Below are 57,671 nucleotides of genomic sequence, written 5' to 3' on the forward strand. Positions count from 1 at the left end.
GGCATTACTGCCAATACCGTCCCCAATGGCTGGTGCGCAACCAGGCTTTTGCCAGCATCGCTTGCGATGATCTCATCCGCCAGAAAACCTGGCCCTTCATCTGCATAGTAGTCACATACCCAGGCACACTTCTCTACCTCAGCCTCGGACTCAGTTATCAGCTTGCCCATCTCTTTGGTTAGCATCTCTGCAAGTTCTCGCTTGCGCCTGCGCAACAGCTCTCCAGCCTTGCGCACAATGGCACAACGTTGCTCCAGGGGGGTGGACTGCCAGACTGGTGCTGCGGATGCGGCCTGAGCCAGTGCAGACTCTATCTGCTGTTCATCCCAATTCGGGATCTGCTCAATCACCTCGCCGCTGTATGGATTGATGGATTCAAAACTCATTGCTACCCCCTCTCTTAGTCGTTTTCTGTCTATTGGTCAGTGAGACATTCTGCCCTGACGGGCAATCTTTTCCCTGAGAACAGCCTTGACAGGATGATGATGAGCCATCTCTGCCCAGACCGAGGGCACGTCTTGAATATCGCCACAAGTAGCGCAGGGCAAAGATCAGGATTACCCCCAGCACCATGATCTCTATTGTGGTCAACTCACTCATAAAAAGTACCCCGCAACCCTTACCACAACCCATGCCAGAACCCATGCGATACCTAATCCCAGTCCAATGGAGAACGTGGTCCAGCCAACTGACTGGGTCTCTCTTTTTATAACCGCAATGGTTGCAAGGCATGGCATATAGAGGAGGGTAAAGACCATAAACGCAAGTGCCACCTCCGGAGCCATGCTCCCAGCCATCGCCTCACGCAGACTCATACTCTCCTCATCCACCTCATCACCTGTGTTGTAGAGGACTCCAAATGTAGAGACCACGATCTCCTTGGCCACAAATCCGGTCAGGAGGGCGATACTCCCCTTCCAGTCAAACCCCAGGGGCTCAAATATGGGCTGGATTGTTCTCCCAATCTGCCCCAGATAGCGCCTCTCCTGCTCCTCAGCCGCCTGCCTGTTTGCAAGCTCGGAAAGTGCCTGCTCTCTTGCCTGCCCCGCATCCATCTGCTGCTCTATACGGTGCTGCTCTGCGCCATAGTCCACGCTCAACTCAACGTTTTGAGGAAAGGCCTGCAGGAACCAGATAATGATAGAGCCCACCAGAATGATACCGCTCACCTTTTTTAGAAACTCTACCGCCTTCTCCCACATGTGGATCACAACCGAGCGGGCTGCCGGCAGGCGATATGGTGGCAGCTCCATTACAAACGGATCAGAGAGGCCTTGAAACATGGTCTTTTTCATCATCCAGGCGGCACCCATGGCTACCAGAATGCCCGCCAGGTAGAGCGCAAAGACTACTGTGCCTGCATACTCTGCAAAGAAGATTCCGGCCAACAGTACATAGACCGGCAGACGGGCCGAGCAGCTCATAAAAGGGTTGATGAGGATGGTGAGCAGCCTGTCCCTGGGGTTCTCGATGGTACGGGTCGCCATAATAGCCGGCACGTTACAACCAAACCCCATAAGCAGGGGGATAAAGGCTTTGCCATGGAGACCGATACCGTGCATAAAGCGGTCCATCAGAAAGGCGGCTCGTGCCATATATCCGGTATTCTCAAAGAATGAGATAAACAGGAATAACAGCACAATATTGGGGAGGAAGATGATGATGCCACCAACCCCGCCAATAATTCCATCCACCAGCAGATTGCGGATCAACCCCTCCGGCATTAGCTCTGTGGTTGTATCAGAGAGCCAGCCCACTCCGGAATCAATCCAGTCCATCGGGTATTGGCCAACGGTAAACGTGGTCTGAAACATCAGCCACATAAAGAAGAGAAATAGTGGCAGCCCCAGTGCTCGATTCAGCAGCACCTGGTCAATCCTGCGGGTCATGTTTTGGGCACGTACCGGTTTTGACTGCTGCATGGTCTCCTGCACCAGACCGTGAATAAATCCGTAACGGCCATCAGCCAACAGGGTTGGGGAGTCTTCGCCATGACTATCTTCAAGTTCTGTCTGCTCGCTCTTTGCTGCTGCAATCAGGTCTGCATGGTCATGCTCCTGTGCCAGCACATCGGAGTCCCCCTCCAGAAGCTTGAGTGCCAGCCAGCGAGAGCGCTCCTCCTCAATCTGTCCGGGGTGGAGTTTTGCGATATGTTCCTGGGTACGCTCAATCGCCTCTTCCACATGAGAGTCGTATGGAACCCTGATCTGACGAGAGCTGAACCCATCTTCTGCAATAGCTACTATCGCATCCAGCAGCTTCTCCTTGCCCTCGCCTGTACGTCCAACAGTCTCTACTGTTGGTGCCCCGAGAAGCTGAGAGAAGGTGGCTGTATCGATCTCCATCCCCTTGGCCCTAACCTCATCAATCATATTTAGATTGATAATACGGGGCAGGTCCATCTCGATCAGCTGGGTGGTGAGAAACAGGTTCCTCTCCAGATTTCCGGCATCTACAACATCAACCACCAGATCAGGTGACTCATTAAGGATATACTCACGAGCCACCTTCTCCTCTACTGTTTTTGAGGAGAGTGAGTAGGTTCCGGGTAGATCGATAACATTTATGGTCCACCCCTTGTGGTGTACAGTTCCCTCTTTACGGGTAACTGTTACCCCGCTGAAGTTTCCCACCCGTTGACGCGCGCCCGTCAGGTGGTTAAAGATTGTGGTCTTTCCACAGTTGGGATTTCCTGCAAGGGCTACATTGATGATCTTGTCTGTCTGACCCATGGTCATAACCCCTTATCAATATTGACAAGGATCTGATCTGCCTCTGCATTACGCAGACTTACCTGATATCCACGAATTGTATAGGAGCGTGGATCCCCAAACGGGGCGGTGGAATCAACCCCAATCGTGGAGCCTTTTAGAAAACCCATCTCTGTCAGACGTTGGCGGAGGCGGTTTTCTCCATTAATGCCAATAATGGTGCCCTCCTCTCCAGGCTTTAGTGATGCCAGTGTTGCTTCCATGATGGTCCGGGTTTATTGATGTGTTTGAGAATTATTACTATTTGCAAATAATATCACAAAAAGTATGGCAATACAAAAAGTGGATGCCTCTCCGGCACCGATCAGGCAGTCCGGTATCCCAGCCTCTCCTCGAGATCAACCTCACGAATACAGGATTCACAATAGGCAAAGATATCCGACTCTTCCGATTGCAGACAGTCGTGGATGGTATCCAGATTTTCCAGCACCTCCGCACGAAACTGCTCCCGATCAATCTCGGAACCATCTTTCATCCACCACCTTCTGATCAGAGATACAAAGACAGAGATTACACGCTGAATGTCACCCATCGACTCAAGTATCTGGCTCTTGCGACCAGCAACACAGTTCTGGTCGATAATCATCTGCGAGAACACTCTGTCCTCCAGGGTGAAATGTGCGAAAAGGAGTTTGGAGAACTCCTCAAGTTGCTGGATTATTTCAACTGGATCAAATCCAGACTCACTGTTTAGCTGTGCAACAAACTGATCAATCTGCCCGTTGATCTGTTGGTGTTGCAGTTCCAGTTCCTCATATATCCCCATACCATCTTATAAAGCAATTTTTGTACCACTTCTGGCATCAGTATGAAAAATTGGTATCTTACTGATTTATATATATTAAATAGTTTTATGACAACCCTGATGACTCGATATGGTTAACCTATATCATTCAATTTTTTAACCTTTACATTGAATGCATTGAACGTTTCGTTCAACCAAGCTCTTTTCGGAAACGGTCCAGAGTTGAGCGATATGCTTCGGCATCACCAAAATCGCTATAACGCCAATACCGTGGATGAGGATGCTGAACTCTTCTGGCATGTTTTATGGGGCACCAGTACTGTTCTGTACGACTTGCCACCTCGCTAATATATGATGCCAACCCATTGGCATAACTACAGTAGTAGCAATTTATCTTCTCTATGGCATTCAGGTATGCAAGATGTCCACGATCCATCAACCAGTAGTCACGGCGTCTAACCCGGCCCATACCCCAGAGGGTAAAACAGATCCATTGATAGATGGTGACCGAGATATCAACAATCAACAGAGGGAGTGCCAGCCCGTAGATAACAGGAACCGAGAGCAGTGTTCTTAATTTTGCCCTGCGGATAAACTGAAACAGCCCAACCTTTAGCTGACGCTGCGACTCTGTCATCTCGCGCTCGAAGTGAATTCTCTTCTCTTCAAGCCTGTACCTGAATTCGGTCTGCTTCTCTTCCAGATCACGCTCCAGCTCCTGCTCCAGGTCTACAACCTTGTCCATCAGCTGAATAATCTTGTCATGCATTACTATCTCCTCTCCACTCTATCTGAAATTTGCCATCTGTACGGGAAGGCGCCTGCTGCCCCAGCTACCGGCTTCTCCTTCAAAACCTCCGGCACAACGTGTTCTACATTTTTTACCCCTGCCACTCTCGGTAAGGTTCCACTCTGAAAGCTCATACCAATCCCTGCCAATCAAGAGCTCGCCACAGTGGTGACAGTATGTGCTCTCTCCAGCCTTGTCATGCACGTTGCCGGTATAGGCGTGGTAGATACCATTCCTTTTGGCGATATCACGTGCATGAGTCAATGTCTCTTGCGGGGTAGAGGGTATATCTATCATCTTGTAGTCGGGGTGGAAGGCAGTAAAGTGGATCGGAACCTCTGGCCCCAGATTGTCGACAATCCACTTTGTCATCGCATCCAGCTCTTCAGCAGAGTCATTCTGTCCCGGAATCAGCAGTGTTGTCAGCTCAAACCAGACTGTGGTCTTCTCCTTGAGATAGAGCAGGGTATCCAGTACCGGTTGCAGTGATCCACTGCAGAGCTTGTGGTAAAAATCATCAGAAAACCCCTTGAGGTCGATATTCGCTGCATCCATCTCCTGGAAGAACTCCTCCCTGGCTGCACCGTGAATGTATCCCGCAGTAACTGCAACCGAGCGCACCCCTTTTTTCCTGCAGGCCATGGCCACATCTACCGCATACTCCATAAAGATAACCGGATCATTGTAGGTATAGGCAACACTCTTGCATCCCAACTCGCTGGCAGCTCTTGCGATCATCTCTGGTGAGGCAAAGTCCTGTAGCCTGTCCATCTTTCGTGCTTTGCTCATATCCCAATTTTGACAAAACTTACAGGTCAGGTTGCAACCTGCAGTACCAAAAGAGAGTATTGCGCTGCCCGGCAGAAAGTGGTTGAGCGGTTTCTTCTCTATCGGATCAATCACAAAACCACTGGAACGGCCATAGGTTGTCAGAACTACAGCTCCGCCCTTTGCCATCCTTACAAAACAGAGTCCACGCTGACCATCCCTCAACTTGCACTCTCGCGGACAGAGATCACACTGCACTCTGCCATCACTCAACTGATGCCAGTATGTTGTTGGATAGTCATCTATTGCTACTTCGCTTATCTTCTTGTCACTCATCAAGTTTGCCGTTTTCAGATTTTCAACTACTATTAGTCACTGCGAACACATTGATATAGTGACTATAGACGAGGAGAGGAGTATCTACCAGTGATCAGAGAACCTGCTGTTGCCGGCACCTTCTATCCTGCAGACCCTGTGGAGTTGAGCCACATGGTGAGAGGGTTTATTGATGCTGGACAATCATCAACCACTATTCCGAAGGCAATTATCGCCCCTCATGCCGGTTACATATACTCCGGGCCTGTTGCCGGATCTGCCTATCGTGCATTAAGCCCTCTTAAGGGGGTAGTGGAGAGGGTTGTCCTTCTTGGCCCCTCCCACCACCTTGCCTTTAACGGGCTGGCTGCATCGGGTGCAGATTTTTATGCCTCACCACTTGGATTGGTTCCGCTGGACAGAGACGCCCTGCAACAGGTGATTGAGTTGCCACAGGTTAAGATGATTGACGAGGCGCACCAACCGGAACACAGCCTGGAGGTACATATACCCTTTCTACAGGAGGTTCTTGGTGATTTTTCACTACTCCCTCTGGTGGTTGGCAACGCCAGCCCAACAGATGTTGCCGAGGTGTTGGAGGCCCTCTGGGGAGGCCCAGAAACAGTGATTATAATCAGCTCCGATCTTAGCCACTATCAGCCCTATGAGATTGCCCAGCAGCTGGACAGCAAGACCTCACAAGCCATTGAGGATCTTGATGACAGTGCAATCAACCACGATGACGCCTGTGGACGGATGCCAATTAACGGATTACTTTATCTGGCAAGGAAGAGAGGCCTTCAGGGTGCAGCCATTGATCTGAGAAACTCGGGAGATACTGCTGGTGACAAGAGTCGTGTGGTTGGATACGGTGCATATCTTTTTTCGGCACAGTCGACATGAACCAAACCTCTAAAGAGAACCGCAGGATCATGCTGGAGCTTGCCCACTCCTCAATCCAGTATGGAGTTGACCATGGAAGAGTCTCAACTGTTAAGCTGGAAGAGCTACCACCCCAACTACAGGAGTTGGGAGCATGTTTTGTGACTCTGGAGATAGAGAGCCAGCTACGCGGCTGCATAGGGTCACTCGAGGCATATCAACCTTTGGCTGAGGATCTGGTTAAAAACAGTTTTGCCGCAGCATTCCAGGATCCACGTTTTCCACCTCTGGGAGCCGAGGAGTTTATCAGGACAGCCATAAAGATATCTCTGCTCACTCCCGCCTCCCCAATAAACTTCAAATCCGAAGATGACCTGATCAGACAGATCAGACCCGGTATAGATGGACTTATTCTCTCTGATAGAGGGTATCGCGGTACCTTTCTCCCTTCCGTCTGGGAACAGTTGCCCTCTCCTGAACTTTTTGTCCAGCACCTAAAACAGAAGGCTGGACTGCCAGCCAATTACTGGACCGATACTATTAAGGTCGAACGTTATCAGACCGAGTTAATTACTTAAAAAGCTTAAAGAGATAATTCCCGTCTGCGCGCGGGTAACTAATTCAGGCTTCTTGATGAAAAGTTGACACAGCACCCCTTCAACTTGATAATCACCCACTTAACTATTCCGAGGAGGGGAATGTGTCAAATTTATCAACTCGTATTCAACGTATCTCTCTGGCAATTCTGCTGGGGCTATTCACTATCACCACCCACGCTTCTGTATCAGATGGCTCATCTGCCCAGACATCCAACAAGGCGGAGAGCCAAAAGGTTGCCAAGAAGCTTATTCCCAATAAAAAGTGTAACAAGTGTCACGCTGATGAGGATGAGAAGACGTATATTCTGGGTGAAGATGAGGAGGGACCAGAGGTATTCATCTATGTTGATCCTGATAAATTTGAGGGCAGTGTTCATGGAAAACAGAACTGTGTAGGCTGCCATACCAATATCACCCTGAAAAAAGGTGAGCATGAGGAGGAGCTGCCAATAACAGTGGGCTGTATTCAGTGCCACACCGAGACTATGGAAGAGCAGGAGAATGAGGCTGATCCAAAGTACAAACGACTAAATGTGGTACTGGAGCAGATTGATAGTTACATGCACTCTGTTCACGCCCAACCAAATATTGCCGATCAATCCAGGACAAATGCCACCTGTCACGACTGCCACGATGCCCATAACATTGGTACCCTTGGCAGTGAGGCACGTGCCGACCACCGCCTAAATAATCCAGAGGTGTGCGGCCGATGTCATGAGGAGCAGAAAGATGCTTACATGACCTCCATTCACGGCAAGGAGGTGGTGGAAAACCGGAACAGTGATGCAGCTGTATGCTCCGACTGTCATACCACCCACAACATAGAATCACCTGACAAGGACTCCATGAAGCTGGCAATTACCCAGAACTGCGGTAGCTGTCACGAGGAGTCACTGAACACATATGTCTCCTCCTACCACGGACAGGTCAACCGACTTGGTTACACCAATACTGCAAAATGTTTTGACTGCCATGGCAGCCATGCATTGAAAGAGGTTGATGACCCAACCTCAATGGTTCATCTCGACAACCGCCTGGAGACCTGTAACAAGTGTCATGAGGATGCTCCTGATGGATTCCTGGGCTTCTATGCTCACGGTAATGCGGATGACTACGAGCGTTATCCTGATATCTATATCGTCACCAAATTCATGAACTGGCTCATTATTGGTGTATTCCTCTTCTTCTGGACCCATGTGATTCTCTGGTTCTACCGAGAGTACAGTGACCGCAGAAAGGGCAAGGGGTATAAGCCGCCACCTCAAGCACTGATTGCTGCCAAGGGACAGGTCTACTTCCGTCGCTTCACTCTGCCGTGGCGAATCATCCATCTACTATTTGCTCTTAGTACGATGACTCTGGCACTGACCGGATCCACACTGCTATTCTCACATACAGATTGGGCCCCAGTCGTTATAAGTATGCTGGGAGGGCCAGAGGTTGAGGCTATCATCCACCGTACCGCAGCAGTCACCTGGCTGTCGGTATTTATGGCCCACTTCACTTTTGTTGTCTATAACATCTTCAGTAATCGCAAGTCGTTCCGCTGGTTTGGGCCTACTTCCATGATTCCAAACTGGCAGGATTTGCGTGACGTTACTGCAATGTTCCGCTGGTTCTTCGGCATGGCAGAGAGGCCTAACTTCGATCGCTGGTCCTACTGGCAGAAATTTGATTACTGGGCTCCGTTCTGGGGTGCTGCCATCATCGGGTTTAGCGGCATAATGCTCTTTGCACCAAAACTGACCGCAATCATTCTGCCCGGATATGTCTTCAATATAGCTACCATTATCCATGCTGAAGAGGCGCTACTGGCAACCATCTTCCTGTTCACAGTGCACTTCTTCAACGTCCACTTCCGTCCAGACAAGTTCCCAATGAGTACCACCATCTTTACCGGACTGGTGCCACTTGATGAGTACAAACATGAACACAAGCTGGAGTACGAACGCCTTAAGGCAAGCGGCGAACTGGAAAAACATCTTGTGAAACGTATGCCCAAGGGTATACAGGCAGGTTCCAACCTGCTTGGAGCGATCCTGATATTCTTCGGTCTAACTCTGTTGACCCTGGTAATTATTGGTTATCTCAGCATGCACTAGAGGTAACTGGCAGACAGCAAAAAACCTCTCACCCATCCAGGTGAGAGGTTTTTTCTTTTTGGTTACTGTCTACTGAACCCTGCAGATAAGAGCAGAGACAAACATGGAGTCTGGACGTGAATATGGATCCATCCATCCATAATTCTTGCTATGGGTGGCACGACCAGTCTGCACATTCATGTTGAAGGTATGGACCGGATCCTTGCAGGTCAACACCGGGCTGTTGTTCCTGAATCCGCAGGTATATTTATCAGCAAATCCCAACATTTTCGGCAGCACCAGCTGATCACCCTTCTGCTCAATGATGTACTGCATCATAAAGAAGCTGGCATCCCGATAGGTGTCGGTATCACTATTCCAACGAACCCCGGCACTGGCTACATCAACACAGTGCCACTTCTGGCTCTGCTCTGCATCCTCTGCGACATCTGCAGCAACTGCCATTGTTGATAAAATTACTGCGGAAATTGCAACTGCTTTTGTTATGTGTGCTGTTTTCATCTGTTACTCCCCTCTTTTGGGTTGTCCGTTACTGGTGCCGCAGGTGCTGGGGGCCTCTTTTGCACTCTGGGAGCTCGTGGCCAACCATACTGTGGTGGCGGCATATAACGTGGCGCATATCCTCTGGGGGCATACGGCTGCGTATATGGGTTGGGATAACCCCAGTATGCTGGAGGTGGGGTCTTGCGAAAACCCCAGGACGGGCCTGAATTGCGTGAACCACTCCCCCAAGAGAACCCGGAACCTGTCCCGGTACTACCGGTATCAAATGAGTTATCTGGGGTCTCCCAATTCATTTTGGAGCCTCCCATATCGAGATCACTGCCCTTGTCAAAATCCATACCCTCGTTGAAGCTGTCACCAAAATCAAACCCGAATGGGGACGCGGCTCCTGTATAGAGAATAATTACCCCCGCAAACACGGTGGAGAGTGATTTTTTTACCGCTGATTGAATAGAACTGTTCATTTTCTTGTGCCTCATGATTGTCTGCAACTTGTGTAACCTCTATTAGTTACCACTAACTATCCGCAATAAATCCCCATGAGACAAGTAATTACTTGGATGAATTTGACTGAAATCAAGCCATCAAACAAACATTACCAATAAAAATAAGCTGTTAAAGACAACACAAACACCCCGACCAGGTTGATTACGAAGCCTATTCTGGCCATCTCTCTAATCTTTATTACCCCGCTCGACATGACAATGGCATTGGGAGGAGTTGCGATTGGCAGCATAAAGGCGTAACTGGCAGCAATGGTTGCCACCATTAGCACAATCTGTTCGTTAAGGGCTGTCTGCTGAGAAAATGTATGAAATATAGGCAATACAATCGAAATAAGGGCTGTATTGCTGGTTATCTCTGTTGAGAAACTTACAAAGAGCGCGATCACAAATATAAGCGCCCAGAATGGAAGTGCCTCCATCCCCAACAGATAACCGGTGATCTCATTCACAATACCGGAGTACATAAAGGCGTTAGCGATGGAGAAACCGGCACCAAAGAGGAAGATAATCTCAAGCGGCACCTTTTTGATGTCACTCCATTGAAGAAACCCAATCCCGGGGGCAAACATCAGCACCCCAAAGCCCAACAACAACATCTTTTCATTCAACCCCAGACCACTATGAAACGGCTCAATTGGTGAGTTTATAATCAGCAACACAATGAGAGCATAAAGAGTTGATGCCAGGCGACGCTGACTTTTATTGAGCGGGGCAATCTCATCATCTCTACGGCTCTCTACATGCTCACCCTCCAGACCAATTGACAACAGTGCAGGAACAATCAACAGCATCATAAAGACCACAGGAGATGTATACGTCATCCACTCCATAAAGGTTGGAGCTGCCATCCCTATATCCTCAAGATACCCCATCAGAATCAGGTTTGGAGGAGTACCAATTGGGGTCAACACCCCGCCAATGCTTGCCCCATATGCAGTTGCTATAAGAAACCTGATCTTGAGCCTGATGTTCTCGGTCAGATATAGCGCAATTGGCAACAGCATCAGAGTAATTGTTGTATTGGATAGAAATGAGCTTAATAGCGCTGCCGTTATTGCCAGTGAATAGATCATCCCCCGTGCACTATTGGGGAATATCCTCAGCATACGATGGGCAATAACCTTGTGTAGACCACTCTCCTTGATTGCAATCGCAATCATGAAACCACCCAGAAAGAGAAATATTACCGGTTTTGCATAATTGGCAGTTACTGCCTTGAATTCAAGTATTTCAAACAGCGGGAAGAGCAGCAGAGGGAGAAGTGACACCACCCCAAGCGGCAGCCCCTCATTGGTCCAGAGGATAACCAGAAAAGAGACTACTCCGATCAACAGCGCATGCTGCGGAAGAAAAAATGCCGTTGCCACCCAGCCAACCGCGAGACTACCCGCCAGGGCCGTAATAATCTTAATCATTCAATAACCGAGCCTTCACAACAACCAACCATACCAGAGAATCCATTTAATCAGACTGAAACAATTTGAAATAATTGGAAATAAGGCGGAAATCGTGGTGGTCTACAATCTAACCAGTATAAAGTTATTAAACTACTTAATAAACGGAGTTTATCATGCATAATATAGTAAAAAACAGATTCCATACCATAATGGACCCGATCGGCGAAAAGGTCGTCTATGCCGTTGCAGTTCTCATGTTTACCATGTTTGCCGTACTTGCCATACAGCCAGTGATGATTCTTGGCATGCTACTGTGGTGATCACAGAGCGGTCAGGTAGCCACGGGTAGACTTGATCGGCTACGCTGAGGCGGCTCTGCCGCCCACTACCGTAATCGGCTCTAGCCGATTTGGTCGGTAGTTTTAGACAACAAAATCAATGCAACCAACCATGATTCTGTGGATTGTATGGTAGCCATGGGTAGACTTGATCAGCTATGCTGAGGCGGCTCTGCCGCCCACTACCGTAATCGGCTCTAGCCGATTTGGTCGGTAGTTTTAGACAACAAAATCAATGCAACCAACCATGATTCTGTGGATTGTATGGTAGCCATGGGTAGACTTGAACTACCGACCTCAGCATTATGAGTGCTGCGCTCTAACCAGCTGAGCTACATGGCCATAAAAGAGGGCGCATTATATAGAAACGCCGCCTCTTCGACAACAGTTTCAGACATTGAAACGGAAGTGGATCACATCCCCATCCTGCACAATGTACTCTTTCCCCTCCAGGCGAAGACGACCGGCCTCCTTGGCACCCTGCTCTCCGTTATGAGTGATGAAGTCATCGTATGCTGTAACTTCTGCACGAATAAATCCACGCTCAAAATCGGTATGTATCTTCCCTGCCGCCTGTGGTGCAGTGGAGTTTTTCTCGTAGGTCCAGGCTCGCACCTCTTTTACCCCGGCAGTGAAGTATGTCTCCAGACCCAGCAGTTGGTATCCGGCACGAATAACACGATTCAGTCCTGGCTCATCCAGCCCCATCTCCTGCAGGAATTCGGCCCTCTCTTCATCATCAAGCTCTGATAACTCAGCCTCAATTGAGGCACATACAGGAACTATCTCAGCACCTTCACTCTCTGCAATTTCACGCACCTTATCAAGGTATGGATTGTTCTCAAATCCATCTTCTGCAACATTGGCGATATACATAGTTGGTTTGATAGTTAACAGATGAAGTTCATGGAGGCCATCCAGATCATCTTCATTCAACTGCATGGAGCGTACCGGATCTCCACCGTCCAGATGGTCTCTAACGCTATCCAGAAACTCTTTTCTTGCGAGCGCATCCTTGTTTCCTGAACGGGCAGTTTTTTCAACCCGGGCAATTGCCTTTTCAACAGTCTCAAGATCTGCCAGCGCCAACTCTGTATTGATTATCTCAATATCATTTGCTGGATCAATCGTTCCTGATACGTGGATGACATTTTCATCCTGAAAGCAACGCACAACATGGCCAATAGCATCTGTCTCACGAATATTTGCAAGAAATTTATTACCCAGACCCTCTCCTTTTGATGCTCCAGCCACCAGACCAGCAATATCTACAAACTCCATGGTGGTGGGGATTACCTTCTCCGGATTTACGATACTCTCGAGCGCATCAAGTCGTGCATCAGGCATTGGAACCATTCCCACATTTGGATCTATGGTACAGAATGGATAGTTTTCGGCATCAATACCGGATTGGGTCAGCGCATTAAAGAGGGTCGATTTGCCCACATTTGGCAGACCGACTATTCCACATTTGAATCCCATAATTTTATACCTGTTGACTCTTGTCTGTTATACCTTGCCACGACCATGCAGCCTGTTCATGGCCTTTGCCATTTCACCACCGACAATTTTATCCAGCATCAGTTCTGTATCGTCCAGGGCATCATCAATCATCTGTCGTGACAACTTACCTGGATTGCCCAATACATAATCCGTTACTGGACCGGGGTGGTCAGGTCTCCCTATTCCAACTCTAAGGCGGATAAACTCTTTCCCCATATGGGCAATAATATCCCGCAGACCATTATGGCCGGCATGGCCACCGCCTTGCTTTATGCGCAACTGCCCCGGAGGTAGATCGAGCTCATCATGTGCAACCAGCACTGACTCTACCGGAATTTTATAGTACCCAGCCAGAGCAGAGACTGCTTGCCCGCTCCGATTCATGAAAGTTGTCGGCTTTAATAACCATATCTGCTTACCATCAATGGCAATCCTGGCAACCTCGCCATGAAGTTTGGTATCCATCCCAAACTTGACGCCATGTCTCTCTGCAATCAGATCCAGAAACCAAAACCCGGCATTATGCCGGGTTGGTTCATACTTTGATCCGGGATTACCGAGGCCAACAATTAGAGAGATATTCTCACTCATGGCCAGCTCTTAGAGAGTTACTCCTCTCCAGAATCCTCAGAATCTGCTTCGTCAGCACCTTCAGCATCTTCACCTTCGGCGCCTGCCTCAGCAACAACTTCATCATCTTCCTTAACTGCACGAACCTTTTGAACAGTTGCAATTGCCTGGTCATGGTCATCGCCACGAGCAAGTGCGGTAATGGTTACACCCTCTGGCAGAACAAGTTGTGAAAGCTGAACAGAATCACCAACCTCAAGGCCGGTTAGATCAACCTCAATAAACTCAGGCAGGTTAGAAGCAAGACAGCTGATCTCTACATCGGTCATCAGTCGGCTAAGTATTCCACCATCCTTGATTCCTGGTGCAGCTTCCTCATTTATAAAGTGGAGAGGAACATTCATTTTCATCTCACTCTTGCTACTGACTCGCATAAAGTCAGCATGAAGAATCTTTGCCTTGGCTGGATGACGCTGGAGATCCTTAAGTACTACGTCCTCTTTATTGCCATCAACCTCTATAGAGAGAATATGGCTATAGAAGGCCTCATTTTCCAGGTTATGCATCAGATCATCGTGAACCATCATAATTGATGCAGGCTCTTTGTTATCCCCGTAAATTACTGCGGGAACCTGGCCAGAATGGCGCAGACGACGTGTTGCCGCTTTACCAAGATCACCACGCGGTGCTGCACTCATTTCAAAACTACTACTCATCTTTCTATCTCCAAAACGGCGGCTTGTTCAATATTGGCCACCAATAATACAAAACAACAAATTTACCTATCTAATCCATATAGAGCGAACTAACAGATTCTCCTGTATGCATTCTGCGGATTGTCTCTGCCAACAACTCTGCTACCGAGATCTGGCGAATCCTTGAGCATTCAGACGCTCCGTTACTCAGCGGAATGGTATCTGTTACTACCAGCTCATCCAGTTCGGAGTTGGTGATATTCTCAACCGCAGGACCGGAAAGTACTGCATGGGTAGAGTATGCATTTACCCTTGCCGCACCATGCTCTTTAAGGGCCTTGGCCGCCTTGCAGAGGGTTCCTGCTGTATCAACCATATCATCAACCAAAACACATGATTTTCCTTCAACATCACCGATGATATTCATCACCTTGGCGACATTTGCAGCAGGACGACGTTTATCAATAATTGCAAGATCAAGGCCGCCCAACAGCTTGGCAATTGCACGCGCACGCACAACACCGCCAACATCCGGAGAGACCACAATCAAATTGGGGTACTCATGCCTCCAGATATCTCCCATCAACAGGGGAGATGCATAAATGTTATCTACCGGAATTCCAAAAAACCCCTGGATCTGATCTGCATGCAGATCAATTGTTAAAACGTGGTTCACTCCAGAACGGCTGATCATATCTGCAACCAGGCGCGCTGTAATAGGTACCCGTGCTGAACGCGGACGACGATCCTGGCGTGCATACCCAAAATATGGAATCACAGCTGTAACTCTCTTTGCCGAGGAACGACGCAATGCATCGACCATCACCAACAGCTCCATCAGGTTGTCATTGGTTGGAGCACATGTTGACTGAAGCACATAAACCTCACGTCCACGAACATTTTCCCGGATCTCGGCCATCACCTCACCATCGCTGAAACGTTCGACTGTTGCCTGCCCCAGCTTTAGGCTCAAATTACGTGCGACAGCGCTGGCCAACTCCGGATTGGAGTTACCAGAAAAGAGCATTATCTGATCTTCTGTCGGTGCTGCGCTCATCGTCTCTTAACCTATCCTAAAATCTTTATTACATCACTTAATTCTAATTCAATCTGGTTCGGGTGCATGGATTACCGCTCCACTTCGTTGCGCGTTCCGAAACATCCTAACCTCATTCAACCTCATACTGTCTTTTATTTACCAGCATGTCTTTATGCTTGGTTCGGGTGCATGGATTACCGCTCCACTTCGTTGCGCGTTCCGAAACATCCTAACCTCATTCAACCTCATACTGTCTTTTATTTACCAGCATGTCTTTATGCTTGGTTCGGGTGCATGGATTACCGCTCCACTTCGTTGCGCGTTCCGAAACATCCTAACCTCATTCAACCTCATACTGTCTTTTATTTACCAGCATGTCTTTATGCTTGGTTCGGGTGCATGGATTCGAACCACGATTCGCAGGATCAAAACCTGCTGTCCTGCCGTTAGACGACACCCGAATATCTTTTTACCCCGTGACCAAAGGTGATCTATTCATTCCTCTAACCACAAAACCACTCCATTTTTCAGGCAGCTGTCCTCTAATTCGTTCGGCCTCTGCATGATCACTTAATGCAACGAACAGACAACCACCTGTTCCGGTCATTCTTGCATCACCAAATTGAGAGAGCCATTTCAGAGCCTCTGCAATCTCTGGATAGCGTGCAATAACAACGGGCTCGCAATCATTCCTTCCACTATTGGCCAAAGAGCCACGCAGAAAGCCGGCTATTTTCGCTTTTGGAGTGTTTCGTGTCAATTCTTTCGCTTGAAAAATATCTGCGGTAGAGACCGAAACTCCAGGGTCAAGCAGAAGATAAGTGTATTCAGGTGGCTCAACAGTTACCAACTCTTCTCCAACCCCTTCTGCCCACGCAGATTTTCCGTAGATAAAGATCGGCACATCAGCCCCCAGTTGCAATCCTATTGCAGAGAGCTCAGCTTGAGACAGACCGGTCGACCACAGCTTGTTGAGAGCAACCAGGATGGTTGCCGCATCCGAGCTTCCGCCCCCTAGCCCACCACCGGCCGGGATCTGCTTATCCACATTAATTATTGCGCCAAATGATGTATCCGTCTGTTTTTGCAGGGCTTTTGCAGCCTGTACGACCAGATCATCCTCTGCACTCACCCCTTCAAGTCCTGTTGGACGCTCAATTTCTCCGCTATCTGTAACCTCAATCGAGATCTGATCCTGCAGATCAACAAACTGGAATACGGTCTGAAGCTCATGATAACCATCGCTACGACGTCCTGTTACATGAAGAAAAAGGTTGAGTTTTGCTGGTGCCGGCCAGACAGTTTGTTGCTGGGTCTCCACTTTTGATACTACCCTATCTTCCAGTTGGTTAACCGTAATTTGACCCGCACATCACCTCTCTCCATCGCCACCAATGCAGGAAGTTCCAACTCTCCAACATATTGATATCTGATAATCTCAACACTCCAGCCTGACTGCGCCATAAGTTGGAGTCGATTTTTCTTATCCAGCACCATGGGAAGCGCACTGAATTGTGGGTCAGGCAATCCTCTTACCCAGTAACTAGCCTCCTTCACAGGAAATCTCCATCCACTAATCTCAAACAATAACCGCTCTGGATCTTCTCCCCTGTAGATCTCGCCATCTCCCGTTGTAAGCTCAACACCAGACAGGCCACTTTTTAGGCTAAATGACCCAGCTCCCAAAATTCCGGTGAGATCAAAACGTTGAGATTGGGCCGTATGTTGCCACGAAAAACCACTCTGCCCCCCGTCCAGCCCAGAACGAAATGCCACACGTCCATCCACACTCCACTCCTGCAGTGTAGCAAGTTGTTGCTGCCTAACCTCCCAGGCTACCACCTCAACTGGCTGGATTCGTTCCGGCACAGCCGAACAGCCCGCAAGCAGAACCAACAGCAGATAAAAAATGGGGGAAAAATTATTGCGAGAAACGTTCCAGGATCTCGACCAATATTGGATTGTTCTCATCTAGCTCCTTTGCAAGCGCCCAGACCTTGCTGGCCCCATCCTGATCTCCACTGACCCATCTAACCTCACCCAGATGTGCTGCCACTTCTGCATCCTGCTTGGCATCCAGTGCACGAGTCAGATAGTCCAGCGCCTCTCCAATTTGCCCCATCTTGTAGAGCACCCAACCCATACTATCGAGCACATAGAAGTCATTGGGGCGCAGTGCAATTGCCTTTTCCAGATATCCTCTTGCCTCTTCATAACGGGTTGTACGTAGTGTCAGGGTGTATCCAAGCGCATTCCATGCATGGTAATTGCCTGAATTCTTGTCCAGGATTGCACGTAAGTCGCGCTCCAGAATATCCAGCCTGCCAGCCAGATCACCTGCCATTGCTCTGGTATAGAGAATATCCTCATTCCCTGGACTCAGCTCCAGTGCCTGACTATAGGTTTCAATCGCATCAATATAACGACCAGACTCTTCCAGCAACCCCCCCTCTAGCAATAGAACCTGGATACGTCTGCGATTGTCATGGAGTGATAGGCCACGAAGAACAGAGATACCTGCATCAATATCTGCCTCGGCAATCAGGGTCGCCATTCGTATCCGTGCATTAAAGTAGATTAATCCATGAGTTACCGATGCATAGTGGGTAATTGCCTCTTTCCGATTTCCCAACCCCTCTTCAAGCTCTCCAAAGTAGTAGTTGGCCTTGTCTTCCTGCCCGTCAATCTCCAGTAGGCGCGTCAGGAATGGCCTTGCATGTTTATAATTTTTATTGCTGAGGTGAACCAAAACAATCGAACTCAGAATTTCTGCTGAACGAGGATGAATATCCAGCGCACTCTTAAACTGAATCAGCGCCTCATAATCCCTCCCCTGAGAGAGCAAGGCCTGGCCATAGCGAATAAAAATATCTGCATCACCAGTAAACTCCTCGACCTGCTCCTCAAGAAAACTCAAAACCTCTTTGGTCTCACCAAGCGACTCCATGATAGATACACGGAGCACCACCGCCTTGCCCCATCCAGGACGCAGACTCAGTGCACGATCAACCGACTCCATCGCCTTCTCAGGTTTTTTTGTCTTGGTGTAATACCATGCCTGAACATACCACGCCTCCGGCACCTCAATAGATCGTCGCACCACCTTCCGCAACACCTGGCTTGCTACCACCTTGTTAGGCTCTTTTCTCAGCTGCTCTGCTATCAACATAAATGCACCGAGCACTCCACCATCCGCATCCGCCTCTTTCAGGGCGATAATTTTCTCAAAATGTTTTACCGCTAAATCAGGTTGATGATTTCGCAGCAACAGAGCGCCAAGTATTCTCCTCGCCTCAACACTCTCGGGAGCGCGCTCAACCCAGGTTTCAGTAGAACTTATGGTTCGTTCAACATTCTGGCTATGAATGGAGAGACGGGCACCGCGCTCTGCAATTGCCGGATTATCAGTCTGTCTGGTTGCGCGCTGGTAGTATTCATAGGTGGAGTCATGGTCTCCACGCCGTGCCGAGATCTCGGCAACCAACACATTAAACATAATGCTGTCACCGGCTTCATGTGCCGCTGGGACAACAGCTATATCTTGGGGGTCTGCCAGGGTGCTCTTCATGCTTGCACAACCAGTCAAGAGTGCCAAAAGAGTCAGGGCAAGAAGCTGCGGAATTGTTTTCACTCTAATACCATCCATTATTGACATATCAGAGTACCATGAAGAATCAGGCAAATGCATCTATTCATTCTTGTGTTTTCTATGGGAATCCATCAAAATTCGTCCCAATTGAGGAGAGATAGAATAAATACCCCATGACACTGGTCGCATTTGGCATAAACCACAAGACAGCTCCTGTAGATATCAGGGAGAAGGTCTCCTTTGCTCCGGAGAAAATTCCGTACGCACTAAAGGATCTGACATCAAACTCTGACTTTAATGAGGCAGCAATTCTCTCTACCTGTAATCGCACAGAAATTTACTGTGGCATGAAAGAATACAATGAGAACAGGGTTGTTGAATGGCTTAGTGATTTTCACCGCCTGGAGAGTGGCAAGGTAAGGCCTTATACCTACCTGCATCCTGACCATGATGCGGTACGCCATATGCTACGTGTTGCCAGCGGATTGGACTCTCTGGTTTTGGGAGAGCCCCAGATTCTTGGGCAGATGAAGACAGCATTCACTGCCGCCAATGAGGCTGGGACAACCGGGAAAATCCTTAATCGTCTATTTCAGCACACTTTTAAATCTGCCAAACAGGTACGTACCGATACTGCAATTGGCAGTAGTCCGGTATCAGTTGCCTTTGCTGCCGTCTCTCTGGGCAAACAGATCTTTGGTGATCTGAGCGGAAAATCTGTTATGTTGATTGGTGCTGGTGAGACTATTGAACTTGCAGCCCGTCACCTTCATGAGCAGGGTATTGGGAAGATGATTGTTGCCAACAGAACTGTCGAGAAGGCGCACAAACTGACAGAGGAGTTTGGTGGTTACGCTATCTCATTAACAGAAATCCCGGATCATCTGAGCGAGGCCGATATTGTAATCTCCTCCACTGCCAGTCCACTTCCAATTCTTGGAAAAGGTGCTGTTGAGAGTGCGCTCAAGGATCGCCGCCACCAGCCCATGTTCATGGTTGATATTGCTGTGCCTCGTGACATTGAGCCAGAGGTGGATAATCTTGAGGATGTCTATCTCTACACGGTTGATGATCTGCAGGAGGTAATCCAGGAAAACATGAAGTCACGTCAGGATGCTGCCAAGCAGGCTGAGGAGATTATTGACACTCAGGTTGTTCACTTTATGGACTGGGTAGATGCACAAGGATCGGTCTCAACCATTCGTGCCTTTCGCGCACAAGCCGACCGTACTCGTGAAGAGATGCTGATTAAATCAAGCAAGATGCTCGCCGCCGGTGAAGACCCTCAACACATCCTTGATGTTCTGGCACACCAGCTTACCAATAAGCTAATTCACTCTCCCTGTAGCCAGCTTAGGTCTGCTGGAAATGATGAACGAAATAACCTGATAGGTGCCACTCGCACACTGTTTAATCTGGATAATCATTAGCTGTACTCTCTTGCCATAGCTCTCTGATATCGAGGCTGAGCTACTTCATTGCTGTCCCTCCCCTATAAACAGAAACATACATATGAAAGATTCCATTCTTCTAAAACTGGACAATCTCAGCGCTCGACTGGAGGAGCTCAATGCACTGCTTTCCGATCCGGAAACAATACGTGACAACAACAGGTTTCGTACACTCTCCCAGGAACATGCCCAAGTCACCCCTGTTGTCTCATTCTATGAGCAATACCAAGAAGTTATGAATGATATCGAGGCCGCCAGGGAGATGCGAAATGAGAGTGATCCGGAGATGCGGGAGATGGCTGCGGAGGAGCTGTCCATAGCAACAGAACGCAAGGATGAGCTGGAGCTGGAACTACAGAAACTTCTGCTGCCAAAAGACCCAAAGGATGAGAGCAATATATTTCTTGAGGTACGTGCAGGCACAGGTGGGGATGAAGCTGCAATATTTGCTGGAGATCTGTTCCGCATGTATGCCCGCTACGTAGAACAGCGCCGTTGGCAGCTGGAGATTATGAGCCAGAATGAGGGGGAACATGGTGGCTACAAAGAGATTATTGCCCGCATTGTCGGCAAGGGCGCCTACTCCAGACTAAAGTTTGAGTCTGGTGCACATCGTGTTCAGCGAGTGCCAGAGACTGAGTCACAGGGACGTGTACACACCTCTGCTGCAACTGTAGCGATACTGCCTGAGGTTGAAGAGGTTGATCACATCGACATCAACCCCAGCGATCTGAAGGTAGATACTTTTCGTGCCTCTGGTGCAGGTGGGCAGCATGTCAACAAAACTGATTCTGCCATTCGCCTTACCCACCTTCCCACTGGAGTTGTAGTGGAGTGTCAGGATGAACGTTCACAACACAAAAACCGAGCGCGTGCCATGACTCTACTCTCGGCAAAACTGCTCACTGCAGAGCGCGACAAGCAGAGTGCCGAGGTAGCGGAGAATAGAAGAAATCTGGTCGGCAGCGGTGATCGCTCAGAGCGAATTCGTACCTACAACTTTCCACAGGGGAGAGTCACTGATCACCGCATAAATCTGACCCTATATAAACTTGATGAGATCATGATGGGAAGTCTCGATCACATTATTGAACCACTTATCAATGAGCATCAGGCAGATCAGCTGGCCGCACTTGCCAACGAGGCCTGATGACCACCATCGAGCAATCTCTACAACATGCAACCGAGCAGCTAACCAAATCCGGATCTGATACTGCTCACCTAGACAGTGAGCTACTGCTTGGCAATGTTATAGGCAGAAGTCGTACCTGGCTCCATACCTGGCCAGAGTCTACTATTGACAACGATAACCTCCATCTTTTCTCTAATCTGATCCAGCGCCGAGCAGATGGAGAACCTGTTGCTCATCTGATTGGGAAACAGGAGTTCTGGTCTCTCTCTCTGAAAATTACTGCCGATACCCTGGTGCCGAGACCGGAGACAGAAGTCATGGTTGAGCAGGTGCTTGGGCTTGTGCCAGAAGAGGCCGAGTGGAAGATCGCCGACCTTGGAACAGGAAGCGGAGCTATCGCTATTGCTGTTGCCAACGAACGTGCAGGATGCACCATTACTGCCACGGACCAATCAGCCGCTACTCTTGCTGTTGCAAGAGAGAATGGCCACAGTCATCATCTGAAAAATATCAAATTTCTGCAAGGGTCGTGGTTTGAGCCACTTGATAGCATAGATCAGCGCTACGACCTGATTCTCTCCAACCCTCCCTATATTGCCAGCAGTGACCCCCATCTTGAGCAGGGTGATCTACGTTATGAACCAGACTCGGCACTAATATCTGGTGACAGCGGAATGGATGATCTCAACCATCTGGTTAACAATGCAAGAGGCTATCTCTTGCCTGATGGAATTCTTATGGTGGAACATGGATACGATCAGGGAAAAAAGGTACGCTCTCTGTTTCAACACAACAATTTTTCAGGAGTCACAACCCTGCATGATCTTGCTGGGCTAGAACGAATCACTTATGGCATTAGAGTCTGATAACGAATTGCTGCGATATAGCCGCCAAATCATGCTGCCACAGGTTGGAGCAGATGGGCAGGAGCGGTTACTCAAGGCAAACATCCTTATTGTTGGCATGGGTGGATTGGGTGCCCCTGCAGCTATCTATCTGGCTGCTGCTGGAGCCGGACACCTGACTCTGGTTGATTTTGATGATGTGGATCTATCCAATCTACAACGACAGATTATCCATACCACTGCAGATATCGGTCGCCCCAAGGTAGAGTCTGCAAAAGAGGCCCTGCTCAACCTTAACCCTGACACCGGCATTACCACAATTAATAAACGTCTATCTGTCGAGGAGATGGAGAGCGAGATTGCCAAGGTTGATCTGGTACTGGACTGTAGCGATAACTTCACCACCAGGTTTGCTGTTAACGATGCTTGTATCAAACATGGCACCCCCCTGGTCTCAGGTGCAGCGATACGGATGGAGGGGCAGATTTCAGTATTCAGGCCTGATCAGGAAAACAGCCCCTGTTACCGCTGTTTATACAAGGGGGGAGATGAGCTTGATGAAACCTGTACTCAGACTGGTGTGCTTGCACCTCTGGTTGGAATAATAGGGAGTATGCAGGCACTGGAGGCGATGAAGATCATCATGAATATAGGGGAGACCCTAAGTGGCAAGCTGATGTTGCTTGATGCTCTTACCATGGAGTGGCGCACTCTTAAGTTACCAAAGGATCCGGAGTGTCCGGCCTGTGGAGACCACGGATGAGCGCACAAATCCCCAGACCACTGGCGGTACAGCTACTTGCAGAGGCGCAGAATAGTCCTGAACAGGAGGTCTGCGGACTAATTGGTGGGGTTGCTGTTATCGCCTCGAAAATCTACCCAATCACTAATGTTTCACCAGATCCGGAATCCCGGTTTGAGATGGACCCCATAGGACAGATTACAGCCATGAGAGATATCAGAGAGAGAGGGACATCACTCTGGGCAATCTATCACTCGCACCCCCACTCCCCGGCAAAACCATCTCGCAAGGATCTGATGGATGCTGCCTACCCTGACTCCCTCTACCTTGTTATCTCACTGAATACAGAAGGTGTACTGGAGATGCGTGGCTACAGAATGGAAAGTGGTGACTTCAGTGAGGTTTCTCTGGAGATAGTCTAGGAGAGCTCTACTTAATTCCCGTCAACAGACCTTCTACTCTCTGGAATCCGCGCGGCAATTTACTGCCTCTGCGCCCACGCTCCCCATAATAATTTTCCAAATCAGATGGCTTCAATTTCAGTGTACGCTTTCCGGAGACAACGGTAAGGCCGTCTCCATCGCCCAAAACAGCAACACCTGCCACAAACTCCTCTCTGCTATCGACCCGTTTGGATGGGATGCCAATCATCTTGTTGCCCTTACCCTTGGCCAACTCTGGAAGCTCATGGAATGGAAACAGCAATAACCGCCCCTCATTACTGGCAACTGCCAACCACTGGGCATTCTCAATAACCGAAATTACCTTCATTGCCTCTGCACCCTTGGGCAGGCGGAGAAATGCCTTGCCCGCCTTTTTGTTGGATGAGAGATCGCCAATAGTTGCAATAAATCCGTAGCCGGCATCAGATGAAACCAATATCTTCTGCTCCAGTGCACCGCCAATAACATCAACAAAACCCTCTCCAGATGGTGTTGATAGGCGTCCGGTTAGAGGCTCACCCTGTCCTCTGGCAGATGGCAGAGTACTAGCCTGAACCGTATAACTTCTGCCCGAGGAGCCCAGGAAATAGATTGGTTGATTGCTACGTCCATTACTGGAAGCCAGATATCCATCCCCGCTCTTGTAGTTGAGAGCAGTTGCATCCACATCATGTCCCTTTGCCGCTCGCACCCAACCCTTCTCTGACAGCACCACTGTTACCGGTTCTGACGGCACAAGGGTAGACGGATCTATTGCCTGAGCACTGTCGCGTACTACGATTGGTGAACGACGGTCATCCCCATACTTCTCGGCATCTGCTGTAATCTCATTGCGAATCATGGTGCGCAGACGACGAGTGGACCCCAAAACCTTCTCCAGACTATCTCTCTCCTCCTCAAGCTCCTCCTGCTCACCCCTTATCTTTATCTCCTCCAGCTTTGCCAGATGTCGCAGTTTCAGATCAAGAATGGCATCAGCCTGAATCTCACTCAGGTTAAAACGCTTCATCAATACCGGACGCGGCTTGTCCTCGCTACGGATGATTGCAATCACCTCATCAATATTTAGATAGGCAACCAAAAGACCATCGAGAATATGGAGTCGTTGCAACACTTTCTCCAGACGATGTTCGAGACGTCTGCGTACAGTCTGCTCACGAAACTCCAACCACTCTTTCAGTAATTTATGAATCCCCTTGACCCCGGGGCGTCCATCGATCCCGATCATGTTGAGATTAACCCTGTAGGTACGCTCAAGATCAGTAGTTGCAAATAGATGCGACATCAGCTGTTCAACATCAACTCGGTTGGAACGTGGCACCACTACGAGCCTGGTTGGATTTTCATGATCTGACTCATCACGTAGATCATCAACCATTGGAAGCTTCTTTGAACGCATCTGGGTAGCCACCTGCTCCAGAATTTTGTTACCAGAGACCTGATGCGGCAGTGCTGTGATAACCAGATCACTGCCCTCCTTCTCCCAAACAGCACGCATCCTGATAGAGCCGTGACCGGTACGATATATCTCCTGTATATCTTCCCTGGGCGTAATAATCTCCGCATCAGTTGGATAGTCGGGCCCCTTAACATGCTCCAATAGATCATCTACTGTCGCCTTGCGATTCTCCAACAGACGGATACAGGCCGATGCTACCTCACGCAGATTGTGTGGAGGAATATCTGTAGCCATCCCTACTGCAATACCAGAACCACCATTAAGTAAAATATTTGGCAGACGTGCCGGCAGTAGTATTGGCTCTTTGAGAGTGCCATCAAAATTTGGTTGCCACTCTACAGTGCCCATCCCCAGTTCACTCAACAGAATCTCTGAATAACGGGTCAGACGTGATTCCGTGTAACGCATGGCTGCGAATGATTTGGGGTCATCCTGAGAGCCCCAGTTGCCCTGTCCATCAATTAATGGATGACGATAGGAGAAATTCTGTGCCATCAACACCATCGCCTCATAGGCCGCAGAGTCACCATGGGGGTGGAATTTACCCAATACATCACCCACTGTTCTGGCTGACTTCTTGAACTTGGCTGTTGCAGAGAGCCCCAGCTCTGACATCGCATATACAATACGACGCTGCACCGGCTTTAGACCATCACCAACATGAGGAAGTGCTCGATCCAGGATTACATACATTGAGTAATCCAGATAGGCCTTCTCGGTAAATTCACTTAGCGGAAGATGCTCCACTCCCTCCATATCCATCTCTATTGACTCGCTCATCTTTCCAGATCCTTAAACCTCAGCAAGGTCTCCCCGTTTCTCCAGCCAGCTCTTGCGGTCAGAGGCGCGTTTCTTTGCCAGCAACATATCCATCATGCTATTGCTATCATCACCAGGCTCAATAGTCAGTTGCACCAATCTTCTGGTCTCTGTCGCCATTGTGGTCTCCCTCAACTGCAGCGGATTCATCTCTCCCAGCCCCTTGAAGCGCTGAACATTCACTTTACCACGTCTTTTTTCAGCGGCAATACGGTCCATAACACCCTCTTTCTCTGCATCATCCAGCGCATAATAGACCTCTTTTCCTACATCAATACGGTAGAGTGGAGGCATCGCCACATAGACATGTCCATCTGCCACCAGCTTTGGAAAGTGACGCAAGAAAAGAGCACACAGCAGGGTTGCGATATGGAGACCATCAGAATCCGCATCTGCCAGGATACATATCTTGCCGTAACGCAGTCCGGTCAAATCACTACTGCCTGGATCCATGCCGAGTGCGACAGAGATATCATGCACCTCTTGTGAGGCCAGCACATCACCAGGCTCTATCTCCCAGGTATTAAGGATTTTTCCACGTAGCGGCATAATCGCCTGAAATTCTCGATCCCGCGCCTGTTTTGCAGATCCTCCCGCCGAATCACCCTCAACCAGAAACAGTTCGCCGCGCAGTGGATCATCTGTAGAACAGTCTGCCAATTTTCCCGGGAGTGCTGGTCCACTGGTTACCTTTTTACGGGCCACCTTCTTGCGAGTGCGCATTCGGTTTTGTGCACTATTGATTGCCAGTTCTGCTATCTGCTCTCCTACAGCCGGATGCTGATTAAGCCAGAGACTGAATGAGTCCTTGATTACACCAGAGACGAATGTCGCCACCTCACGTGAAGAGAGACGCTCTTTTATCTGTCCAGAAAACTGTGGGTCCTCCATCTTGACAGATAGAATATAGCTGACCTTTTCCCACACATCCTCTGGAGCCAGTTTTACTCCGCGAGGAAGCATATTACGGAATTCGCAGAACTCTCTCACCGCCTCAGTCAACCCTGCACGCAACCCGTTAACATGGGTTCCACCTTGTGGCGTTGGCACCAGGTTTACGTAGCTCTCATTAACAGATTCGCCCACTTCAGAGAGCCAGAGCACAGCCCAATCCACCCCCTCACGTTCGCTACTGCTTGATCCCATAAAGGGCTCATCTTCAGGCAGTGTCGGCACATCTCCTACCTGTCCCAGCAGGTATTCTCTAAGACCGTCTCTGTATTCCCACTCCTCCTTCTCACCAGACGCCTCATCCAGCAAGGAGATTTTCAGTCCTGGCTGGAGTACAGCCTTGGCACGCATCAAATGACGCAATTTAGGCAGGGAAATTTTTGATGAATCAAAAAACTGGGGGTCTGGCCAAAAACGCAGTGTGGTACCAGTGTTGCGTTTTCCGACTGTTCCTACCTCTTCAAGATCGCTCTTTTTCTCTCCATTGGCGAAGGCCATATTCATCTCACGCCCTTCACGACGCACCCAGATCTCCAGATTTTTTGAGAGAGCATTAACCACAGAGACACCAACACCATGCAACCCACCAGAAAACTGGTAATTTTTTCCCGAGAATTTGCCGCCAGCATGGAGTCTTGTCAGAATGACCTCAACCCCAGGTACACCCTCTTCCGGATGAATATCTGTTGGCATACCACGGCCGTTATCCTCAACCGTGGATGAACCGTCTTTATGGATAGTGACCTTGATATAGTCTGCATGGCCAGCTATCGCCTCATCCACACTGTTATCCAGGACCTCCTGCACCAGATGGTTCGGGCGGGTTGTGTCGGTATACATTCCTGGACGTTTTCGAACCGGGTCCAGACCGGAAAGAACCTCGATGGCCGAGGCATCATAATTGGACATAACTGCTCAGTTGGTTAACGGTTGTATTTAATCTTATCAATAACTGCATCTACAGGTCGCGGACGATTTCCCTGTTCGCACACAATCCCACGCAACAGGGCCTTACGGAAAAAATCATAACTACGCACCGGCTCCCAGTGCGCTCCATCATTCTCCGTAAAACTGCCATTTATACCAAATGCATAATTTTTGTATTCCATTGTCTGACAACGCATTCCGTCGTAAAAGACATTGGTTGATCCACTTCTGGTTTTTATCACTGCAGAGTATCGGATTACATAATCATCCGCAATGGATAGGGAGTTGGTATCCAGAAAATAACGGTGGCTGGAAGAGGGGTTATCAACCTGGAACTCCAATAAATTATCCTCTTGCGGATAATCCGGGATAGATATCTCAGACTCCTTCCACGCATCCCCCTCCTCATAATAGGTACTACCTGATCCTCCATCCCACCAGTTGGCATCTGCAGCCGACAGAATAGAAAAAATGAGAATGAAAAATGTTACAATGATCCGCTTCATGAACGTACATTATCCACCGAATCAGAGCTGAACCAACCCCCCTGACAGAAAAAAATATGGCTGCGAAAAAGAAAACCGGAGACTCTTCATTCAATTTCGAGAAGAGCCTTTCCAATCTGGAACAACTGGTTGCAGAGATGGAGAGTGGTGATCTGTCTCTGGAGGATTCACTGAAAAAGTTTGAAAATGGCATCCAGCTTATAAGAGATTGTCAGGGGGCATTGAGTGATGCGGAGCAAAAGGTTGAAATCCTTACCAAGGAGGGGTTGAAGCCGTTCGAATCCTCATGAGCAACCCATTCGGTGTGTGGCAGCAGCGTGTAGAGGGGGCTCTAGAGCAGTCCATCCCTGCCACAACCACACTTCCCACCCAACTACACAAGGCGATTCACTACACTGTTTTCAGTGGTGGTAAACGGATTCGTCCAATTCTTGTCTATGCTGCCGGTAAACTGTTTGATATCTCTACTGAAAAACTTGATAAAGCGGCAGTAGCAGTTGAACTCATCCACACCTATTCTCTGGTTCACGATGATCTCCCCGCAATGGATGATGATGACCTGCGCAGAGGAGAGCCTACCTGCCATCGTGCCTTCGATGAGGCTACTGCAATTTTGGTCGGAGATGCTCTACAGACCATGGCCTTCCAGGCTCTTGCAGACTCCCCTCTATCCAGTGATATTCGCCTCAAATGGATCCAGTTGCTCACGGCTGCCAGCGGTTCAGAAGGCATGGTCGGGGGACAGATGATCGATCTGGAGACAGTAACCGAGAGTGACGAATTAAGCACTATGCACCTGATGAAGACAGGTGCATTGATTCGTGCAAGTATCCTGATGGGGGCAACTCCAGGGAGGCCTGACGAGACCACTACCGACAACCTTATAACTTATGCTAACTCAATCGGTCTTGCCTTTCAGGTTCGCGATGACATCCTTGATATAGAAGGCACAAGCGATATCATCGGCAAACCACAGGGCTCGGATCTGGAGCAGGAGAAAAGCACCTTTGTATCTATATTTGGTATGGATAGTGCGAAAATCAGGCTACAAAAACTACACCAACAAGCAATAGATGCACTATCTCTATTTGATAGTCGGGCGGATAGCCTGAGAGAGATTGCCAATTTCATTATCCAGAGAGACCATTAACCGGCTATGCTCTCCTCTTCTCCATCAACACCGCTTCTGGATAAAACTACAGACCCAGAAAAGTTGCGCCACCTTGATCAGGAGCAACTTCCTGATCTGGCTAGGGAAATTCGCAGCTTTATGATTCACTCGGTTGAACAGACCGGTGGCCACCTTGCATCCAGCCTGGGAGTTGTTGAGCTCACGATAGCACTACACTACATATACAACACACCTGAAGATCGCCTGGTCTGGGATGTGGGTCACCAGAGCTATCCTCATAAGATAATTACCGGCAGACGTCATGAGATGTCTACTCTACGACAAAAAGGTGGTCTCTCCGGCTTTACCAAACGTGAAGAGAGCCCCTACGATCCATTTGGAACCGGACACTCCAGCACATCTGTAAGTGCTGCTCTGGGGATGGCAATTGCAGCAAAACAGGCTGGTGAAGAGAGACAGACTATTGCTGTTATTGGTGACGGCGCGCTGACCGGAGGCATGGCCTTTGAGGCACTAAACCATGCGGGCGATGAAAATGCCAACCTGCTGGTGGTACTAAATGACAATGACATGTCAATCTCTGAAAATGTTGGAGGGCTCTCTCGCTACCTTGGTAGAGTTCTTACCAGCTCCGCCTACAGTCATATGCGTGAAACCAGTCGCAAAGTGCTGAGTAAACTGCCAGGCGCCTGGGATCTGGCAAGAAAAACAGAGGAGCACGTCAAGGGGATGGTGGTTCCAGGAACACTATTTGAAGAGCTTGGATTCAACTATGTTGGCCCTGTCGATGGACATGATATAAACGCACTGGTACGCGCCTTGCGCACTCTGCATACACTCAAGGGCCCACGATTCCTCCATATAATTACCCAAAAGGGCCATGGTCACATACCTGCTGAACGAGACCCTCTTAAATACCATGGAATTGGACGTATTGAACCTGCCACTCAGCAAAGTGATGTGCAAACTGAACAGGCCACCACATATACATCTATTTTTGGTGACTGGCTCTGTGATGCCGTGGAGAAAAACCCGGAACTTATTGCCATAACCCCTGCCATGATGTGCGGCTCCGGCATGGTACGTTTTGCCGAAAAATATCCCGACCACTTTATTGATGTTGGTATTGCAGAACAACACGCGGTTACCCTGGCTGCAGGGCTGGCTGTAGAGAACCGGCATCCGGTTGTCGCGATCTACTCTACCTTCTTACAGCGTGCCTATGACCAGCTGATTCATGATGTTGCTCTGCAGAACCTTCCGGTTCTGTTTGCTATCGACCGGGCTGGACTGGTTGGTGCTGATGGCCCAACCCATACTGGCGCCTTTGATCTAAGTTTTCTCAGGGCTATTCCAAACCTTATTATCATGACCCCTTCAGGTGGTGAAGAGTGCCAACAAATGCTATCGACCGGTATGCGATACCATGGGCCAGCAGCGGTTCGTTACCCTCGTGCAACAATCCCGGATCAACCAGAGAGCAATAGCCCTGTAACAATCGGCAAGGGAAAGATTCGCCGACAGGGGGAAAAAGTTGCCATACTGGTGTTTGGAACACTGCTTGAACAGACCATGGATGCAGCTGAACAGATAGATGCAACTGTCGTTGATATGCGTTTTGTTGCCCCGCTGGACCACTCACTTATTACCCAGATGTGTAAACAGCATGAGATGCTTGTCACTGTTGAGGAGAATGTGACTGCAGGAGGTGCCGGTAGTGGTGTAAGCGAGTTCATACTTTCCCAAAACATATCTACTCCACTGTTGATGCTTGGACTGCCAAATAATTTCGTCGAACAGGGGGAGAGAGCAGCCCTTATAGAGCAATATGGCCTCTCTGGCCATGGTATACTTGACTCGATTAGTAGGTTTCAGCAACAAAGTTCTTCGAATAACCACCCTGACCCATCCATATAGCTCTTATGTCTGGACGATTTACACTACAAGTTATCAGTGATTTTTCAGCTGCCCACAGCCTTCGTGGATACCCTGGAGACTGCCAGCATCTACACGGACACAACTGGAAAGTAGAGGTTGAGGTAACATCTGCAGAACTGGATGAGCTGGGTATGGTTATTGATTTCAAAAAAATAAAACAGGCCACCAAAGAGGCCACTGACCGTCTTGACCATCAATACTTAAATGATGTGCCACCATTCGACAAAATCAACCCAACTGCTGAAAATATAGCCCATACATTTTTTACTGAGATCTCAAACTCAATCAACCATCAACAGGTAGAGGTTGAGTCTGTTACAGTCTGGGAAACCGAACGGTCATCAGCACGCTATAGCAAAAGATAATAGAGAGAAACCTTTATGAGCAATGACAAAATGGTAGATGTACAGGGTAGTGAGGATACCCGTCAGATACCAATCGACAAGGTTGGAATCAAGGATATCCGTCACCCTGTTGTCATCAAGGATCGCACCGGAAAAGAGCAGCACACAGTTGCAACCTTCAACATGTATGTCAGCCTTCCTCAACATTTCAAAGGGACTCACATGTCCCGTTTTGTGCGTATCCTTAATCAGCATGATTTTGAGATCACCGTAGATACATTCAAGGCCATGCTGGGAGAGATGGTGACGACCCTGGAGGCTGAATCTGGCCACATAGAGATGTCATTCCCTTTCTTTGTCAACAAAAAGGCTCCCGTTAGCGGAATAGAGAGCCTGATTGACTATGAGGTAACATTTATTGGTGAGATTACAGATGGACGGCCCTCCATGAACGTCAAGGTTCTGGTGCCAGCTACCAGCCTCTGTCCTTGCTCCAAGGAGATATCTGAATATGGTGCACACAATCAGCGTTCTCACATTACGGTAAATGCAAGGCCTTCAGGGTTCCTCTGGATTGAGGACATGATTGATATTGTGGAACAGGAGGCCTCATGTGAGCTATTTGGTCTGCTCAAGCGTCCTGATGAGAAATACGTGACCGAACGTGCCTATGATAATCCAAAGTTTGTTGAGGATCTGGTGCGTGATGTTGCAAACAGGCTCAATAGTGACGACAGAATCATCTCCTATGTACTGGAGGCTGAAAATTTCGAATCCATCCATAACCACTCTGCCTATGCGATGATTGAGAAAGTAAAGTAATAGAGACAGCACCTAATCTCACCATTGCCATAGATCAATTACAAGCTGGCAAAAAACATGTAAAAAGTACCATCTATTAGCCGTCAAAAAGAGGCTGCGATAACTGGAACAGATATATGTTACTAAATATTGAGAATAAGTCGGAGCCAGTCCACTCTTTTGCACTCTTTCAGCTTGGATTCCGTCCATTTTTCCTGGCGGCATCACTGTATAGCATAGTTGCCATAGTTCTATGGACGCTGTCCTATAGTTTTCAGTGGCACCCGGGTGCTATCCTGCAGTTTGGCAACCACTTTTTGTGGCATGGTCATGAAATGGTATTTGGCTATGGGGTTGCCGTTGCAGGTGGGTTCCTGCTAACGGCATCCATGAACTGGACGGGGGTGCAGACAATACGTTTTACCCCTCTGGCACTTCTCTTTAGCTTGTGGTTGCTTGCCAGAATACTGCCATGGATAGACAGTATTCCCCTAATCATCCCTGCAACACTCGACCTTCTGTTTTTGTTGGCCCTCACTATCGCTATCACCCATCCTCTCTACAAGGCACGGCAGTGGGATCAGGTTCGTATCTTTACCTCCAAATTTCTCACAATTTTTATCTCAAACCTTATCTTCTACCTTGGTGTATTCAAGGTGATAGACGGGGGTGAACGTATTGGCCTATATGGTGGCATCTACCTTATTATTGCCCTGCTACTAACCCTTGGGCGCCGAGTCTTTCCATTCTTTATAGAGAAAGGTGTAGGGGTAGAGTTAACACTCAAAAACTCTAAATTTCTGGATATCTCCAGCCTCGCACTGTTTCTGCTGTTTGCCCTCAGTGACATCTTTCTGCCCCAGTTATGGGTAAGCGGACTGTTGGCGGCAGCACTTGTAGTTGTACATGGTTTGCGATTTGTTAACTGGTATACAAACCTTATATGGAACAAACCCCTTCTTTGGGTGCTGATGGTTGGCTACGGCTGGATTATCCTTGGGTTTCTATTCAAGGCACTATCTGCCTTTGGGGTAATATCACCACTTATTGCGCTACATGCATTCACCTACGGCGCTATTGGCATCATTACAATGGGCATGATGGCGCGCGTTATCCTTGGCCATACAGGGAGAAGCATCTTCAATCCACCAAAAAGCCTTAACATCATCTTTGGGTTGCTGCTTGTTGGTGCTGTGGTTCGTGTACTGCTTCCCATTATTCTTCCAGAACAGTTCGTAACCATGGTTCTTATTTCACAACTGTTCTGGGTTGCCTCATTCACCATGTTTCTGTGGAACTATGCGGCCATGCTCATACAACCAAGAACAGACGGAAGACCTGGATAACTTTGGTCTCACCGCCTAAGTTTTCCTTAATTGTTGTCTTGTGTTATATCCACTACCATCTCTTTCACTAAGGAGGCTCTGATTAAGTCACTTCGTGACCCAATCAGATGTTCCCTAATTGTGAGGAGGTGGTGACCGGTGTCTTGATTGCTCAGGATGCCGGTTTTTTATAGGTTCCAGGGTTAAAAATGTTGAAACCCACTCTTGTCGGGAATCCATTCTGATGTCCCCCTCCACTGCAGACCAACATCTTGCTTAATCTCTCCAATTACAGATACTGCGATATCAATATCTGACAAGCTATTATTAACGTCACCCAACTTCTGTTTTGGAATTGTAAAACAGAGCTCATAGTCGTCACCTGCAGTCATCGCCAACTCTAGTTGTTCTGCAGTCGTGGAAAGTCTCGATAGTGATGGATGCAGAGGAATTGCATCCAGATCAATTATTGCTCCAACACCACTCTGATCAAGGATATGGCCAACATCAGCTAGCAGGCCGTCAGAAATATCTATCATTGATGTTGCATATTCACGCAAGATTACTCCTGCCTCAACACGCGGAGTTGGGAGCTCCAGATAATTTATGATCTCTTTCGCATTCTCCCCCTGCTGAATAAGTTTTAGTGCGAGAGCTGCAGCCCCCAGGGAATTTGTTACACAGATCAGGTCTCCTGCTTTTGCCCCATCTCTGCGGACTGCCTCACCTTCCGGCACCAGACCATGAATCTGCATGGTTAGAGTAAGAGGCCCTCTGGTTGTATCACCACCAACCAGGTCAATCTGGTAATGGTTAGCCAGCGCAAACATTCCTTGAGAGAACCTGCCCATCCACTCTGGATTATTCTCTGGAATAGTGAGCGCAAGTGTTGCCCATACCGGGGCTGCTCCCATTGCTGCCAGATCGCTGAGGTTTACTGCCATTAGTTTATGGCCCAATGATTCCGGCGACACCCCTCCCATAAAGTGTACGCCCTCAACCATGGTATCGATTGAGACAACGAGTTGTTTACCTGACGGAATCTGAAGCAGAGAGGCATCATCACCAATACCAAGAATTGTCTCTGGGTGGTATGTGTCTGTTCTATAGAAGTATCTCTCGATCAGGGAGAACTCACCATCACCCTGACTACTTTTTTTCATGTGCCGCAACTTCTACTTTGCGGGATTCGTGCGCTACTCTGTCAAGAGCGGCATTGATAAATTTGTGGCTCTTGGCCGAACCAAATGTCTTTGAGAGGTTGATATACTCGTTCAGAACAACTCTATATGGGACCTCAGGCATATATATCAGCTCATATGTTCCCAGTCTAAGCAGCGCCTTTTCAACAGGATCCACCTGTTCAATTTTCCTGCTCAGATAAGGAGACACCGACTGATCAACAGAAGTCACTTCAGCAATTACCCCCTTAACGACTTTCTCAAACAGCTTGGAGTCGGCCTCATCAAGAATTCCTTCTTCATGGAACTGGGTTATGATCTCAATTACAGGCTGTGCCGAAATAGACCACTGATATAACGCCTGTACCGCAGCACGTCTCGATCTGGAGCGCTCCTTGCTCATTGTGCCGGTTATAAACCTAAAGCTTTTTTAGCAGGTTAACCATCTCAATGGCAGAGATTGCCGCCTCAGCACCCTTGTTGCCCGCCTTGGTTCCTGAACGTTCAATGGCCTGTTCAATTGTATCTACTGTCAATAGACCAAAGGTGATTGGGGTGCTACTCTCCAGTGAGACTGTTGCCAACCCTTTGGTAGCCTCTCCAGCAACAAAATCGAAATGCGGGGTTCCACCACGAATTACTGCTCCTATCGCAATAATTGCATCATATCCCTCTTTTGCCATCCTCTGTGCCGCGATAGGCATCTCAAAGGCACCGGGAACTCTTACCACATGGATATCCTCAGCATTGGCTCCATTACGAACCAGGGTGTCAATAGCACCTTCCAGCAGACTCTCAACTACAAAGCTGTTGAAACGGGCAACCACAATACCGAAACGCCCTCCATCCACATTCAGATTTGCCTCAGTTACCTTTATATTGCTGTCCATATTTTTTCCTCTCTTAGATAATTATCAGTAGGATACCGTCTCAACCAACTCAAGTCCAAACCCTGACAGAGCATGTAATTTTCTGGGGGTACCCAAAACGCGCATTTTTCTCACTCCAAGATCGAGCAGAATCTGTGCTCCAACACCAAAATCACGCAGTTCTCCCGTCGATTTTGTGTTGTCTGAGTTACCGCCTTGCTGGTGGTTCCTGATCCGCTCAATCAGATCTCGTCCGTCCTCTTCCTTACGGAGTAGAAGCAGTACACCATTCTCTTCCTTGGCAATTCTCTCCATATCTCGCTCAAGGGTATGTCCGCACCCCTCTCCATCAACAGAGAACAGATCACAAAGTGTATCAAGCATATGAACACGGACCAGCACCGGGGTTTCCGGATCAATGCTACCCTTTACCAGAGCCAGATGAACCTCTCTATCAATGGATTCACGATAGGCTTTGATATGGAATGAACCATACTTGGTATCAAGATCACTCTCAGCCTCTGCCTCTACTGTTTTCTCGTTGCGGATCCTGTACTCAATCAGGTCAGCAACAGTTCCCAGCTTCAGTCCATGCTCCTGGGCAAACAACTCAAGATCAGGACGACGAGCCATTGTGCCGTCATCATTCAGGATCTCAACAATAACAGATGATGGCTCAAGCTCCGCCAATCTGGCCAGATCACACCCCGCCTCTGTATGTCCCGCACGGGTCAATACCCCGCCTAGCTGCGCCATTAATGGAAACACATGGCCCGGCATGACGATATTGTCTGCTGTTGCATCAGCTGCTGTTGCTGCCTGCACTGTAACTGCACGGTCAGCAGCCGAAATGCCCGTGGTCACACCACTGGATGCTTCAATAGAGACGGTAAAGTTAGTACCGTGCAGATCACTGTTTGTACCTGTCACCATAAGCGGAAGATTTAGCTGCTCACAACGGTCACGGGTAAGGGTGAGACAGATCAATCCACGGCCATAACGGGCCATAAAGTTAATGTCATCAGCTGTAGCCTTGGCAGATGCCATAATCAGATCGCCCTCATTCTCACGATCCTCATCATCCATCAGTACAACCATCTTGCCTTGACGAATATCTTCAATAATCTCTTCTGAACTGTTCAGTTCCATTATTTTTTTCTACCTGTTATTTCCCTAAAAATCCATTTTCAGCAAGGAGTTCCATACTGATCCCCTTCACTCCTGACTTAGCTGCACGATCCCCCAACAGCATCCTCTCCAGATAACGGGCAATCAAGTCAACCTCAAGATTAACCATGACCCCTACCTGAAAACTGTCCATTGTAGTCTCTTGCAGAGTATGCGGAACAATATTTAGATCAAACACTGCCCCATCAACACTATTCACGGTGAGACTGATTCCGTTAACTGTAACCGATCCTTTCTCTGCTATGTAACGCGCAAGCTCATCTGGTGCCTTGATACGGAAACAGACCGAACGTCCATCATCAGAACGGCTTATCACCTCACCAATGCCATCCACATGGCCACTAACCATGTGTCCACCAAGTCTGGTAGTTGGTGTTAGTGCCTTCTCAAGATTCACATCTGATCCAGCCTTTAGCTGTGAAAATGCGGTACGTGACAGAGTCTCACCAGAGACATCTGCAATAAAACCATTTCCCGGAAGCTCTACAGCAGTCAGACAGACGCCATTAACAGCAATACTGTCTCCAAGTTGCACATCACCAAGATCAAGTTTCCCGGTCTCAACAAATATTCTGGCATCGCTACCCTTGGGTTCAATGCGTGAAATACGCCCTATGGACTCTATAATTCCTGTAAACATGACGGCTAAGGATACATTAGTGAGCTGTTAACGTCATTCTGAGATCGCCACCAACCATTCTGATCTCCTTAATTTTCAACGAAATTTTTTCATCCATCTCCTTTAACTGGATATCAAGCAGAGGACGCGCATCACTTCCCATCAAAACTGGTGCCATGTAGAGAACAATTTCATCAACCAACTGATGCCTTACAAGCTCCCCTGCAAGAGTTGCTCCGGTCTCCACATGAATCTCATTCATCTCGAGCTGCGCCAAATACCCCATTAGCTGTTGAAGATCCAACCCTCGACTGGAGCGATCCAGGCGAATCACTTTCACATTTTTCCTCTCAGACCACTCTGATGGTATGGATGCATCTGTGGCCACAGCCATAATGATCTCTCCATCAATAGAGAACAATTTTGCAGATGCTGGGGTTTTTGCATCAGGGTCAAGAACTATCCGAACCGGTATCTTGAAATCACCGCTGATCTCTCGCACATTCAGGGATGGGTCGTCAGCCAGGATTGTTCCAACCCCCGTCATAATGGCAGAACTGCGTGCACGCAACCTTTGTACATCCATGCGTGCATCTGCGCCTGTAATCCACCTGCTCTCACCTGAGGACATGGCGGTACGTCCATCCACACTCATTGCCATTTTCAATCTTATGAATGGTCGCTTACTGCGCATCCGTGACAAGAAACCGGGATTTAACATCTCTGTCTCTTGCGGGGAGAGGCCACTTTGGACCGCAATGCCGGCATCCTGCATTCTTCTGATCCCACCCCCTGAGACCTCTGGATTTGAATCCTCCAGCGCCACAACCACTCGTGATACCCCTGCCTCAATCAAGGCATCACTACAGGGAGGAGTTTTGCCAAAATGGCTGCATGGCTCCAGGGTGACATAAGCGGTTGCCCCATTGGCAGCTTCACCAGCCTGATTCAACGCATTAATTTCGGCATGTGGGCCACCGGCATACTGATGAAACCCTTCACCAACAATCTCGCCACTCTTCACCAGAAGGCAGCCAACGCGCGGATTAGGGTCTGTCGTATAGAGCCCCTTCGCCGCCAACTTATGAGCCCGTGCCATCCAGCGGTGATCTTCCGGACTAAAAACTGAGCCACTACTCATCTGCTGCAAATCACCTCTTTTTTCCATTTCGCCAAGGCTGATCTATATTTTCATCTGCCAAAAGCTGTAGCTGTAGATCATTTTTTCCCAACTGAGTCTCATGCTCCATTCGCTCAACCATCTCACGGAACGCATTCACATCCTGAAAACTTCGATACACAGAGGCAAAACGTATATATCCAACCTCATCAAGATTACGCAACTCATCCATTACCCACTCCCCCAGTTCGCGAGATTGCACCTCTCGCTCCCCTCTGGTAATCAGTCGATGTCGGATTCGTTCAATGGCTGCATCTATGCTCTCTGTCTCAACTGGGCGTTTCTCCAGCGCGCGCAAAAAGCCTCTACGTAATCTCTCTTCATCAAATGGTTGACGATTGCCATCATTCTTGATGATTCTTGGGGTTGCCAGATCCACAACCTCGAAGGTTGTAAAGCGCTCACTACAAGCCTGACATTCGCGCCGCCTGCGTACCTGATCACCCTCTCCTACCAGACGAGAGTCAACCACACGGGTATCTTCAGCCCCACAAAATGGACACCGCATCCTCTACTCTCTCCTGATGAACATTACAATAACCCTATCTGTATACGGGGAATCGCGCACAAAGATCCAACACCTTCTGCTTCACGCTGGCAATGGTTTCCTGATTCTCTACATCATCCATAACATCACACATCCAGCCGGCAAGCTCCGTTGCCTCACCCTCACCAAACCCGCGAGTGGTGATCGCAGGGGTTCCTACACGGATACCACTGGTTACAAATGGGGACTGCGGATCATTAGGGACCGCATTCTTGTTAACGGTAATATTGGAGTTACCAAGTGCTGCATCAGCTGCTTTTCCAGTAATCCCCTTGCTGATCAGATCAACCAGGAACAGATGGTTATCAGTGCCACCAGATACCACATCATAGCCACGATCAAGAAATACCTGTGCCATTGCCTGCGCATTCAACTTGACCTGATGCTGATAGCTCTTGAATTCTGGATCCAGCGCCTCCTTGAAGGCGACAGCCTTGGCAGCAATAACGTGCATCAGCGGGCCACCCTGAGTACCAGGAAAAACCAGTGAATTCAGCTTTTTCTCAATCTCGGGATTTGATTTGGCCAGAATAATTCCACCACGAGGTCCGCGCAGTGTTTTATGGGTTGTTGTTGTGGTGACATCAGCAATCTGCACGGGACTAGGGTATTCGTCCACAGCAATTAATCCAGCGACATGTGCCATATCAACAAACAGATAGGCACCAACCTCATCTGCAATATTACGGAATCGCTCCCAGTCAACCTCCCTGGAGTAGGCAGAGAAACCAGCCACAATCATTTTTGGTTTATGTTCACGGGCCAGAGACTCCATCTCCTCATAGTCCAACAGCCCTGTATCGTTGTTAAGACCATACTGCACCGCATTGTATATTTTGCCCGAGAAATTTGGTTTTGCGCCATGAGTGAGATGCCCTCCAGCATCAAGACTCATACCAAGAATGGTATCGCCCGGAAGACAGAGCGCCTGATAGACAGCAGCATTTGCCTGTGAACCTGAGTGAGGCTGCACATTGGCATAATCAGCACCAAAAAGCTCCTTGGCACGATCAATTGCCAGCTGTTCTGCAATATCCACATACTCACAACCACCGTAATAGCGTTTTCCTGGATACCCCTCTGCGTATTTATTAGTAAGCTGAGACCCCTGCGCCTCCATAACCCGAGGGCTTGCATAGTTCTCTGATGCAATTAACTCGATATGCTCCTCCTGTCGACGCTCCTCATTCTGCATCGCACCCCATAACTCATCATCAAACCCTGCAATCGCCATATCCTTTGAAAACATCTACCAATCCTTTTAATACATATAGAGTTAATACAACCTTCGATTTTACCACATGAAGCAGGTGATCTTTCTGCCAAAAGCTCTCTTCAAGAGCCATCAAAGATTAAATAATCGTTGACTATTTTAGAATTAAATAATATACTTGCAACCTGTTGGATTGTCCCTCCTGTTCTGATTTCATGGATGACTGTTGCACATGGACGTGCACTTATACTTTCCTCTTTCACATTCGTTATACTCCCCGCCTTTATTAGCCCCACAACAATAGGTTGGAGTATTAATGGCTCAATTTATCTACACCATGAATCGCGTCGGCAAAATTGTGCCGGGCGGTCGAGAAATCCTAAAAGAGATATCTCTCTCTTTTTTCCCGGGCGCAAAAATTGGTGTGCTTGGACTAAATGGCTCAGGCAAATCAACTCTCCTTAAAATTATGGCTGGGCTCGATAGTGAGATTGAGGGAGAGGCTCGTCCACAAGCAGGAATAAACATTGGATACCTTCCCCAAGAACCGCAACTAGACCCTGAAAAAGATGTGCGTGGAAATGTTGAAGAAGGTGTCTCTGAGACCAAGGCACTTCTTAATCGCTTCAATGAGGTTAGTGCCGGTTTTGCTGATCCTGATGCCGACTTTGATGCCTTGCTGGCAGAACAGGCTGAACTTCAGGACAAGATCGACTCTGCAGGCGCCTGGGAACTAGATCGGAAGCTGGAGATAGCAGCAGATGCTCTGAGGCTACCGCCTTGGGATGCAGATGTAACCAAGCTCTCTGGTGGTGAGCGACGCCGGGTCGCTCTCTGTCGCCTGCTACTATCCAATCCTGATATGCTGCTACTTGATGAGCCCACCAACCACCTCGATGCAGAGTCTATCGCCTGGCTGGAACGATTCCTTCACGACTTCCCTGGAACTGTGGTTGCCATCACCCATGACCGCTATTTTCTCGATAATGTGGCTGGCTGGATTCTGGAACTGGACCGTGGGCGCGGTATTCCATGGGAGGGAAATTACTCCTCATGGCTGGAGCAGAAACAGAATCGCCTGCAGATGGAAGAGAAGCATGAGAGTGCTCGTCAAAAAACCATGAAGGAGGAGCTGGAGTGGATTCGCTCAAACCAAAAAGGGCGCCATGCCAAGAGCAAGGCTCGCATAGCCCGCTTTGATGAGCTCTCTTCCCATGATGCACAGGCACGAAACGAGACCCATGAGATATATATCCCACCTGGCCCCAGACTCGGAGACCTTGTAATTGAGGGAGCAGGTATCCGCAAGGGATTTGGAGATCGCCTGCTGGTTGATGATCTTAACTTCAACCTTCCCCCTGGCGGTATTGTCGGAATTATCGGCCCCAATGGTGCCGGTAAAACCACTCTCTTCAGAATGTTGACCGGAGATGAGAAAGCAGATTCTGGAGAGATCAAAATTGGTGAGACGGTGAAGCTCTCCCATGTTGACCAGAGTCGTGACACACTTGACCCCAAACAGACGGTATGGGAATCAATCTCTGGCGGGCAGGAGATTTTGCGGATTGGTGGCTATGAAACCAACTCTCGTGCCTACGTTTCTCGCTTCAATTTCCGTGGTGGTGATCAACAGAAGCGTGTTGGTGACCTCTCCGGTGGTGAGCGCAACCGTGTCCATCTGGCAAAATTATTACAGAGTGGCGGCAATGTGCTGCTGCTTGATGAGCCAACAAATGATCTTGATGTTGAGACCCTGCGCGCACTGGAGGAGGCCCTACTGGCATTCCCTGGCTGCGCAGTAGTGATCTCGCATGATCGCTGGTTCCTTGACCGTATCGCCACCCACATGCTCGCCTTTGAGGGTGACAGCAAGGCGGTCTGGTTTGAGGGAAACTATGCCGATTACGAACAGGATAGAAAGAGACGACTTGGTGCCAAGGCAGATCAGCCGCACAGGATTAAGTATCGTCCAATATCAAAATAATTTGAATAAGTCTCAAGTGATTCCTGCTACTTAGGCGTGTCCGCGGCAGGAATCACCCATACAGTTACAACAGGAAATAGTTATGCCAAAAGCATCAGAACTAAAACGTGGAATGATAGTAGAGATCAACGGTACGCCACATGCGGTAAAAACTGTCGAGTCAAAAAGCCCCTCTTCCAGGGGAGCCTCTACCCTCTACAAAATTCGTTTTACCAATCTGCAGAGTGGCCAGAAACTGGATGAATCATTCAAGGGAGATGATCTGTTAAAAGATGCCGATTGCCTGAAACGACAGGCCCAATATTCATACAGTGATGGTGATAATTTTGTTTTTATGGATATGGATGACTACACCCAATATGAGGTCAATGGAGATGAGCTGTCAGAACAGTCTGGGTATCTGGTTGAAGGGATGGACGGGATCACAGTTCTTCTCTCTGATGACAATGTCTTGGGTATTGAGCTACCTCAAACTGTAACTCTGACTATTATCGAAACCGCTCCTGGAATCAAGGGAGCATCTGCTACCGGCAGAACCAAACCGGCAATTTTATCTACTGGTATAGAGATTCAGGTACCAGAGTACCTTGGGAGCGGAGAAGAGATAAAAGTACATACCGTAACAGGAAAGTTTATCTCCAGAGCCAGGTAGAATTTATCTGTTTAGTGTCCATCTTTTGGGGGTACCGGGTCATGCCCCCCTTCATGCCACGGGTGACAACGCCCGATTCTGCGAATTGCCATCCAGCTACCACGTAGTGCGCCATACTCTTTCAGGGCATCAATTGCATAGCTTGAGCAGGTCGGGGTAAAACGACAGCTCTGCCCCACCCATGGGCTTAGAACGATCTGGTAACCACGTACCAACAGAATCAGAATGGATTTCACGACGATTGGCGTCGTTGCCGTACTGCCTCCGCAAAGCCCTCAAGCAGTCCGACAGTGGCATCCCAGCCAATACAGGCATCAGTTACACTCTGGCCATATACCAGCTCTTCACCCTCACGAATATCCTGTCGCCCCTCAACCAGGTGACTCTCAACCATTACCCCCATAATATTATGGTCACCATGGCTAATCTGATGCGCAACATCGCTACCAACATCAATCTGTCTCTTGTAATCCTTGCGACTATTGGCATGACTAAGATCAATCATCAGTCGCGTATTCTGTTCTGCCTCTCCTAGATCTGCTGCCGCATTCCTCACACTCTCTGCATCATAATTTGGGCGCCCATCACCACCACGCAGTATTACATGACAATCCTCATTACCATTGGTTGAAAAGATTGCGGAGTGCCCCTGCTTGGTAACCGAGAGAAAATGGTGTGGTTGCGAAGCTGCCCAGATCCCGTCAATTGCGATCTGCAGCTTTCCATCTGTTCCATTCTTGAAACCAACCGGACATGACAATCCTGACGCCAGCTCACGGTGAACCTGGCTCTCTGTTGTACGAGCCCCAATGGCTCCCCAGCTTATGAGGTCTGCAATATATTGCGGGGTAATCAGATCAAGGAATTCTGTTGCTGCAGGCACGCCTCTGTTATTGATCTCCAGCAACACCTCACGCGCCATACAGACACCCTTGTTGATATTGAAGCTTTGATCCAGGTCAGGGTCATTGATAAGCCCCTTCCAGCCAACCCGTGTGCGCGGTTTTTCAAAGTAGACACGCATCACTATAACCAACTCTTTAGCGAGATCATCACTTACTACACGTAATCTATCAGCATACTCTTTGGCCGCCTCAACATCATGAATAGAACAAGGACCAACCACAACCACTAGTCTGTCATCGGTTCCATCAAGAATCTGATGAATTGCATTTCTTGTCTCCCAGACTGTTTGCGACGCCTTCTCGGTAATCTGGTGCTGACGATGAACATCCTCGGGGGCTGCAACTTCCTGCATTCCCCTGATACGAAGATCATCTGTATTATGAGCTGTCATCTTTTTCTGTACTCCAGATATTGATCCTTGTGAAAGCAACCTCAGTCTCGCCTATACGGCACGCGCCATGGTCTCTCAACTGCGGCCATCCAGTCCCGCGGACGGTCCGCCTGTACGAGATGGCGATTATGTTCGCAATTATTGAGGCCAGAGTGGGCATTTTATCTCTCACTCTGGAAATATGGAACAGTTCTGACAAGAGAAGACAAAATCAATCTACCCAAACCCTGGCATTACGGAACATGCGCATCCATGGTGCATCCTCATTCCATCCATCAGGGCGCCACGAATATTGGACGCCTCGGAAAACTCGTTCTGGATGAGGCATCATGATGGTAAAACGTCCATCATCAGTTGTATAACCGGTCTCTCCATTGACAGAACCATTAGGATTAAGCGGGTAATTTTCTGTCGGGTTGCCTGTATGGTCTATGTAACGCATTGCAAGTTGCGCCTTACTGCCATGGTCACCAGAGAATTCCACCCTGCCTTCACCATGGGCCACAGCAATTGGAATTCTGGCTCCGGCCATCCCCTGCAAAAAGATCGATGGAGATTCCACCACCTCAACCAGCGACAATCGGCCTTCAAATTGTTCGGAGAGATTCCTCACAAAACGTGGCCAATGGTCAGCACCAGGTATCAGTTCGTGTAGCACCGACATCATCTGACAGCCATTACATACACCAAGCCCAAAGGTATCCTTGCGCTCAAAGAATTTTGCAAATGAATCCCGTACACGACCATTGAATAGTATGGACTTTGCCCACCCCTCGCCAGCACCGAGAACATCTCCATAAGAGAACCCACCACAGGCCACTACCCCACGGAAATCATTAAGATCAACCCGCCCTTCAAGCAGATCACTCATATGGACATCCTGACAATCAAAACCGGCCCGATCAAAGGCAGCAGCCATCTCCACCTGACCATTTACACCCTGCTCACGCAGAATTGCCATCGACGGTCTAACCCCACGCTTGATATATGGTGCTGCAATATCAGCATCGATCTCAAACGAGACAACAGCCGACATTCCCGGATCCTTCACATCCAGCAGACGATCATACTCCTGGTCTGCACAATCCGAGTTGTCACGCAGTCGCTGAATCTGCCAACTAGTCTCTGACCATGCACGCTGCAGGTCAACACGACTCTCATCAACAATAATATCTCCCTGATTGCGTACAGTAATTCTGTCATTATCAGACAGTGTGCCAAGCACATGGGTATGGCTGAATAGACCATAATCACGCAGTTTCTGTTGTACAACCTCCAGATCAGAGTGTCTGATCTGTATTACTGCTCCCAGCTCTTCATTAAAGAGTGCTGCAGAGGGATCACCATCAAGATCATCGATCAACAGTGATAACCCTGTATGGCCAGCAAATGCCATCTCACACAGTGTAGTAAAGAGACCGCCATCTGAACGATCATGATAGGCGAGGATCTGTCCGTCCTCATTCATTTCCTGGATCAGTCCAAAGAAATGACGCATGGCACCAGGATCATTCAGATCTGGCGCATGGTGCCCCACTTGCTTGTATACCTGGGCTAATGCAGACCCTCCAAGACGACTCTTTCCCTTTCCAAGATCAATCAACAAGAGATCACTGTCTCCTGCATCAGTGATTAATTGCGGGGTTAACGTCTTTCTAATGTCCGCACACGGAGCAAAAGCACAGGCGATCAGTGAGATTGGTGCAGTAACAGAGCGCTTCTCGCCATCCTCTTCCCAGACACTCTTCATCGACATGGAGTCCTTGCCAACTGGAACCGAGATATCAAGTTGCTGACATAGTTCAGATACAGCCTTCACCGTATCGAACAGTGCCGCATCTTCACCCGGATGACCTGCTGGGGCCATCCAGTTTGCAGACAATCTAATCTGATCTATTGAACCTATTCTGCTTGCAGCAATATTTGTCAGTGCCTCGCCAACAGCCATACGACCTGAAGCAGCCGGATGGATGAGTGCTGTTGGAGCAGATTCACCAAGCGCCGTAGTCTCACCCGTGTAACTGTTGTAACTGGTTGCAGTTACAGCAACATCAGCCACAGGCACCTGCCATGGACCCACCATCTGATCTCTTGCAACCAATCCGGTAACAGTACGATCACCGATAGTAACAAGGAATGACTTGTTGGCCACCGTTGGCAGACGCAACACCCTGTAGATCGCCTCATGCAAATCAATCTTGTCAGTCTCAAATTCCAGCTTATGGAATGGCTTGTGGTGAACCTCACGCAACATCTTCGGAGGTTTGCCAAATAACACGTCCATAGGCAGATCTATCGGCGTGTTATCAAAGTGGCCATCCCCCATAACAAGTTTCTGCTCTCTGGTGGCCTCACCAATTACTGCATACGGGCATCTCTCACGCTCACAGAGCGCACGAAACTGCTCCATACGTGATGTATCTATGGCAAGAATATAGCGCTCTTGCGCCTCATTACACCAGATCTCCAGAGGAGACATTCCAGGCTCATCATTAAGCACCATTCGCAACTCAAAACGGCCTCCGCGCCCACAATCGTTAACAATCTCCGGCACTGCATTTGATAGTCCGCCTGCCCCCACATCATGAATGGAGACAATAGGATTTTCATTCATCTGCCAACAGCGATCAATCACCTCCTGACATCGACGCTCCATCTCAGGATTGCCTCGTTGCACAGAGGCAAAGTCCAGGCTCTCTGAACTACTGCCACTAGTCATGGATGAGGCAGCTCCACCGCCCAGACCGATCAACATTGCCGGGCCACCCAGAACTACTATCTGTGTACCAGGTGGAATTTCATTTTTCTCTACATCCTTACGCCTGATGTTGCCCATGCCACCAGCCAACATTATCGGTTTGTGATAACCACGCACCTCATCACCTTCCGCTCCCGCCACCTTCTCTTCAAAGGTTCTAAAATAACCATGAATGGCTGGACGCCCAAATTCATTGTTGAATGCGGCCGCCCCAATTGGAGCTTCCAACATGATATCCAGCGCAGATACAATTCTTGATGGCTTACCGTAATCCTTCTCCCAAGGCTGCTCGGCACCAGGAATCCTCAGGTTTGAGACAGAGTATCCAGAGAGGCCTGCCTTTGGTTTAGAGCCACGCCCTGTGGCACCACCATCCCTGATCTCACCACCTGCACCTGTTGCAGCCCCTGGAAATGGGGATATTGCAGTTGGATGGTTATGAGTCTCAGCCTTATAAACAATATCGATCTGCTCCTCTGTTGTGCCATAACGAGACCGATCTCCCTGCGGGAAAAATCTACCACCACCAAATCCTTCGATAACCGCGGCATTATCCTTATATGCAGAGAGCACGCCTTCCGGGTTATTCCTGTGGGTATCACGAATCATGCCAAACAGAGTTTCATCACGCTGTTCGCCATCAATAATCCAGTCTGCATTAAAAATCTTGTGGCGACAGTGTTCCGAGTTTGCCTGGGCAAACATCATCAACTCAACATCATTTGGATTGCGCCCCATCGCCTCGAAGTTTTCCACCAGATAATCAATCTCATCATCTGCCAAGGCGAGCCCCAGAGAGTTATTGGCCTCTTCCAGAGCAACTTTCCCCCCACCAAGAATATCAACACTCATTACCGGTGCTGGCTCGGCAGTGGTAAAGAGAGCCTCTGCATCAGACTCATCATCCAGCACTGTTTCAGTCATCCTGTCATGTATCAGGGAAAACAGCTTGGCCTCATTATCCAAATCCAGACTACCCTCAATCTCCACCCCCCATTCAACTCCACGCTCAATCCTGTGCACATCATTCAGGCCACAGTTGTTGGCAATGTCGGTAGCCTTACTGGCCCATGGAGATATGGTTCCCAGACGGGGCACAACAATAAGCCTTCTACCTCTCAATGAGGTCTCATCATGTGATGGCCCATACTCCAGCAACTTCTCCAGAACAGTCTGCTGCTCTTCAGTCAACGTTGAGTACAGATCAACAAAATGGAGCCACCGGGTTGTAATTCCTTTTACCGCCGGCAGCTCTCTGGAGAATAGTTCTTCCATCTTTCCCAGTCTGAACCGAGAAAGTGCCGGACCACCCTTTATGACTAACATGCAATTACCCTTTTATCATTAATCAAACTATCTCTCTCCAACCCAGCCCATCCTTTTGGCTAGCAATTGAGATCCATTTTTTTTCACAACCCAAGGCACCACTAACTGCGGAAACCGCCTTCTCTTCACAATTATTCTGCTCGCTCAAGTGCATTACAACAAGATGCTGCAGTGAAGATGTATCTATCTCATGCAGCAACATTGCCGCCTGCTGATTACTCAAGTGTCCAAGCCTCCCCATAACCCTTTTCTTTAATGAATATGGATATGGGCCTATAGCCAACATATCAGGATCATAATTGCACTCAAGCAACAGCGCATCACATCCATCAAGCTGTCTTTCTATGTGAGAAGAGACCTCCCCTGTATCAGTCAACAGACCAACCCTTTGCTTCCCATTAGAGAAGGTAAACTGGATCGGCTCCTCTGCATCATGTGACACATGGAATGGGGAAACCTCTATGGCACCAATAGAGAACCTTTCAAACCCACCAATAACTCTGACTGAATCAAACAGACCATGTCTACGCTCAGCCTCCGCTGCAGTACCAGACGTCATCCATACCGGACATCCTGTTTTTTTGGCTAACCGCCTGACACCACCAAGATGATCACCATGCTCATGCGTAACCAGGATCGCATCAATCTCATCGAGAGCTTTTCCCAACCGCTGCAGACGAATCTCAGTCTGTTTCAGTGAGAACCCACAATCAACAAGAATTGTGGTCTCTTCTGTTTCAAACAGTGTCCCATTACCCTTGCTGCCACTTCCCAGAGAGGCAAATCGCATAAACTACTTCAGCTGTTCATGCAGCAAGGTCAGTATTCGTCTGGCTGTTCCAGAATTATCTATCTGCCCGTCAGAAGTCATGACAACAATCCGACTCACCTCTTCATGGGACTCGATACGAATCTGGTACTCACCCTCTTCAGGCTGATCCTCACCACCCCAGAACTTGAGCTTATCCAAAATTCCATCCTGTTCATTATCCTTGAATGGATCTATATAACGAACATAGTAGATTCCTTTGGAACGATCTCGATCCTCAACCGTAAATCCAACTCGGTCCAGCGCATGACCTGTACGTCTCCAGGTCCGAGGGAACCCCTCCTTGACCAATACAAACTTCTCGCCATCAGCAGAATCGACTATACGAGCGCGTTCAACTATACCCTTGCCTTCCAGACCGGCCAGAGCAGTATTAGCCCTGGTTGCCTCCATTCCCAGGAAGGACATAATTCTGCTCAGCAGCTCTGCCTCCAACTCTGCCATTGCTGGATGGGGTTGCCAGACAAAAGAGTCCCCTGATGCAACCTCTTCCATGCGGCGATGACTCAGATATAGCTCTGTAACCCCCTCCTGATCAGTACGTTCCAGTCGGATTCTGAATTTATCACGTGTCCCTGTTGAGTAGAGCATATCTAACGCTTTGCCAAGGATATTACGAATTGGCCCTTCCTTAATCTCTGCACGATTCTCTGCCCAATCGGTCTCCATGATTCCTATTCTTGGATCCTCTCGCTCAATTATGAACCCATTCTTCAACCAAAACTCACGCAGTTTAGACCACAACTGCTCCGGAGTTGCGTTGATCACCAGCCAGCGTTGGTCGCCATCCTTGACCACCCTGATCTCTTTCTGTACCGGCATAACATCCTGCGAGTTCTCCAGCAGCCCCCCAACGCCACCATCAGACTCATAACTCTTGAGTGAGGCAACACCTCCTGGAACCTGGTAAAGATCCTGCATTGTTGAGGTGGTCAAGTCCGGTGGAATTTCGAGTGGCTTTGTCTCTACTGCACTCTCATAACTGAGCTCTTTCTTGTAAGCCTTGTATTTGTCTACAGTATTATCCACTGTGCTGCAGGAGATCAGCGAGAGTGCCCCTAGCAAAATTGCGGCTCCAGGGAGGAGGCCTCTACGATTCATAATTGTTATTTTCATAATTTATCTGGTTACTTTTCTTGATTCACTTCGGCAGCACCTATTGCATCCTTGATAGCAGATCGATACATCTCTGATAGTGGAGTCAAAGGCAGACGTATACCCTCTGCAATCATCCCCATCTCATATAGAGCCCACTTTACCGGAATTGGATTTGCCTCGAGGAAAAGATCGCGATGAAGAAGTTTCAGGGGCTCATTTATTGCGTGCGCCTTTTCACTATCTCCAGCCATTGCCGCCACACACATCTCATGCATCTGTCGTGGTGCCACATTGGCAGTTACCGAGATGGTTCCATGACCACCCTGGAGGATGAAATCGGTACAGGTAGAATCGTCTCCACTATAGATCTCGAACCCATCCTCACTAAGAGAATGAATCGGCTCAATCCTTTCAAGATCACCGGTTGCCTCCTTTACCCCAATAATATTTGGAACTTTTGAAAGCCTGCCAATAGTCTCCGGAAGCATGTCACAGGCTGTACGCCCAGGCACATTGTAGAGAATCTGTGGAATATCAACTGCCTCGGCAACTGCCTTATAGTGCAGATAGAGCCCTTCCTGGGTCGGCTTGTTGTAGTAAGGTGTCACCAGAAGAGCGGCATTGGCACCCTGCTCTTTTGCGCACCTGGTCAGATCGATGGCCTCTTGGGTTGAGTTGGCTCCAGTACCTGCGATAACTGGCACACGACCATTCGATATCCGGATAACTCGCTTAATCACCTCACAATGCTCACTCTCATTCAGAGTAGCTGACTCCCCGGTTGTGCCCATAGCAACAATGGCATCTGTTCCATTCTTGACATGAAACTCAACCAGCTGATCCAGTGCCTCCCAATCCAATCCACCATCAGGGTGCATCGGTGTAACCAGCGCAACCATACTTCCTTGAAACATCGATATTACTCTCTTCTATAAAATGTTTTTCTCTGAACTGTAAATGGTACTTCTGCAAAGGTGCAGTGACAAGATATACTCTCCAATACTATGGAAAAGAAATCACCCACCAATCCCTCACAAACAGTGACTGATAACCTTGTTATCACTGCAATCGGCAAAGATCGCCCAGGAATCATCAATGAGCTCTCCAGAATTGTACTGGAACAGAAGGGCAATGTTGTTGACAGCAGAATGACGGTGCTTGGCGGTGAGTTTGCCATCCTGTTACTGGTCTCCGGGAAATGGGACACTATTGCGCGCCTGGAGGCCACACTGCCAAAATTCCAGGAAAAACTTGAACTCACAATTCTTACCAAGCGAACATCTGATCGCCCCATCAAACATGAACACCTCCCTTACCACGTTGAGGTTATCTCGATTGATCATCCAGGAATCGTCTACAAAGTGGCTGACTTCTTCTCCTCACGGCAGATAAATGTAGAGGAGATGAACACCAGTAGCCACCATGCGCCCCATACAGGAACACCAATGTTTGTATTAAATATGGTTTTGGGAGTCCCAAGAAAAGAGTCAATAACCCAGCTGAGGGAAAACTTTCTCGACTTCTGTGACTCACAAAATCTTGATGGCATGCTCGAGCCTATCAAGTAAGGAAGATCCAATTACGCTTTTTCAGAGGTTCCGTAGCAAGTGAAAAATTTACTGGACAGCCTTCTCCTCCAGAGTCGGCCACGCTGAAATAACCGCTTTAACCAGGGTCGCCAGAGGAATAGCAAAAAATACCCCCCAGAACCCCCAGACTCCCCCAAAAAAGAGTACTGCAACAATAATTGCTACCGGATGCAGATTAACCACCTCAGAGAACAGCAGCGGTACCAGCACATTCCCATCCAGAGCCTGGATAACCCCGTAAACCAGCATTATGGTTCCGAACTCTCCACCCCACCCAAACTGGTAGAAGGCCACTGCAGCCACCGGGATGGTGACAACTGTTGCTCCAACAAATGGCACCAGTACCGAGAGGCCAACCAGAACACCAAGCAGCAGGGAGTACTGAAGGTTCACCACAACAAACGCGATATAGGTTGCACCTCCTACAATCAACATCTCCCAGAATTTACCTCGTATATAATTGCCAATCTGCAGATCCACCTCACTCCAGACCCGCTCTGCCAATGAGCGATCATTCGGCAGAAATGCAGTTACCCATGAAAAAAGTTCTTTTTTATCCTTGAGCATAAAGAAAACCAACAGCGGAATCAGTACCAGATAGATCAGCATGGTTATGATTCCCGGGATATATCCAAGACTTTTCGCAAGCGCCTGCTGTGCAAACTCTGTCATGGAACGGCTGGCAGCATTGGCAATCTCGGTCACCTGCTCAACACTTACAAGTGTCGGATAACTCTCAGGCAGCTGGGAGAGCATATCTCTGCCTGTCTGCACCATTGCCGGTACAGCAGAAAGAAATTGTGTTATCTGGCTGGACAGCAGTGGCAACATGACAACCACCAGAAAAACCATAAAGGCAATAAAGAACAGATAAATCAGCCAAATAGAAAGTGATTTATTTGTCCCACGATGCTGTAGCTGTTCAATTGGCGTGTCCATCAGATAAGCCAGAACAATGGCCACCAGAACGGGGCCCAATATCTGTCCAAATAGAATTACTACCGCAAAAACAGTAGCTAACAGAATTAGCAGAATAACCAACTGTGGGTTGGAGAGTTGACGCTGAAACCAGCTTGAAAAGATATTATTCATCAATATATATCTGATAGTGCGACTGGAAAATCTCCTCCAGCTCATCAATCACCTCGGCTGCCTCACGCCCACTCACCAAATGAGCACTCATCAGATCAGCACTCTGTTTTAATAGTTTATCGTGATTCAACATGGGGTAAGTCTCTGATAATCGTCGGATTGCCATAACAACCCTCTCATTTTTCGGTCGCAGCAGACCCTGTGGGTTCTCTTTTGCGGCTGCCTCCACCACTTCTCCTGATTTCACCCCATCTCCATCATGATGGAGAAAAGTCGCATACCTTAATAGTGCATTACGGTCATCACCACTTAATGCAGAAAATATCTTCCGCAACTGATCAAACGCATCCATCTTTTGATTCAGGGTTTCCTTAACTCAATTCGTCTACCTTGTATGCATCACAATACTCTTTGGCAAATTCCAGTAGCTCATCCATAGCTCGAAGTCTGAACTTCTGCTTCTGATGCACAAAGGAGAATGGGCGAATCATATGAGGATCAAGGTGAATCATCTTGACTGTACCCAACTGCAACTCCTTCTGTATTGATGCCTTGGAGATAATGGTAATTCCGATTCCCGACTCAACAGCACCCTTGATCGCCTCTGGACTACCAAGCTCCATAATGACATTGAGATCAGATGGATTAACTCCAGCCCCTGTCAGATAGTCATGAATCACCTCTCGTGTTCCAGAACCCTCCTCTCGCCATATATATGGGTACTCCTTAAGCTGCTCTATCTTTATAGACTCTTTACTGGACAGCGGATGATCAGGAGGAACAATCAACACCAGCTCATCCTCACGACAGAGGTCAAGCTGTAGCTTCTTATTGGATACCGGGGCCTCTACAATTCCCAGGTCAATTACATTGTTCTCAATCATGGAGACCACACTATCAGTATTTCCAACCTTCAGACGAATCGTAACCGACGGGTGCTTCTCATGAAATCTTCCCAACATGTTAGGTACCATATACTCGGCAATAGTGGTGCTCGCCCCCACAATCAATACACCACTTACCTCTCCGGTCATCTCACGTACTGCATTGTCCATCTCACCATAGAGGTCCAAAATTCTCTCTGCGTACTCAAAGACTCTACCGCCAGCCTCTGTAAGAGTTATTCGATTATGGGTACGATCAAACAGACGGGTATTAAAATAGTCTTCCAGCTGTCTCACCTGAAAAGTGACCGCTGGTTGCGTCATGTGTAGTGACTCTGCAGCTTTTGTGAAGCTGAGCATGCGAGCCACAGTGTGAAAAACTTGTAATCTACGATCTGCCATAATCCTTTCCCAAAATTTCCCCCCTTGGAGAACCTTCCTGATAAAAAGACTTTATAACATAAAAAAGATCAATACTCCAATAGGGAACATAGTGGTATACCGCAACGTTAAAACATAGAGTTACTCAGAACTCCTCATTAAAGGCCTCACGATATGACTCCTTGAACTCCTCCATTGTAAAATGGTGATTCTGGGTGCCATGAGTACCTATCTTTATAGAGCCTAGAAGTGAGGCAATCTGGCCAGTTATCTTCCACTCCATGTCATTGAGCAGACCAAATAGCAGCCCTGCGCGAAAAGCATCACCACAACCTGTTGGATCAAGCGTATGTTCAACAGAAACCGCTGGAATATCAATACGATGCCCACCAGCGTAGATAATCGACCCCTCTCCCCCACGGGTGACAATCAGCGCATTCACACGCTCTGCAATCTCTACCGCACTCAATCCGGTACGCTCCTGCATCAAGGCAGACTCATAATCATTTACCGCAATCCATGTGGCTTGATCAATAAATTGAATAAGGTCCTCCTTGCCAAACATCGGTAGCCCCTGACCAGGGTCAAAAATAAATGGAATATCTGCCTCTGCAAACTGAGCGGCATGCTCCACCATTCCTTCACGACCATCAGGTGAGACAATCCCCAGAGAGACCCCCTCAATATCAGAGACAGAGTTAAGGTGTGAAGAATTCATGGCACCGGGATGAAATGCAGTTATCTGGTTATCATCCATATCTGTGGTTATAAATGCCTGAGCAGTATAATTATTTGTGATTTCCTGCAATCCACTAGTGGCAATACCAAACTTCTCCATCCATTCACGATAGGGGGCAAAATCAATGCCGACAGTTGCCATTGGGATCGGTTTTTCACCCAACAAATTGAGGTTGTAGGCGATATTGCCAGCCGTTCCTCCAAACTCCCGTCTCATCTCAGGAACCAGAAAAGACACATTTAACATGTGAACCTTATCCGGAAGAATATGATTCTTGAATTTATCCGGAAAAACCATTATCTGATCAAATGCATATGAACCACATATAAGTGCTGTCATTTTCTGCTAATTCCTTATTACTGTTTATACCAATTCAAATCCAACTCTCTTGCTGCACGCACATCATCCAGGCGCCTTACCGGTAGCGTCCAGGGGGCGCCCTTTACCTGATCCGGAGACTCTTTCGCCTCTCGCAGAATCTGCGCCATTACATCCACAAATGCATCCAGTGTCGCCTTGTCTTCAGTCTCTGTTGGCTCAATCAAGAGACACTCTGGAATCAGCAAAGGAAAATATGTGGTTGGGGCATGGTGCCCATAATCCAGCAGACGCTTGGCAAAATCCATGGCAGATATACCAAGCTCCTTTGCCTCTCTCTTCAGAGTAACAATAAACTCATGAGTTGCTCGTCGCTCAGGAATAGCCAGAGTAAAACCAGCCTGCTCCATCTTCTTCATCAGATAGTTGGCATTCAAAACTGAATAGTCTGCAACTCGTTCCATACCATCTGTGCCCAACATCCTTGCATAGATGTATGCGCGCAACAGTATTCCTACATTGCCACTCCACGCAGAGAGGCGTCCAATACTCTCAGGGCGATCCTGCTCCTCCATCCACCCAAACTCTGGTGGCTGATCTGGAGAATCACCATCGATCTTCTTGACCATAGGGATGGGAAGATATGGGGCGAGTCGCCTGTTTGCAACCACAGGCCCTGCACCTGGCCCACCACCTCCGTGAGGGGTTGAAAAGGTCTTGTGAACATTAATATGGATAACATCAAATCCCATATCACCGGGACGGGTCTTACCAAGAATTGCGTTCAGATTAGCGCCATCATAGTAGAGCAACCCTCCAGCCTTATGCATGATGTCAGCAATCTCTTCAATCCTGCGCTCGAACACTCCAAGAGTTGATGGATTGGTCAGCATAATTCCAGCTGTCTGCGGCCCAACCACCTCACGCAGCGCATCCACATCCACATCGCCGGACTCATTGGTTGCAATCTCTCTTACCTTATAACCACACATAACCGCAGAGGCAGGATTTGTACCGTGTGCCGCATCAGGGACAAGAATCTCACTTCTTGCATCATCTCCCCGTGCATCGTGGTAGGCACGGATCATGGCAACCCCGGCAAACTCACCCTGAGCCCCTGCGGCTGGAGTCAATGATGCAGCCTCCATACCGGTTACACTCTGAAGTATCTCCTGTAACTCATATAGAGATGCCATTACCCCCTGCCCCAGAGCAGCATCACCTGCAGGGTGACGATTGAGGAAACCGGATTGCATTGCCAACGTATTGCAACCTCGAGGGTTGTACTTCATGGTACAAGAGCCCAGAGGATAAAAATTAGTATCAATCGAAAAGTTCTTCTGTGAAAGCCGGGTATAGTGGCGTACTGCCTGCAGCTCAGACACTTCTGGAAGATCAACTCTCTTCTCTCTCTTCAGCAAATCTGGAATATCAACCAGTGGCTTTTTCTGCTCACCAACATACTGTGCCCTGTTACTTCTACCAGACTCTGAGCGCTCAAAAATCAACATTAGATCTTCTCCCCTGCCAACACACTCTCCAGGGCTGTGGCAAAACGCTCTATTTCACTATTACTACGCAACTCTGTGGCACAAATTAACAACATATTCTTTCCCAATTCCGGGTAGTTTTCAGAGAGCTGGATTCCTCCCACAATATCCTGCCAAACCAGTGCTGCCAGCACCTCGCCAGCATCTCTTGGCAACTCGACAACCACCTCATGAAAGAATGGTGACGAGAAGTGTTGAGTCACCCCATCAATAGCTGTCAACCGCTCAACCATTTTGTGACTATTATGGTGTGATCCTGTAGCCATCTGCTCCAGCCCATCACTCCCCATTAAGCTCATGAAAATTGTGGAGGCTGTTACCATCAGCCCCTGATTAGTGCATATATTGGAGGTCGCCTTCGAGCGACGGATATGCTGCTCTCTGGCCTGCAGAGTCAAGGTAAATCCGGGATGATCTTCAAGATCACGAGTCTGTCCAACAAGACGTCC

At 48.5% G+C, this 57,671-nt stretch carries 58 protein-coding genes and 2 tRNA genes (2 of these 60 running past the window's edge); 18 read left to right on the plus strand and 42 right to left on the minus strand.

Features of this window, described 5'->3' with window-relative positions; genetic code table 11:
- The 7 genes from H8D24_07160 to amrS all read right to left on the minus strand — a co-directional run.
- Positions 1–386, minus strand: the start of a protein-coding gene (locus tag H8D24_07160) for an NAD-dependent succinate-semialdehyde dehydrogenase (protein MBC8520168.1). 979 nt of this gene lie to the left of the window's left edge; only the first 386 of its 1,365 coding nucleotides appear in the window; its start codon is at positions 384–386; the stop codon falls past the left edge of the window.
- Positions 376–600 carry a hypothetical protein gene (locus H8D24_07165; protein ID MBC8520169.1) on the minus strand — a complete coding sequence of 75 codons (225 nt, stop codon included), beginning with the start codon at positions 598–600 and terminating at the stop codon, positions 376–378. Before H8D24_07165 ends, H8D24_07160 begins: the two co-directional genes overlap by 11 nt.
- Entirely contained in the window at positions 597–2,732 is a 2,136-nt protein-coding gene (gene feoB, locus H8D24_07170) for a ferrous iron transport protein B (protein MBC8520170.1), read from the minus strand. The genes H8D24_07165 and feoB overlap by 4 nt, the downstream gene beginning before the upstream one ends.
- Before the next feature lie 2 nt (positions 2,733–2,734).
- Positions 2,735–2,974, minus strand: coding sequence for a ferrous iron transport protein A (locus tag H8D24_07175; protein ID MBC8520171.1), 240 nt, complete (start codon positions 2,972–2,974; stop codon positions 2,735–2,737).
- 101 nt (positions 2,975–3,075) lie between these two features.
- A complete protein-coding gene (locus H8D24_07180) occupies positions 3,076–3,537 on the minus strand; it encodes a hemerythrin domain-containing protein (protein MBC8520172.1) in 462 nt (153 codons plus the stop codon).
- Positions 3,538–3,706: 169 nt separating this feature from the next.
- Positions 3,707–4,285: a hypothetical protein gene (locus tag H8D24_07185; protein MBC8520173.1), complete on the minus strand. Its 579-nt coding sequence runs from the start codon at positions 4,283–4,285 to the stop codon at positions 3,707–3,709.
- Positions 4,286–4,303: 18 nt separating this feature from the next.
- Positions 4,304–5,410, minus strand: a complete 1,107-nt coding sequence (amrS, locus tag H8D24_07190) for an AmmeMemoRadiSam system radical SAM enzyme (protein MBC8520174.1) — start codon at positions 5,408–5,410, stop codon at positions 4,304–4,306.
- Between the two features lie 90 nt (positions 5,411–5,500).
- Between amrS and amrB the strand changes: the two genes are divergently transcribed.
- From amrB to H8D24_07205, 3 genes are all read left to right on the plus strand, one after another.
- A complete protein-coding gene (amrB, locus tag H8D24_07195; protein ID MBC8520175.1) occupies positions 5,501–6,292 on the plus strand; it encodes an AmmeMemoRadiSam system protein B in 792 nt (263 codons plus the stop codon).
- Positions 6,289–6,849, plus strand: a complete 561-nt coding sequence (gene amrA, locus H8D24_07200) for an AmmeMemoRadiSam system protein A (GenBank protein ID MBC8520176.1) — start codon at positions 6,289–6,291, stop codon at positions 6,847–6,849. Before amrB ends, amrA begins: the two co-directional genes overlap by 4 nt.
- A 122-nt stretch (positions 6,850–6,971) precedes the next feature.
- Positions 6,972–8,972 (plus strand): cytochrome C, encoded by a 2,001-nt coding sequence (locus H8D24_07205; protein MBC8520177.1) that lies wholly within the window; start codon positions 6,972–6,974, stop codon positions 8,970–8,972.
- A gap of 69 nt (positions 8,973–9,041) precedes the next feature.
- Here H8D24_07205 and H8D24_07210 read toward each other — a convergent pair whose 3' ends face one another.
- The 3 genes from H8D24_07210 to H8D24_07220 form a co-directional block, all read right to left on the minus strand.
- Complete coding sequence (locus H8D24_07210; GenBank protein ID MBC8520178.1) at positions 9,042–9,473, minus strand: hypothetical protein; 432 nt, start codon at positions 9,471–9,473, stop codon at positions 9,042–9,044.
- Positions 9,470–9,940 carry a hypothetical protein gene (locus H8D24_07215; protein MBC8520179.1) on the minus strand — a complete coding sequence of 157 codons (471 nt, stop codon included), beginning with the start codon at positions 9,938–9,940 and terminating at the stop codon, positions 9,470–9,472. The genes H8D24_07210 and H8D24_07215 overlap by 4 nt, the downstream gene beginning before the upstream one ends.
- Before the next feature lie 131 nt (positions 9,941–10,071).
- The gene (locus H8D24_07220; protein MBC8520180.1) at positions 10,072–11,397 is read right to left on the minus strand and encodes an SLC13/DASS family transporter; all 1,326 of its coding nucleotides are present in this window, start codon (positions 11,395–11,397) and stop codon (positions 10,072–10,074) included.
- A gap of 155 nt (positions 11,398–11,552) precedes the next feature.
- Here H8D24_07220 and H8D24_07225 point away from each other — a divergent pair, with 155 nt between their 5' ends.
- The gene (locus H8D24_07225; GenBank protein ID MBC8520181.1) at positions 11,553–11,699 is read left to right on the plus strand and encodes a hypothetical protein; all 147 of its coding nucleotides are present in this window, start codon (positions 11,553–11,555) and stop codon (positions 11,697–11,699) included.
- 283 nt (positions 11,700–11,982) lie between these two features.
- Here the strand turns inward: H8D24_07225 and H8D24_07230 are convergent.
- The 9 genes from H8D24_07230 to H8D24_07270 form a co-directional block, all read right to left on the minus strand.
- Positions 11,983–12,059 (minus strand) — tRNA-Met (locus tag H8D24_07230).
- A gap of 48 nt (positions 12,060–12,107) precedes the next feature.
- On the minus strand, positions 12,108–13,199 hold the full coding sequence (ychF, locus tag H8D24_07235; GenBank protein MBC8520182.1) for a redox-regulated ATPase YchF: 1,092 nt from the start codon (positions 13,197–13,199) through the stop codon (positions 12,108–12,110).
- A gap of 27 nt (positions 13,200–13,226) precedes the next feature.
- The gene (pth, locus tag H8D24_07240; GenBank protein ID MBC8520183.1) at positions 13,227–13,811 is read right to left on the minus strand and encodes an aminoacyl-tRNA hydrolase; all 585 of its coding nucleotides are present in this window, start codon (positions 13,809–13,811) and stop codon (positions 13,227–13,229) included.
- A gap of 17 nt (positions 13,812–13,828) precedes the next feature.
- Positions 13,829–14,506 carry a 50S ribosomal protein L25/general stress protein Ctc gene (locus H8D24_07245; GenBank protein ID MBC8520184.1) on the minus strand — a complete coding sequence of 226 codons (678 nt, stop codon included), beginning with the start codon at positions 14,504–14,506 and terminating at the stop codon, positions 13,829–13,831.
- Between the two features lie 70 nt (positions 14,507–14,576).
- Positions 14,577–15,542, minus strand: coding sequence for a ribose-phosphate diphosphokinase (locus H8D24_07250; GenBank protein MBC8520185.1), 966 nt, complete (start codon positions 15,540–15,542; stop codon positions 14,577–14,579).
- Between the two features lie 369 nt (positions 15,543–15,911).
- Positions 15,912–15,985, minus strand: a tRNA-Gln gene (locus tag H8D24_07255).
- A gap of 8 nt (positions 15,986–15,993) precedes the next feature.
- The gene (gene ispE, locus H8D24_07260) at positions 15,994–16,845 is read right to left on the minus strand and encodes a 4-(cytidine 5'-diphospho)-2-C-methyl-D-erythritol kinase (GenBank protein MBC8520186.1); all 852 of its coding nucleotides are present in this window, start codon (positions 16,843–16,845) and stop codon (positions 15,994–15,996) included.
- A gap of 8 nt (positions 16,846–16,853) precedes the next feature.
- Positions 16,854–17,393: an outer membrane lipoprotein LolB gene (lolB, locus tag H8D24_07265; protein MBC8520187.1), complete on the minus strand. Its 540-nt coding sequence runs from the start codon at positions 17,391–17,393 to the stop codon at positions 16,854–16,856.
- Between the two features lie 52 nt (positions 17,394–17,445).
- Positions 17,446–19,155 (minus strand): tetratricopeptide repeat protein, encoded by a 1,710-nt coding sequence (locus H8D24_07270; protein ID MBC8520188.1) that lies wholly within the window; start codon positions 19,153–19,155, stop codon positions 17,446–17,448.
- A 131-nt stretch (positions 19,156–19,286) separates the two neighbouring features.
- Between H8D24_07270 and H8D24_07275 the strand changes: the two genes are divergently transcribed.
- The 5 genes from H8D24_07275 (at position 19,287) to H8D24_07295 (ending at position 23,705) form a co-directional block, all read left to right on the plus strand.
- Positions 19,287–20,543, plus strand: a complete 1,257-nt coding sequence (locus H8D24_07275) for a glutamyl-tRNA reductase (GenBank protein MBC8520189.1) — start codon at positions 19,287–19,289, stop codon at positions 20,541–20,543.
- A gap of 82 nt (positions 20,544–20,625) precedes the next feature.
- On the plus strand, positions 20,626–21,714 hold the full coding sequence (prfA, locus tag H8D24_07280; protein MBC8520190.1) for a peptide chain release factor 1: 1,089 nt from the start codon (positions 20,626–20,628) through the stop codon (positions 21,712–21,714).
- Positions 21,714–22,562: a peptide chain release factor N(5)-glutamine methyltransferase gene (gene prmC / locus H8D24_07285; GenBank protein ID MBC8520191.1), complete on the plus strand. Its 849-nt coding sequence runs from the start codon at positions 21,714–21,716 to the stop codon at positions 22,560–22,562. The genes prfA and prmC overlap by 1 nt, the downstream gene beginning before the upstream one ends.
- Entirely contained in the window at positions 22,546–23,304 is a 759-nt protein-coding gene (moeB, locus tag H8D24_07290; GenBank protein ID MBC8520192.1) for a molybdopterin-synthase adenylyltransferase MoeB, read from the plus strand. Before prmC ends, moeB begins: the two co-directional genes overlap by 17 nt.
- Positions 23,301–23,705 carry a M67 family metallopeptidase gene (locus H8D24_07295; GenBank protein ID MBC8520193.1) on the plus strand — a complete coding sequence of 135 codons (405 nt, stop codon included), beginning with the start codon at positions 23,301–23,303 and terminating at the stop codon, positions 23,703–23,705. Before moeB ends, H8D24_07295 begins: the two co-directional genes overlap by 4 nt.
- Positions 23,706–23,712: 7 nt before the next feature.
- Here H8D24_07295 and parC read toward each other — a convergent pair whose 3' ends face one another.
- Genes parC through H8D24_07310 form a run of 3 tightly spaced genes read right to left on the minus strand, consistent with a single transcriptional unit; the run spans position 23,713 to position 28,388 of the window.
- Entirely contained in the window at positions 23,713–25,965 is a 2,253-nt protein-coding gene (gene parC / locus H8D24_07300) for a DNA topoisomerase IV subunit A (GenBank protein MBC8520194.1), read from the minus strand.
- A 12-nt stretch (positions 25,966–25,977) separates the two neighbouring features.
- Entirely contained in the window at positions 25,978–27,864 is a 1,887-nt protein-coding gene (parE, locus tag H8D24_07305) for a DNA topoisomerase IV subunit B (protein MBC8520195.1), read from the minus strand.
- A gap of 14 nt (positions 27,865–27,878) precedes the next feature.
- Positions 27,879–28,388 carry a hypothetical protein gene (locus H8D24_07310; GenBank protein ID MBC8520196.1) on the minus strand — a complete coding sequence of 170 codons (510 nt, stop codon included), beginning with the start codon at positions 28,386–28,388 and terminating at the stop codon, positions 27,879–27,881.
- Between the two features lie 56 nt (positions 28,389–28,444).
- Here H8D24_07310 and H8D24_07315 point away from each other — a divergent pair, with 56 nt between their 5' ends.
- From H8D24_07315 to H8D24_07340, 6 genes are all read left to right on the plus strand, one after another.
- Positions 28,445–28,678: an exodeoxyribonuclease VII small subunit gene (locus tag H8D24_07315; GenBank protein MBC8520197.1), complete on the plus strand. Its 234-nt coding sequence runs from the start codon at positions 28,445–28,447 to the stop codon at positions 28,676–28,678.
- On the plus strand, positions 28,675–29,538 hold the full coding sequence (locus H8D24_07320) for a polyprenyl synthetase family protein (protein ID MBC8520198.1): 864 nt from the start codon (positions 28,675–28,677) through the stop codon (positions 29,536–29,538). Before H8D24_07315 ends, H8D24_07320 begins: the two co-directional genes overlap by 4 nt.
- Before the next feature lie 6 nt (positions 29,539–29,544).
- Positions 29,545–31,437: a 1-deoxy-D-xylulose-5-phosphate synthase gene (gene dxs / locus H8D24_07325; GenBank protein MBC8520199.1), complete on the plus strand. Its 1,893-nt coding sequence runs from the start codon at positions 29,545–29,547 to the stop codon at positions 31,435–31,437.
- Positions 31,438–31,442: 5 nt separating this feature from the next.
- Positions 31,443–31,823: a 6-carboxytetrahydropterin synthase QueD gene (gene queD / locus H8D24_07330; GenBank protein ID MBC8520200.1), complete on the plus strand. Its 381-nt coding sequence runs from the start codon at positions 31,443–31,445 to the stop codon at positions 31,821–31,823.
- A gap of 15 nt (positions 31,824–31,838) precedes the next feature.
- Positions 31,839–32,624, plus strand: coding sequence for a GTP cyclohydrolase I FolE2 (locus H8D24_07335; GenBank protein MBC8520201.1), 786 nt, complete (start codon positions 31,839–31,841; stop codon positions 32,622–32,624).
- A gap of 116 nt (positions 32,625–32,740) precedes the next feature.
- Complete coding sequence (locus H8D24_07340) at positions 32,741–33,949, plus strand: NnrS family protein (protein MBC8520202.1); 1,209 nt, start codon at positions 32,741–32,743, stop codon at positions 33,947–33,949.
- 182 nt (positions 33,950–34,131) lie between these two features.
- Here the strand turns inward: H8D24_07340 and thiL are convergent, their stop codons facing one another.
- From thiL to H8D24_07380, 8 genes are read right to left on the minus strand one after another with little or no spacing between them, the layout of a single operon-like run.
- Positions 34,132–35,091, minus strand: coding sequence for a thiamine-phosphate kinase (gene thiL / locus H8D24_07345; protein ID MBC8520203.1), 960 nt, complete (start codon positions 35,089–35,091; stop codon positions 34,132–34,134).
- Positions 35,078–35,512, minus strand: coding sequence for a transcription antitermination factor NusB (nusB, locus tag H8D24_07350; protein MBC8520204.1), 435 nt, complete (start codon positions 35,510–35,512; stop codon positions 35,078–35,080). Before nusB ends, thiL begins: the two co-directional genes overlap by 14 nt.
- A 16-nt stretch (positions 35,513–35,528) precedes the next feature.
- Positions 35,529–35,999 carry a 6,7-dimethyl-8-ribityllumazine synthase gene (gene ribE, locus H8D24_07355; GenBank protein ID MBC8520205.1) on the minus strand — a complete coding sequence of 157 codons (471 nt, stop codon included), beginning with the start codon at positions 35,997–35,999 and terminating at the stop codon, positions 35,529–35,531.
- A gap of 24 nt (positions 36,000–36,023) precedes the next feature.
- Positions 36,024–37,127 carry a 3,4-dihydroxy-2-butanone-4-phosphate synthase gene (gene ribB, locus H8D24_07360; protein MBC8520206.1) on the minus strand — a complete coding sequence of 368 codons (1,104 nt, stop codon included), beginning with the start codon at positions 37,125–37,127 and terminating at the stop codon, positions 36,024–36,026.
- A gap of 16 nt (positions 37,128–37,143) precedes the next feature.
- A complete protein-coding gene (locus H8D24_07365) occupies positions 37,144–37,806 on the minus strand; it encodes a riboflavin synthase (protein ID MBC8520207.1) in 663 nt (220 codons plus the stop codon).
- Positions 37,807–37,822: 16 nt separating this feature from the next.
- Complete coding sequence (gene ribD, locus H8D24_07370) at positions 37,823–38,884, minus strand: bifunctional diaminohydroxyphosphoribosylaminopyrimidine deaminase/5-amino-6-(5-phosphoribosylamino)uracil reductase RibD (protein MBC8520208.1); 1,062 nt, start codon at positions 38,882–38,884, stop codon at positions 37,823–37,825.
- Positions 38,885–38,936: 52 nt separating this feature from the next.
- A complete protein-coding gene (nrdR, locus tag H8D24_07375; GenBank protein ID MBC8520209.1) occupies positions 38,937–39,473 on the minus strand; it encodes a transcriptional repressor NrdR in 537 nt (178 codons plus the stop codon).
- 34 nt (positions 39,474–39,507) lie between these two features.
- A complete protein-coding gene (locus tag H8D24_07380) occupies positions 39,508–40,761 on the minus strand; it encodes a serine hydroxymethyltransferase (protein MBC8520210.1) in 1,254 nt (417 codons plus the stop codon).
- Between the two features lie 280 nt (positions 40,762–41,041).
- Between H8D24_07380 and ettA the strand changes: the two genes are divergently transcribed.
- Together ettA and yeiP are read left to right on the plus strand one after the other, a co-directional pair.
- Positions 41,042–42,709 (plus strand): energy-dependent translational throttle protein EttA, encoded by a 1,668-nt coding sequence (gene ettA / locus H8D24_07385; GenBank protein MBC8520211.1) that lies wholly within the window; start codon positions 41,042–41,044, stop codon positions 42,707–42,709.
- 82 nt (positions 42,710–42,791) lie between these two features.
- The gene (gene yeiP, locus H8D24_07390; protein ID MBC8520212.1) at positions 42,792–43,361 is read left to right on the plus strand and encodes an elongation factor P-like protein YeiP; all 570 of its coding nucleotides are present in this window, start codon (positions 42,792–42,794) and stop codon (positions 43,359–43,361) included.
- Between the two features lie 11 nt (positions 43,362–43,372).
- Here the strand turns inward: yeiP and yidD are convergent, their stop codons facing one another.
- The 6 genes from yidD to H8D24_07420 form a co-directional block, all read right to left on the minus strand.
- On the minus strand, positions 43,373–43,597 hold the full coding sequence (gene yidD, locus H8D24_07395; GenBank protein MBC8520213.1) for a membrane protein insertion efficiency factor YidD: 225 nt from the start codon (positions 43,595–43,597) through the stop codon (positions 43,373–43,375).
- Positions 43,594–44,658 carry a 3-deoxy-7-phosphoheptulonate synthase gene (locus H8D24_07400; GenBank protein ID MBC8520214.1) on the minus strand — a complete coding sequence of 355 codons (1,065 nt, stop codon included), beginning with the start codon at positions 44,656–44,658 and terminating at the stop codon, positions 43,594–43,596. The genes yidD and H8D24_07400 overlap by 4 nt, the downstream gene beginning before the upstream one ends.
- Before the next feature lie 211 nt (positions 44,659–44,869).
- Positions 44,870–48,742, minus strand: coding sequence for a phosphoribosylformylglycinamidine synthase (purL, locus tag H8D24_07405; GenBank protein MBC8520215.1), 3,873 nt, complete (start codon positions 48,740–48,742; stop codon positions 44,870–44,872).
- Positions 48,743–48,764: 22 nt separating this feature from the next.
- Positions 48,765–49,532: an MBL fold metallo-hydrolase gene (locus tag H8D24_07410; GenBank protein ID MBC8520216.1), complete on the minus strand. Its 768-nt coding sequence runs from the start codon at positions 49,530–49,532 to the stop codon at positions 48,765–48,767.
- 3 nt (positions 49,533–49,535) lie between these two features.
- Positions 49,536–50,687, minus strand: a complete 1,152-nt coding sequence (gene bamC / locus H8D24_07415; GenBank protein MBC8520217.1) for an outer membrane protein assembly factor BamC — start codon at positions 50,685–50,687, stop codon at positions 49,536–49,538.
- An 11-nt stretch (positions 50,688–50,698) separates the two neighbouring features.
- The gene (locus H8D24_07420) at positions 50,699–51,583 is read right to left on the minus strand and encodes a 4-hydroxy-tetrahydrodipicolinate synthase (GenBank protein MBC8520218.1); all 885 of its coding nucleotides are present in this window, start codon (positions 51,581–51,583) and stop codon (positions 50,699–50,701) included.
- Positions 51,584–51,673: 90 nt separating this feature from the next.
- On the opposite strand from H8D24_07420, the gene H8D24_07425 reads away from it, so the two are divergent.
- Positions 51,674–52,237: a glycine cleavage system protein R gene (locus H8D24_07425; GenBank protein ID MBC8520219.1), complete on the plus strand. Its 564-nt coding sequence runs from the start codon at positions 51,674–51,676 to the stop codon at positions 52,235–52,237.
- A 48-nt stretch (positions 52,238–52,285) separates the two neighbouring features.
- On the opposite strand, the gene H8D24_07430 is transcribed toward H8D24_07425, so the two are convergent.
- From H8D24_07430 to gcvPA, 6 genes are all read right to left on the minus strand, one after another.
- Positions 52,286–53,350: an AI-2E family transporter gene (locus tag H8D24_07430; protein ID MBC8520220.1), complete on the minus strand. Its 1,065-nt coding sequence runs from the start codon at positions 53,348–53,350 to the stop codon at positions 52,286–52,288.
- Complete coding sequence (locus tag H8D24_07435) at positions 53,343–53,702, minus strand: hypothetical protein (GenBank protein MBC8520221.1); 360 nt, start codon at positions 53,700–53,702, stop codon at positions 53,343–53,345. The genes H8D24_07430 and H8D24_07435 overlap by 8 nt, the downstream gene beginning before the upstream one ends.
- Positions 53,703–53,721: 19 nt before the next feature.
- Entirely contained in the window at positions 53,722–54,636 is a 915-nt protein-coding gene (locus tag H8D24_07440; GenBank protein ID MBC8520222.1) for a LysR family transcriptional regulator, read from the minus strand.
- 124 nt (positions 54,637–54,760) lie between these two features.
- Positions 54,761–55,693 (minus strand): carbohydrate kinase family protein, encoded by a 933-nt coding sequence (locus H8D24_07445; GenBank protein MBC8520223.1) that lies wholly within the window; start codon positions 55,691–55,693, stop codon positions 54,761–54,763.
- A gap of 17 nt (positions 55,694–55,710) precedes the next feature.
- Positions 55,711–57,183, minus strand: a complete 1,473-nt coding sequence (gene gcvPB / locus H8D24_07450) for an aminomethyl-transferring glycine dehydrogenase subunit GcvPB (GenBank protein ID MBC8520224.1) — start codon at positions 57,181–57,183, stop codon at positions 55,711–55,713.
- Positions 57,183–57,671: part of an aminomethyl-transferring glycine dehydrogenase subunit GcvPA coding region (gene gcvPA / locus H8D24_07455; protein ID MBC8520225.1), annotated on the minus strand (this coding region is incomplete at its 5' end). Its footprint extends 651 nt past the window's final position; the window shows 489 of its 1,140 annotated nt. The genes gcvPA and gcvPB, both read right to left, overlap by 1 nt.

It is taken from the genome of Candidatus Thiopontia autotrophica (assembly GCA_014384675.1).
Taxonomy (GTDB): Bacteria; Pseudomonadota; Gammaproteobacteria.

Excerpts from the sequence above, each read along its gene's own strand:
- H8D24_07165 (MBC8520169.1), bottom strand. The coding sequence starts at position 600 with ATGAGTGAGTTGACCACAATAGAGATCATGGTGCTGGGGGTAATCCTG.
- feoB (MBC8520170.1), bottom strand. The coding sequence starts at position 2,732 with ATGGGTCAGACAGACAAGATCATCAATGTAGCCCTTGCAGGAAATCCC.
- H8D24_07175 (MBC8520171.1), bottom strand. The coding sequence starts at position 2,974 with ATGGAAGCAACACTGGCATCACTAAAGCCTGGAGAGGAGGGCACCATT.
- H8D24_07180 (MBC8520172.1), bottom strand. The coding sequence starts at position 3,537 with ATGGGGATATATGAGGAACTGGAACTGCAACACCAACAGATCAACGGG.
- H8D24_07185 (MBC8520173.1), bottom strand. The coding sequence starts at position 4,285 with ATGCATGACAAGATTATTCAGCTGATGGACAAGGTTGTAGACCTGGAG.
- amrS (MBC8520174.1), bottom strand. The coding sequence starts at position 5,410 with ATGAGTGACAAGAAGATAAGCGAAGTAGCAATAGATGACTATCCAACA.
- amrA (MBC8520176.1), top strand. The coding sequence starts at position 6,289 with ATGAACCAAACCTCTAAAGAGAACCGCAGGATCATGCTGGAGCTTGCC.
- H8D24_07210 (MBC8520178.1), bottom strand. The coding sequence starts at position 9,473 with ATGAAAACAGCACACATAACAAAAGCAGTTGCAATTTCCGCAGTAATT.
- H8D24_07215 (MBC8520179.1), bottom strand. The coding sequence starts at position 9,940 with ATGAACAGTTCTATTCAATCAGCGGTAAAAAAATCACTCTCCACCGTG.
- H8D24_07220 (MBC8520180.1), bottom strand. The coding sequence starts at position 11,397 with ATGATTAAGATTATTACGGCCCTGGCGGGTAGTCTCGCGGTTGGCTGG.
- H8D24_07225 (MBC8520181.1), top strand. The coding sequence starts at position 11,553 with ATGCATAATATAGTAAAAAACAGATTCCATACCATAATGGACCCGATC.
- ychF (MBC8520182.1), bottom strand. The coding sequence starts at position 13,199 with ATGGGATTCAAATGTGGAATAGTCGGTCTGCCAAATGTGGGCAAATCG.
- pth (MBC8520183.1), bottom strand. The coding sequence starts at position 13,811 with ATGAGTGAGAATATCTCTCTAATTGTTGGCCTCGGTAATCCCGGATCA.
- H8D24_07245 (MBC8520184.1), bottom strand. The coding sequence starts at position 14,506 with ATGAGTAGTAGTTTTGAAATGAGTGCAGCACCGCGTGGTGATCTTGGT.
- H8D24_07250 (MBC8520185.1), bottom strand. The coding sequence starts at position 15,542 with ATGAGCGCAGCACCGACAGAAGATCAGATAATGCTCTTTTCTGGTAAC.
- H8D24_07275 (MBC8520189.1), top strand. The coding sequence starts at position 19,287 with ATGACACTGGTCGCATTTGGCATAAACCACAAGACAGCTCCTGTAGAT.
- prfA (MBC8520190.1), top strand. The coding sequence starts at position 20,626 with ATGAAAGATTCCATTCTTCTAAAACTGGACAATCTCAGCGCTCGACTG.
- prmC (MBC8520191.1), top strand. The coding sequence starts at position 21,714 with ATGACCACCATCGAGCAATCTCTACAACATGCAACCGAGCAGCTAACC.
- moeB (MBC8520192.1), top strand. The coding sequence starts at position 22,546 with ATGGCATTAGAGTCTGATAACGAATTGCTGCGATATAGCCGCCAAATC.
- H8D24_07295 (MBC8520193.1), top strand. The coding sequence starts at position 23,301 with ATGAGCGCACAAATCCCCAGACCACTGGCGGTACAGCTACTTGCAGAG.
- parC (MBC8520194.1), bottom strand. The coding sequence starts at position 25,965 with ATGAGCGAGTCAATAGAGATGGATATGGAGGGAGTGGAGCATCTTCCG.
- parE (MBC8520195.1), bottom strand. The coding sequence starts at position 27,864 with ATGTCCAATTATGATGCCTCGGCCATCGAGGTTCTTTCCGGTCTGGAC.
- H8D24_07310 (MBC8520196.1), bottom strand. The coding sequence starts at position 28,388 with ATGAAGCGGATCATTGTAACATTTTTCATTCTCATTTTTTCTATTCTG.
- H8D24_07315 (MBC8520197.1), top strand. The coding sequence starts at position 28,445 with ATGGCTGCGAAAAAGAAAACCGGAGACTCTTCATTCAATTTCGAGAAG.
- H8D24_07320 (MBC8520198.1), top strand. The coding sequence starts at position 28,675 with ATGAGCAACCCATTCGGTGTGTGGCAGCAGCGTGTAGAGGGGGCTCTA.
- dxs (MBC8520199.1), top strand. The coding sequence starts at position 29,545 with ATGCTCTCCTCTTCTCCATCAACACCGCTTCTGGATAAAACTACAGAC.
- queD (MBC8520200.1), top strand. The coding sequence starts at position 31,443 with ATGTCTGGACGATTTACACTACAAGTTATCAGTGATTTTTCAGCTGCC.
- H8D24_07335 (MBC8520201.1), top strand. The coding sequence starts at position 31,839 with ATGAGCAATGACAAAATGGTAGATGTACAGGGTAGTGAGGATACCCGT.
- H8D24_07340 (MBC8520202.1), top strand. The coding sequence starts at position 32,741 with ATGTTACTAAATATTGAGAATAAGTCGGAGCCAGTCCACTCTTTTGCA.
- thiL (MBC8520203.1), bottom strand. The coding sequence starts at position 35,091 with ATGAAAAAAAGTAGTCAGGGTGATGGTGAGTTCTCCCTGATCGAGAGA.
- nusB (MBC8520204.1), bottom strand. The coding sequence starts at position 35,512 with ATGAGCAAGGAGCGCTCCAGATCGAGACGTGCTGCGGTACAGGCGTTA.
- ribE (MBC8520205.1), bottom strand. The coding sequence starts at position 35,999 with ATGGACAGCAATATAAAGGTAACTGAGGCAAATCTGAATGTGGATGGA.
- ribB (MBC8520206.1), bottom strand. The coding sequence starts at position 37,127 with ATGGAACTGAACAGTTCAGAAGAGATTATTGAAGATATTCGTCAAGGC.
- H8D24_07365 (MBC8520207.1), bottom strand. The coding sequence starts at position 37,806 with ATGTTTACAGGAATTATAGAGTCCATAGGGCGTATTTCACGCATTGAA.
- ribD (MBC8520208.1), bottom strand. The coding sequence starts at position 38,884 with ATGGCACGGGCTCATAAGTTGGCGGCGAAGGGGCTCTATACGACAGAC.
- nrdR (MBC8520209.1), bottom strand. The coding sequence starts at position 39,473 with ATGCGGTGTCCATTTTGTGGGGCTGAAGATACCCGTGTGGTTGACTCT.
- H8D24_07380 (MBC8520210.1), bottom strand. The coding sequence starts at position 40,761 with ATGTTTTCAAAGGATATGGCGATTGCAGGGTTTGATGATGAGTTATGG.
- ettA (MBC8520211.1), top strand. The coding sequence starts at position 41,042 with ATGGCTCAATTTATCTACACCATGAATCGCGTCGGCAAAATTGTGCCG.
- yeiP (MBC8520212.1), top strand. The coding sequence starts at position 42,792 with ATGCCAAAAGCATCAGAACTAAAACGTGGAATGATAGTAGAGATCAAC.
- H8D24_07400 (MBC8520214.1), bottom strand. The coding sequence starts at position 44,658 with ATGACAGCTCATAATACAGATGATCTTCGTATCAGGGGAATGCAGGAA.
- purL (MBC8520215.1), bottom strand. The coding sequence starts at position 48,742 with ATGTTAGTCATAAAGGGTGGTCCGGCACTTTCTCGGTTCAGACTGGGA.
- H8D24_07410 (MBC8520216.1), bottom strand. The coding sequence starts at position 49,532 with ATGCGATTTGCCTCTCTGGGAAGTGGCAGCAAGGGTAATGGGACACTG.
- bamC (MBC8520217.1), bottom strand. The coding sequence starts at position 50,687 with ATGAAAATAACAATTATGAATCGTAGAGGCCTCCTCCCTGGAGCCGCA.
- H8D24_07420 (MBC8520218.1), bottom strand. The coding sequence starts at position 51,583 with ATGTTTCAAGGAAGTATGGTTGCGCTGGTTACACCGATGCACCCTGAT.
- H8D24_07425 (MBC8520219.1), top strand. The coding sequence starts at position 51,674 with ATGGAAAAGAAATCACCCACCAATCCCTCACAAACAGTGACTGATAAC.
- H8D24_07430 (MBC8520220.1), bottom strand. The coding sequence starts at position 53,350 with ATGAATAATATCTTTTCAAGCTGGTTTCAGCGTCAACTCTCCAACCCA.
- H8D24_07435 (MBC8520221.1), bottom strand. The coding sequence starts at position 53,702 with ATGGATGCGTTTGATCAGTTGCGGAAGATATTTTCTGCATTAAGTGGT.
- H8D24_07440 (MBC8520222.1), bottom strand. The coding sequence starts at position 54,636 with ATGGCAGATCGTAGATTACAAGTTTTTCACACTGTGGCTCGCATGCTC.
- H8D24_07445 (MBC8520223.1), bottom strand. The coding sequence starts at position 55,693 with ATGACAGCACTTATATGTGGTTCATATGCATTTGATCAGATAATGGTT.
- gcvPB (MBC8520224.1), bottom strand. The coding sequence starts at position 57,183 with ATGTTGATTTTTGAGCGCTCAGAGTCTGGTAGAAGTAACAGGGCACAG.